General features: G+C 55.6%; 51 protein-coding genes and 2 pseudogenes (1 of these 53 running past the window's edge). 24 read left to right on the forward strand and 29 right to left on the reverse strand.

Features of this window, described 5'->3' with window-relative positions; all coding sequences use genetic code 11:
* Positions 1 to 714 precede the first annotated feature (714 nt).
* On the reverse strand, positions 715 to 1,593 hold the full coding sequence (gene yddG / locus C3451_RS00005; protein ID WP_032624206.1) for an aromatic amino acid DMT transporter YddG: 879 nt from the start codon (positions 1,591 to 1,593) through the stop codon (positions 715 to 717).
* A 220-nt stretch (positions 1,594 to 1,813) separates the two neighbouring features.
* Between yddG and fdnG the strand changes: the two genes are divergently transcribed.
* Genes fdnG through fdnI form a run of 3 tightly spaced genes read left to right on the forward strand, consistent with a single transcriptional unit; the run spans position 1,814 to position 6,406 of the window.
* Positions 1,814 to 4,861, forward strand: coding sequence for a formate dehydrogenase-N subunit alpha (gene fdnG / locus C3451_RS00015; protein WP_088263182.1), 3,048 nt, complete (start codon positions 1,814 to 1,816; stop codon positions 4,859 to 4,861).
* Positions 4,862 to 4,872: 11 nt separating this feature from the next.
* Positions 4,873 to 5,757: a formate dehydrogenase subunit beta gene (gene fdxH / locus C3451_RS00020; RefSeq protein ID WP_003857048.1), complete on the forward strand. Its 885-nt coding sequence runs from the start codon at positions 4,873 to 4,875 to the stop codon at positions 5,755 to 5,757.
* Positions 5,750 to 6,406 (forward strand): formate dehydrogenase-N subunit gamma, encoded by a 657-nt coding sequence (gene fdnI / locus C3451_RS00025; protein WP_023300174.1) that lies wholly within the window; start codon positions 5,750 to 5,752, stop codon positions 6,404 to 6,406. Before fdxH ends, fdnI begins: the two co-directional genes overlap by 8 nt.
* 51 nt (positions 6,407 to 6,457) lie before the next feature.
* Here fdnI and C3451_RS00030 read toward each other — a convergent pair whose 3' ends face one another.
* From C3451_RS00030 to ppk2, 3 genes are all read right to left on the reverse strand, one after another.
* Entirely contained in the window at positions 6,458 to 6,781 is a 324-nt protein-coding gene (locus C3451_RS00030) for a CcdB family protein (protein ID WP_072050120.1), read from the reverse strand.
* Positions 6,781 to 6,969 carry a hypothetical protein gene (locus C3451_RS00035; protein WP_072050119.1) on the reverse strand — a complete coding sequence of 63 codons (189 nt, stop codon included), beginning with the start codon at positions 6,967 to 6,969 and terminating at the stop codon, positions 6,781 to 6,783. The genes C3451_RS00030 and C3451_RS00035 overlap by 1 nt, the downstream gene beginning before the upstream one ends.
* Before the next feature lie 101 nt (positions 6,970 to 7,070).
* Entirely contained in the window at positions 7,071 to 7,889 is an 819-nt protein-coding gene (gene ppk2, locus C3451_RS00040) for a polyphosphate kinase 2 (protein WP_022648203.1), read from the reverse strand.
* 161 nt (positions 7,890 to 8,050) lie between these two features.
* Here ppk2 and araJ point away from each other — a divergent pair, with 161 nt between their 5' ends.
* Positions 8,051 to 9,226 carry an MFS transporter AraJ gene (gene araJ / locus C3451_RS00045; protein ID WP_045620956.1) on the forward strand — a complete coding sequence of 392 codons (1,176 nt, stop codon included), beginning with the start codon at positions 8,051 to 8,053 and terminating at the stop codon, positions 9,224 to 9,226.
* Positions 9,227 to 9,265: 39 nt separating this feature from the next.
* On the opposite strand, the pseudogene C3451_RS00050 reads toward araJ, so the two are convergent.
* A pseudogene (locus C3451_RS00050) lies at positions 9,266 to 10,467 on the reverse strand (FAD-dependent oxidoreductase).
* A gap of 130 nt (positions 10,468 to 10,597) precedes the next feature.
* Between C3451_RS00050 and C3451_RS00055 the strand changes: the two are divergent.
* The gene (locus C3451_RS00055; RefSeq protein ID WP_022648200.1) at positions 10,598 to 11,107 is read left to right on the forward strand and encodes an Rrf2 family transcriptional regulator; all 510 of its coding nucleotides are present in this window, start codon (positions 10,598 to 10,600) and stop codon (positions 11,105 to 11,107) included.
* 39 nt (positions 11,108 to 11,146) lie between these two features.
* Here C3451_RS00055 and adhP read toward each other — a convergent pair whose 3' ends face one another.
* The 9 genes and pseudogenes from adhP to C3451_RS00100 form a co-directional block, all read right to left on the reverse strand.
* On the reverse strand, positions 11,147 to 12,157 hold the full coding sequence (gene adhP, locus C3451_RS00060) for an alcohol dehydrogenase AdhP (RefSeq protein WP_023306254.1): 1,011 nt from the start codon (positions 12,155 to 12,157) through the stop codon (positions 11,147 to 11,149).
* Between the two features lie 205 nt (positions 12,158 to 12,362).
* Positions 12,363 to 14,072: pseudogene (locus tag C3451_RS00065) on the reverse strand (ABC-F family ATP-binding cassette domain-containing protein).
* A gap of 586 nt (positions 14,073 to 14,658) precedes the next feature.
* Positions 14,659 to 15,141, reverse strand: a complete 483-nt coding sequence (locus C3451_RS00070) for a DUF2778 domain-containing protein (RefSeq protein ID WP_045620954.1) — start codon at positions 15,139 to 15,141, stop codon at positions 14,659 to 14,661.
* Positions 15,138 to 15,623, reverse strand: coding sequence for an Hcp family type VI secretion system effector (locus tag C3451_RS00075; protein WP_045620953.1), 486 nt, complete (start codon positions 15,621 to 15,623; stop codon positions 15,138 to 15,140). Before C3451_RS00075 ends, C3451_RS00070 begins: the two co-directional genes overlap by 4 nt.
* 299 nt (positions 15,624 to 15,922) lie before the next feature.
* Positions 15,923 to 17,620, reverse strand: a complete 1,698-nt coding sequence (locus C3451_RS00080; RefSeq protein ID WP_045622712.1) for an NAD-dependent malic enzyme — start codon at positions 17,618 to 17,620, stop codon at positions 15,923 to 15,925.
* Positions 17,621 to 17,796: 176 nt separating this feature from the next.
* Complete coding sequence (gene sra / locus C3451_RS00085) at positions 17,797 to 17,934, reverse strand: stationary-phase-induced ribosome-associated protein (RefSeq protein ID WP_023300167.1); 138 nt, start codon at positions 17,932 to 17,934, stop codon at positions 17,797 to 17,799.
* A gap of 95 nt (positions 17,935 to 18,029) precedes the next feature.
* Entirely contained in the window at positions 18,030 to 18,245 is a 216-nt protein-coding gene (gene bdm / locus C3451_RS00090) for a biofilm-dependent modulation protein (RefSeq protein WP_022648192.1), read from the reverse strand.
* 141 nt (positions 18,246 to 18,386) lie between these two features.
* A complete protein-coding gene (locus C3451_RS00095) occupies positions 18,387 to 18,908 on the reverse strand; it encodes a VOC family protein (RefSeq protein WP_023306248.1) in 522 nt (173 codons plus the stop codon).
* A 51-nt stretch (positions 18,909 to 18,959) separates the two neighbouring features.
* Positions 18,960 to 19,811 carry a Vmh family MBL fold metallo-hydrolase gene (locus tag C3451_RS00100; protein ID WP_045622716.1) on the reverse strand — a complete coding sequence of 284 codons (852 nt, stop codon included), beginning with the start codon at positions 19,809 to 19,811 and terminating at the stop codon, positions 18,960 to 18,962.
* A 111-nt stretch (positions 19,812 to 19,922) separates the two neighbouring features.
* Between C3451_RS00100 and C3451_RS00105 the strand changes: the two genes are divergently transcribed.
* Together C3451_RS00105 and C3451_RS00110 are read left to right on the forward strand one after the other, a co-directional pair.
* A complete protein-coding gene (locus tag C3451_RS00105; protein WP_074142887.1) occupies positions 19,923 to 20,810 on the forward strand; it encodes a LysR family transcriptional regulator in 888 nt (295 codons plus the stop codon).
* Positions 20,811 to 20,879: 69 nt separating this feature from the next.
* The gene (locus C3451_RS00110) at positions 20,880 to 21,308 is read left to right on the forward strand and encodes an OsmC family protein (RefSeq protein WP_003857069.1); all 429 of its coding nucleotides are present in this window, start codon (positions 20,880 to 20,882) and stop codon (positions 21,306 to 21,308) included.
* A gap of 30 nt (positions 21,309 to 21,338) precedes the next feature.
* Here the strand turns inward: C3451_RS00110 and C3451_RS00115 are convergent, their stop codons facing one another.
* Genes C3451_RS00115 through C3451_RS00145 form a run of 7 tightly spaced genes read right to left on the reverse strand, consistent with a single transcriptional unit; the run spans position 21,339 to position 28,173 of the window.
* On the reverse strand, positions 21,339 to 22,271 hold the full coding sequence (locus C3451_RS00115) for an ABC transporter ATP-binding protein (protein ID WP_045622710.1): 933 nt from the start codon (positions 22,269 to 22,271) through the stop codon (positions 21,339 to 21,341).
* Entirely contained in the window at positions 22,264 to 23,250 is a 987-nt protein-coding gene (locus C3451_RS00120) for an ABC transporter ATP-binding protein (RefSeq protein WP_022648186.1), read from the reverse strand. The genes C3451_RS00115 and C3451_RS00120 overlap by 8 nt, the downstream gene beginning before the upstream one ends.
* Positions 23,247 to 24,143: a D,D-dipeptide ABC transporter permease gene (ddpC, locus tag C3451_RS00125; protein ID WP_045622709.1), complete on the reverse strand. Its 897-nt coding sequence runs from the start codon at positions 24,141 to 24,143 to the stop codon at positions 23,247 to 23,249. Before ddpC ends, C3451_RS00120 begins: the two co-directional genes overlap by 4 nt.
* Complete coding sequence (locus C3451_RS00130) at positions 24,140 to 25,162, reverse strand: ABC transporter permease (RefSeq protein ID WP_003857077.1); 1,023 nt, start codon at positions 25,160 to 25,162, stop codon at positions 24,140 to 24,142. Before C3451_RS00130 ends, ddpC begins: the two co-directional genes overlap by 4 nt.
* A gap of 23 nt (positions 25,163 to 25,185) precedes the next feature.
* On the reverse strand, positions 25,186 to 26,718 hold the full coding sequence (locus tag C3451_RS00135; protein WP_063139078.1) for an ABC transporter substrate-binding protein: 1,533 nt from the start codon (positions 26,716 to 26,718) through the stop codon (positions 25,186 to 25,188).
* 15 nt (positions 26,719 to 26,733) lie between these two features.
* Entirely contained in the window at positions 26,734 to 27,306 is a 573-nt protein-coding gene (ddpX, locus tag C3451_RS00140; protein ID WP_023306242.1) for a D-alanyl-D-alanine dipeptidase, read from the reverse strand.
* A 12-nt stretch (positions 27,307 to 27,318) separates the two neighbouring features.
* Positions 27,319 to 28,173: a MurR/RpiR family transcriptional regulator gene (locus C3451_RS00145; protein WP_045622706.1), complete on the reverse strand. Its 855-nt coding sequence runs from the start codon at positions 28,171 to 28,173 to the stop codon at positions 27,319 to 27,321.
* A 267-nt stretch (positions 28,174 to 28,440) separates the two neighbouring features.
* On the opposite strand from C3451_RS00145, the gene C3451_RS00150 reads away from it, so the two are divergent.
* The 11 genes from C3451_RS00150 (at position 28,441) to dsbG (ending at position 41,409) form a co-directional block, all read left to right on the forward strand.
* The gene (locus tag C3451_RS00150; protein ID WP_063139079.1) at positions 28,441 to 29,937 is read left to right on the forward strand and encodes an alpha/beta hydrolase; all 1,497 of its coding nucleotides are present in this window, start codon (positions 28,441 to 28,443) and stop codon (positions 29,935 to 29,937) included.
* Positions 29,938 to 30,003: 66 nt separating this feature from the next.
* A complete protein-coding gene (locus C3451_RS00155; protein ID WP_045622704.1) occupies positions 30,004 to 31,215 on the forward strand; it encodes a diguanylate phosphodiesterase in 1,212 nt (403 codons plus the stop codon).
* Positions 31,216 to 31,303: 88 nt separating this feature from the next.
* Positions 31,304 to 32,200 carry an aminoimidazole riboside kinase gene (locus C3451_RS00160; protein ID WP_045622702.1) on the forward strand — a complete coding sequence of 299 codons (897 nt, stop codon included), beginning with the start codon at positions 31,304 to 31,306 and terminating at the stop codon, positions 32,198 to 32,200.
* Positions 32,201 to 32,371: 171 nt separating this feature from the next.
* Positions 32,372 to 33,889, forward strand: a complete 1,518-nt coding sequence (locus C3451_RS00165) for a carbohydrate porin (protein WP_045622700.1) — start codon at positions 32,372 to 32,374, stop codon at positions 33,887 to 33,889.
* Between the two features lie 66 nt (positions 33,890 to 33,955).
* Positions 33,956 to 35,326: a sucrose-specific PTS transporter subunit IIBC gene (locus tag C3451_RS00170; protein WP_003857085.1), complete on the forward strand. Its 1,371-nt coding sequence runs from the start codon at positions 33,956 to 33,958 to the stop codon at positions 35,324 to 35,326.
* On the forward strand, positions 35,326 to 36,732 hold the full coding sequence (locus C3451_RS00175; protein WP_045622698.1) for a sucrose-6-phosphate hydrolase: 1,407 nt from the start codon (positions 35,326 to 35,328) through the stop codon (positions 36,730 to 36,732). The genes C3451_RS00170 and C3451_RS00175 overlap by 1 nt, the downstream gene beginning before the upstream one ends.
* A gap of 28 nt (positions 36,733 to 36,760) precedes the next feature.
* Complete coding sequence (locus C3451_RS00180; RefSeq protein WP_045622696.1) at positions 36,761 to 37,777, forward strand: LacI family DNA-binding transcriptional regulator; 1,017 nt, start codon at positions 36,761 to 36,763, stop codon at positions 37,775 to 37,777.
* Positions 37,778 to 37,872: 95 nt separating this feature from the next.
* Positions 37,873 to 39,423 (forward strand): methyl-accepting chemotaxis protein, encoded by a 1,551-nt coding sequence (locus C3451_RS00185; protein ID WP_045622694.1) that lies wholly within the window; start codon positions 37,873 to 37,875, stop codon positions 39,421 to 39,423.
* 191 nt (positions 39,424 to 39,614) lie between these two features.
* Positions 39,615 to 40,028, forward strand: a complete 414-nt coding sequence (locus C3451_RS00190) for a hypothetical protein (RefSeq protein ID WP_045622692.1) — start codon at positions 39,615 to 39,617, stop codon at positions 40,026 to 40,028.
* 5 nt (positions 40,029 to 40,033) lie between these two features.
* Positions 40,034 to 40,591, forward strand: a complete 558-nt coding sequence (locus tag C3451_RS00195; protein ID WP_179957408.1) for a sigma-70 family RNA polymerase sigma factor — start codon at positions 40,034 to 40,036, stop codon at positions 40,589 to 40,591.
* 41 nt (positions 40,592 to 40,632) lie between these two features.
* Positions 40,633 to 41,409 (forward strand): thiol:disulfide interchange protein DsbG, encoded by a 777-nt coding sequence (gene dsbG / locus C3451_RS00200; protein ID WP_022648169.1) that lies wholly within the window; start codon positions 40,633 to 40,635, stop codon positions 41,407 to 41,409.
* Between the two features lie 38 nt (positions 41,410 to 41,447).
* Here dsbG and C3451_RS00205 read toward each other — a convergent pair whose 3' ends face one another.
* From C3451_RS00205 to C3451_RS00215, 3 genes are all read right to left on the reverse strand, one after another.
* Positions 41,448 to 42,737 (reverse strand): glycoside hydrolase family 10 protein, encoded by a 1,290-nt coding sequence (locus C3451_RS00205; RefSeq protein WP_045622689.1) that lies wholly within the window; start codon positions 42,735 to 42,737, stop codon positions 41,448 to 41,450.
* Between the two features lie 7 nt (positions 42,738 to 42,744).
* Positions 42,745 to 43,032, reverse strand: a complete 288-nt coding sequence (locus C3451_RS00210; RefSeq protein WP_023300148.1) for a VF530 family protein — start codon at positions 43,030 to 43,032, stop codon at positions 42,745 to 42,747.
* A gap of 123 nt (positions 43,033 to 43,155) precedes the next feature.
* Positions 43,156 to 44,643 (reverse strand): UbiD family decarboxylase, encoded by a 1,488-nt coding sequence (locus C3451_RS00215; protein WP_045622687.1) that lies wholly within the window; start codon positions 44,641 to 44,643, stop codon positions 43,156 to 43,158.
* Positions 44,644 to 44,754: 111 nt separating this feature from the next.
* Between C3451_RS00215 and C3451_RS00220 the strand changes: the two genes are divergently transcribed.
* Positions 44,755 to 45,639 (forward strand): LysR substrate-binding domain-containing protein, encoded by an 885-nt coding sequence (locus C3451_RS00220; RefSeq protein ID WP_063139080.1) that lies wholly within the window; start codon positions 44,755 to 44,757, stop codon positions 45,637 to 45,639.
* On the opposite strand, the gene C3451_RS00225 is transcribed toward C3451_RS00220, so the two are convergent.
* From C3451_RS00225 to C3451_RS00240, 4 genes are all read right to left on the reverse strand, one after another.
* Positions 45,630 to 46,538, reverse strand: a complete 909-nt coding sequence (locus C3451_RS00225; protein WP_045622684.1) for a LysR family transcriptional regulator — start codon at positions 46,536 to 46,538, stop codon at positions 45,630 to 45,632. The genes C3451_RS00220 and C3451_RS00225 overlap by 10 nt on opposite strands.
* Position 46,539: 1 nt before the next feature.
* On the reverse strand, positions 46,540 to 47,517 hold the full coding sequence (locus C3451_RS00230; RefSeq protein ID WP_045622683.1) for an MBL fold metallo-hydrolase: 978 nt from the start codon (positions 47,515 to 47,517) through the stop codon (positions 46,540 to 46,542).
* Between the two features lie 107 nt (positions 47,518 to 47,624).
* Entirely contained in the window at positions 47,625 to 48,509 is an 885-nt protein-coding gene (locus C3451_RS00235) for an SDR family oxidoreductase (RefSeq protein ID WP_022648162.1), read from the reverse strand.
* A gap of 111 nt (positions 48,510 to 48,620) precedes the next feature.
* On the reverse strand, positions 48,621 to 49,148 hold the full coding sequence (locus C3451_RS00240; protein ID WP_022648161.1) for a GNAT family N-acetyltransferase: 528 nt from the start codon (positions 49,146 to 49,148) through the stop codon (positions 48,621 to 48,623).
* Between the two features lie 131 nt (positions 49,149 to 49,279).
* Here C3451_RS00240 and treZ point away from each other — a divergent pair, with 131 nt between their 5' ends.
* Genes treZ through glgX form a run of 3 tightly spaced genes read left to right on the forward strand, consistent with a single transcriptional unit; the run spans position 49,280 to position 55,623 of the window.
* Entirely contained in the window at positions 49,280 to 51,067 is a 1,788-nt protein-coding gene (treZ, locus tag C3451_RS00245; RefSeq protein WP_045622681.1) for a malto-oligosyltrehalose trehalohydrolase, read from the forward strand.
* Positions 51,064 to 53,532: a malto-oligosyltrehalose synthase gene (gene treY / locus C3451_RS00250; protein WP_045622679.1), complete on the forward strand. Its 2,469-nt coding sequence runs from the start codon at positions 51,064 to 51,066 to the stop codon at positions 53,530 to 53,532. The genes treZ and treY overlap by 4 nt, the downstream gene beginning before the upstream one ends.
* Positions 53,533 to 53,547: 15 nt before the next feature.
* The gene (glgX, locus tag C3451_RS00255; RefSeq protein WP_045622678.1) at positions 53,548 to 55,623 is read left to right on the forward strand and encodes a glycogen debranching protein GlgX; all 2,076 of its coding nucleotides are present in this window, start codon (positions 53,548 to 53,550) and stop codon (positions 55,621 to 55,623) included.
* Here the strand turns inward: glgX and C3451_RS00260 are convergent.
* Entirely contained in the window at positions 55,620 to 56,168 is a 549-nt protein-coding gene (locus C3451_RS00260; protein WP_022648157.1) for a winged helix DNA-binding protein, read from the reverse strand. The genes glgX and C3451_RS00260 overlap by 4 nt on opposite strands.
* 224 nt (positions 56,169 to 56,392) lie before the next feature.
* On the opposite strand from C3451_RS00260, the gene C3451_RS00265 reads away from it, so the two are divergent.
* Together C3451_RS00265 and C3451_RS00270 are read left to right on the forward strand one after the other, a co-directional pair.
* Positions 56,393 to 57,115, forward strand: a complete 723-nt coding sequence (locus tag C3451_RS00265; protein WP_022648156.1) for a DUF969 domain-containing protein — start codon at positions 56,393 to 56,395, stop codon at positions 57,113 to 57,115.
* Positions 57,112 to 57,671, forward strand: the 5' portion of a protein-coding gene (locus tag C3451_RS00270; RefSeq protein ID WP_032677267.1) for a DUF979 domain-containing protein. Its footprint extends 427 nt past the window's final position; 560 of the gene's 987 nt are visible here — the first part of the coding sequence; it begins with the start codon at positions 57,112 to 57,114; the stop codon falls past the right edge of the window. Before C3451_RS00265 ends, C3451_RS00270 begins: the two co-directional genes overlap by 4 nt.

Genomic DNA, 57,671 nt, shown 5'->3' on the forward strand with positions numbered 1-57,671 from the left:
GCCCGCACTCCACGCTGAATTATCAGACACCGTCTGAATTTGCAGCGGGCTGGAGAAAGGGTCATTCTGAGAATGAAGATTCCGACGTTACTAACTGAGTGTTGTATCTAATCGTGGGGGCAGGTCAAGCCACCTGAGCGATTTTTAAACGAGGCTTATCGTCAATGGCAGACTATTTTTAAAATTCCGTAGACTGCTTTCAATAATAAGTTTCAAAATATTAAAGATAATTTCAATTAGTGTGATCCTGATCCGATAAATTTCCCTTAAATCGCTTAATAAGGTTAATTTATATACATAAATTGATTATTAACAAAACACGATAATAAGGCTGGAAATAGTTGCCATGCGTTTTTGTTTTTAGAGGGAGATAAAAGGGCTTGGCAGATAATCTCAAGGAATGGGGCGCGTTATTGACTTTTAAAACAGTGGTTTGTGGATTTGTCCGGAAGCCAGCAACTACTTTTTAAAAGAAACATCCAGAAATAAACTATTGCACTATGTGCTATATAGTGCGGGAATATTGGGGTTGAATTAATTACCTGCGTTGTCAGTTTATGTCAATTTCCACAACGGATCTGACTTTGTGTGAATACTCTATACAGAAATAGAAATACACACGAATGTTATAAATAATATTCTTTACTGTGATCACATATTAAAATAATGTTAATTTTTACCGGGCATAATTCGTGCCCGGTAAAAATAAAAATGCTATTTGCGGGTGGCATACCAGCAAAGTAATGATCCTGCGCAAACCATTAATGCCCCTTGCCAGAATGAGAATGAAAGCGGAGAGCTCAGCATAATAGCCGCCAGCGCGGCAGAGAGTACCGGGGTGAAGTAGGAGACGGCCGCAAGCACCGTGACGTTACCGTGGAGGATCCCAATGTTCCAGGCGGCGTAGCCAAAGCCAAGGGCAACACCACACATCAACAGTTTCACGACTACCGGCACGCTGAATACCATTTCGGGCTGATCGCTGACGGCATATTTGACCCACAGGCTCAGGGCGGTCAGCAGGACGAAAAGAGTAATGCCATTTTGCCCTCTGGCATACCTGCTGGTGACGGTGCAGTAGGCGGCCCAGATAAAGGCACCGGCAAATGCCAGCCCGTAGCTCAGCGGGCTGGAAACGATGTTTAGCATGATGTCGTGAACGTGTAGCCCGTTTTCGCCGCCTAAGACCCAGCCCACGCCCAACAGGGAGATCGCTAAGCCGGGGATCACCCACAGGGTGGATTTTTGACCGTTGAACAAAATGGCGAACACAATCGTCAGGCTTGGCCAGAGATAATTGACCATGCCCACCTCAATTGCCTGCGAGCGCGTCGCGGCAAAGCCAAGCGACAGGGCAAGGCACATTTCATAGCTGACAAACAGGACGCTGCCCGCAATGAGATAGCCTTTCGAAAACCGTTTAATATCAGGGAAACCTACCGTCGCCAGACACAATAATCCGCTGACGGTGTAGATCATCGCTGCGCCCCCCACCGGGCCAAGTCCCTCACTGACGCTGCGGATGAGACCCACCATGGTGCTCCACAGCAGTATGGCCACCAGGCCAATCAGCGTTGCTCTTTTTCTGTCCATTACCCTGCCAGTCTCATAAAAATCAAAGGGTAAACTTATAGCATCTAACCCATTCACCAGGCGAATTTTCTGTTTCGCGGTTAACCCGAAAGGAGTAATAAATCATACCGGCGGTGACTATTAAGGGGGCGAAGTTCGGCGACCTTGATTTGACGCAAATAAAACAGGGGCTTTGCTGTTAGTTTGCGGCGCGAAGTCTTATCAGATAACGAGGACAGCAATGGACGTCAGCCGCAGACAATTTTTTAAAATCTGCGCGGGCGGTATGGCCGGAACAACAGCCGCAATGCTGGGATTCGCTCCCAAAATGGCGCTGGCTCAGGCACGCAACTATAAACTGCTGCGCGCGAAAGAGATCCGTAACACCTGCACATACTGCTCCGTGGGTTGTGGGCTATTAATGTATAGCCTGGGTGATGGCGCGAAGAACGCCAAAGAAGCGATTTATCATATTGAAGGGGACCCGGACCATCCGGTGAGCCGCGGGGCGCTTTGCCCGAAAGGGGCGGGGCTGCTGGACTACGTCCACAGTGAAAACCGTCTGCGCTATCCGGAATATCGTGCGCCGGGCTCTGATAAATGGCAGCGCATCTCCTGGGACGAGGCCTTCTCACGTATTGCAAAACTGATGAAAGCGGATCGCGACGCCAACTTTATTGAAAAGAACGAGCAGGGCGTTACGGTAAACCGCTGGACCTCCACCGGGATGCTGTGTGCATCTGCGGCAAGTAATGAGACCGGCATGCTGACGCAAAAATTTGTGCGCTCCCTCGGCATGCTGGCGGTTGATAACCAGGCGCGCGTCTGACACGGACCAACGGTAGCAAGTCTTGCTCCAACATTTGGTCGCGGTGCGATGACCAACCACTGGGTTGATATCAAAAACGCAAACGTCGTGGTGGTGATGGGCGGTAACGCCGCTGAAGCCCATCCGGTGGGATTCCGCTGGGCGATGGAAGCGAAAAACAACAACGATGCGACGCTGATTGTCGTCGATCCACGCTTTACGCGTACGGCATCGGTGGCTGATATTTATGCGCCGATCCGCTCCGGTACGGATATTACGTTCCTTTCCGGCGTGCTGTTGTACCTGATCGAAAACAATAAGATTAACGCGGAATACGTTAAGCATTACACCAATGCCGGCCTGCTGGTGCGGGAAGATTTCGCCTTCGAAGATGGCCTGTTCAGCGGCTATGACGCAGAGAAACGTCAGTACGATAAATCGTCCTGGAACTATCAGTTCGACGAAAACGGCTACGCGAAACGCGATGAGACCCTGACCGATCCGCGCTGCGTGTGGAACTTGCTGAAACAGCATGTTTCCCGTTATACGCCAGACGTGGTGGAAAACATCTGCGGTACGCCGAAAGCAGACTTCCTGAAAGTATGTGAAGTGCTGGCCTCCACCAGTGCCGCCGACAGAACAACCACCTTCCTGTACGCGCTGGGCTGGACGCAGCATACCGTGGGCGCGCAGAACATCCGTACCATGGCGATGATCCAGCTGCTGCTCGGCAACATGGGGATGGCCGGTGGTGGTGTGAACGCCCTGCGCGGACACTCCAACATTCAGGGCTTAACCGATCTCGGCCTGCTGTCGACCAGCCTGCCGGGTTACCTGACCCTGCCGTCGGAGAAGCAGACCGACTGGCAAAGCTGGCTTGACGCCAATACGCCAAAAGCGACGCGTCCGGACCAGGTGAACTACTGGAGTAACTATCCGAAGTTTGCCGTCAGTCTGATGAAATCGTTCTACGGCGATGCGGCGCAGAAAGAGAATGACTGGGGCTTTGAGTGGTTGCCGAAATGGGATCAGGCTTACGATGTCATCAAGTATTTCAACATGATGGATAAGGGCGACGTCACGGGGTATATCTGCCAGGGCTTTAACCCGGTGGCGTCATTCCCGGATAAAAACAAAGTCGTTCGCAGCCTGAGCAAGCTGAAGTACATGGTGGTTATCGATCCGCTGGTCACCGAAACGTCTACGTTCTGGCAGAACCACGGCGAGTCTAACGATGTTGATCCGGCATCCATTCAGACTGAAGTGTTCCGCCTGCCATCGACCTGCTTTGCGGAAGAGGACGGTTCTATTGCCAACTCTGGCCGCTGGCTACAGTGGCACTGGAAAGGTCAGGATGCGCCGGGTGAAGCGCGTAATGACGGCGAAATTCTGGCCGGTATTTACCATCGTCTGCGCGAGATGTACCGCACCGAAGGCGGCAAAGGCGCTGAGCCGCTGCTGAAGATGAGCTGGAACTACAAGCAGCCGGATCATCCTGAGTCCGAAGAGGTGGCAAAAGAGAACAACGGCGTGGCGCTGGCCGACCTGTACGATGCCAACGGCAATCTGGTGGCGAAGAAAGGCCAGTTGCTCAATAGCTTCGCGCTGTTGCGTGACGACGGCAGCACGGCCTCGTCCTGCTGGATCTACACCGGCAGCTGGACGGAGCAGGGTAACCAGATGGCCAACCGTGATAACGCCGATCCGTCAGGCCTGGGTAACACCCTGGGCTGGGCATGGGCGTGGCCGTTAAACCGCCGCGTACTGTACAACCGTGCCTCCGCAGACGTGAACGGTAAGCCGTGGGATCCGAAACGCATGCTGATCGAGTGGAACGGCACGAAGTGGACGGGGAACGATATCCCGGACTTCAACACCGCCGCGCCGGGCAGCAACACCGGGCCGTTTATCATGCAGCCGGAAGGGCTGGGACGTCTGTTTGCCATCGACAAGCTGGCGGAAGGGCCGTTCCCGGAACATTACGAGCCGATGGAAACGCCGCTCGGCACTAACCCGCTGCACCCGAACGTAGTTTCCAGCCCGGTAGTGCGTATCTATGAAGATGACGTGCTGCGTTTAGGTAAAAAGGACAAGTTCCCGTATGTCGGAACTACCTACCGCCTGACCGAGCATTTCCATACCTGGACCAAACATGCGCGGCTTAACGCCATCGCGCAGCCGGAACAGTTTGTGGAGATAAGCGAAACGCTGGCGAAGGCGAAAGGCATTGCCAATGGCGATCGCGTGACGGTGAGCAGCAAGCGCGGCTTTATTCGCGCGGTAGCGGTGGTCACCCGTCGTCTGCAAAGTCTGAACGTACACGGCCAGCAGGTAGAAACCGTCGGCATCCCGCTGCACTGGGGCTTTGAAGGGGTGGCGCAGAAAGGTTACATCGCCAATACCCTGACGCCAAACGTCGGCGATTCCAACTCGCAAACGCCGGAGTATAAAGCGTTTCTGGTCAACATCGAGAAAGCGTAAGGAGCGATTAAATGGCGATGGAAACACAAGACATTATTAAACGCTCCGCGACCAATCCGATAACGCCCGCGCCTCGCGCGCGGGACTACAAGGCAGAAGTCGCCAAGCTGATCGATGTCTCCTCCTGTGTGGGCTGTAAGGCCTGCCAGGTGGCCTGCTCGGAGTGGAACGATATCCGCGACGAGGTGGGGCACTGCGTTGGCGTTTACGATAACCCGGCTGATCTGAGCGCCAAGTCCTGGACGGTGATGCGCTTTAGCGAAACCGACCAGAACGGCAAGCTGGAGTGGCTAATCCGTAAAGACGGTTGTATGCACTGTGAAGATCCGGGCTGCCTGAAGGCATGCCCGTCTGCCGGTGCAATTATTCAGTACGCCAACGGGATCGTCGACTTCCAGCAGGATAACTGTATCGGCTGCGGCTACTGCATCGCAGGCTGTCCGTTTAATATCCCGCGCCTCAATAAAGAAGATAACCGGGTCTATAAATGCACGCTGTGTGTCGATCGCGTCAGCGTCGGACAGGAGCCTGCCTGCGTGAAGACCTGTCCTACCGGGGCTATCCACTTCGGCACCAAAAAAGAGATGCTGGAAGTGGCACAGCAGCGGGTGGATAAGCTCAAAGCGCGCGGCTATGACAAGGCCGGGATTTATAACCCGCAGGGCGTGGGCGGTACGCACGTCATGTATGTTCTGCACCACAATGACCAGCCGGAGCTGTATCACAATCTGCCGAAGGATCCGGCGATCGATACCTCAATCAACCTCTGGAAAGGGGCGCTTAAGCCGCTCTCAGCGGCGGGCTTTATCGCCACCTTTGCCGGGCTGATTTATCACTACATCGGTATCGGGCCGAATAAAGAGGTGGATGACGACGAGGAGGAGCATCATGAGTAAGTCGAAAATGATAGTGCGCACAAAATTTGTCGATCGCGCCTGTCACTGGACGGTGGTCATCTGCTTCTTCCTGGTGGCGGTATCCGGCATTTCGTTCTTCTTCCCGACGCTACAGTGGCTAACGGAAACCTTCGGGACACCACAGATGGGGCGCATTCTGCATCCGTTCTTCGGCGTACTGATTTTCGTGGTGCTGATGTTTATGTTTGTGCGTTTCGTTCATCACAACATCCCTGACAAGCAGGATATTCCGTGGCTAAAAGGGATTGTTGAGGTTCTGAAAGGCAACGAGCATAAAGTCGCGAAGGTGGGCAAATATAACGCCGGGCAGAAGATGATGTTCTGGACCATCATGAGCATGATTTTTGTGCTGCTGGTGACCGGGGTGATCATCTGGCGTCCGTATTTTGCGCACTATTTCCCGATTCAGGTGGTGCGTTATGCGCTGCTGATCCACGCGACCTCGGCCATTATTCTGATCCACGCCATTCTGATCCATATGTATATGGCATTCTGGGTGAAAGGATCGATTAAAGGCATGATTGAAGGGAAGGTGAGCCGCCGCTGGGCGCAGAAGCACCATCCGCGCTGGTACCGCGACATTGAGCGTCTTGAAGCGCAAAAAGAGAGTTCGGAAGGGTTGAAGTAAACCTCGCGCCGTCGGCATTGTCCGGCGGCGCTGCGCTTGTGCGGCTTTTAGCTACGTATTGGTAATTAACGCATCAATTCCTGCAAGAACACTGCTTCTTGCACTGCGCAGATTACATACATAATCCTTATTATTAAGTTTTTTTGTCTCCACGTGTGTGATGTTGGCTGTATTAAGAAAATATGTCTGGAATTCAAGGTTCACCAGTGGCGTTGCAGCGTTTGAATATCCTCTTAAATGATTGTGATAGCTTAACGGGACAATAAGTCTCGTTGATAAGTCGTCATAATAATCGTGCTGAATAATCATAAAAAAGGGTTGATATTCACACGTTCTGTTTGATGGATTGCGGTAAACGTCAAACTGAAAACACATCAAAGCCCTCCGAAATAAGGGTCATCCGATAATAGCCCGGCTTTGGCCGTTAATTCATTCATTGCTTTAATAAATCCTTGATCCTGTTGACGCTGCCGCTTGAGCTCTCCTGCTGTAGAGAGTGGGCGAGGTCTATTCCCCGTATGGCGCTCTGTCGTAGCACATCTTTCTGTGCGGTTCGGTTTCATGTTTTCTCCTTTGTTGGTGCGGTCATTATCAACCGCAGCCAACAAAAAACAATACTGTTTCACCTGGTAATCTACATTATGCGAGCCGTCTTCCAGTAATATCAAAACCGCTCTGCAATATACCGGAAGGGATATTTTGTTGGCTTCACTTTGCCGATCTTTCGTTTCGGTAAATCCACCTTGTCAACGTGAATTTCTTTATAGGGAATCTGTGAAAGCAGATGCGAAATAATATTCAACCGAACCCGTTTTTTATCTTCTGAGCGCGCCACAAACCACGGCGCCCAGGCGGTGTCGGTTGCTTTAAACATCGCATCACGGGCGAGGGTATATTCATCCCACAGATTGAAAGATTTTATGTCCATTGGAGACAGCTTCCAGATCTTGCGACCATCATTAATGCGATCGCGCAGGCGGCGTTCCTGCTCTTTTGGCGTTACTTCAAGCCAGTATTTCAACAATATGATACCGGCATCGACCATCGCTTTTTCCATCACCGGCGTTCCATCAAGAAATTTGTCGGCCTGCTCTTCGGTACAGAAACCCATTACTCTTTCCACGCCTGCGCGGTTGTACCAGCTCCGGTCAAAAATAACGATTTCACCGGCAGAGGGCAGATGGGGAACGTAACGCTGAAAATAGAGCTGACTTTTCTCTTTATCGGTGGGGGCCGGTAACGCAACAACGCGAAACACCCGGGGGCTGACGCGTTCGGTGATGGCTTTGATGGCGCCGCCTTTACCCGCGCCGTCTCGCCCTTCAAAAACAATACAGACCTTTAACCCTTTGGCGACCACCCATTGCTGGAGCTTAACCAGTTCAACATGGAGGCGGCGAAGCTCTTGCTCGTACGCTTTGGTTTTGAGCGGCGCGTTTTTAACGACATCATCAACAACACGGGTTTTCTTCTTACTGACCATGGCGGGTCTCCCTATGGGTCCGGTCGCGGGATCGAGGCCGTACTAAGCGTGAAATCGGCCTGAATGAATGGATTAATGTGTCAGAAAGCTGATTTGAACTGGTTCACCATACAAGTTTAATCAATAATGCACGCTGCGTATTTTTTAACAGTGGTCGCGGTATGAAAAAAACAATTTTTTCGTTAGCACTGGCTACCTTTGGCCTGGGGATGGCTGAATTTGGCATTATGGGCGTGCTGACAGAACTGGCTCATGATACGGGCATTTCGATTCCCTCCGCCGGAAATATGATTTCGTTTTACGCTTTTGGCGTAGTGATCGGCGCGCCGATTGTGGCGCTGTTCTCCAGTAAATTTTCGCTGAAAACAACGCTGCTGTTTCTGGTGGCGATGTGCGTCGTCGGTAACGCGCTCTTTACCTTCTCTGACACCTACATAGGGCTGGCGGCGGGGCGCTTAATCTCTGGTTTCCCGCATGGCGCGATTTTCGGTGTGGGGGCGATAATCCTGTCAAAAATTGCGCCACCGGGTAAGGTGACGGTTGCTGTAGCAGGGATGATTGCCGGGATGACCGTTGCCAATTTGCTTGGCGTCCCGCTCGGGACGTGGCTGGGACATGAATTTAACTGGCGTTACACCTTCTTTTTGATTGCCGTCTTTGATGCGCTGGTGATCCTCTCTGTTCTGCTGTGGGTGCCAGACATTCACGACACGACAACCACCCGGCTGACAGAACAATTCCACTTCCTGAAAAAACCGGAACCGTGGCTGATTTTTGCCGCTACGATGTTTGGCAATGCCGGGGTGTTTGCCTGGTTTAGCTTCGTGAAGCCGTTTATGGTCAACGTGTCAGGCTTTTCCGAGGGCGTCATGACCGCGATCATGATGCTGATGGGGCTGGGCATGGTGCTGGGTAATGTCTTCAGCGGCAAGCTGTCGTCGCGCTTTAGCCCGCTGCGCATTGCTGCCACCACCGACATGGTGATTGTGGCTTCGCTGTTGTTACTGTTCGCGTTAGGCGAGCTTAAAACAGCTTCACTGGTAATGGGATTCGTCTGCTGCGCCGGGCTGTTTGCGCTCTCTGCGCCGCTGCAAATACTGCTGCTGCAAAATGCGAAAGGCGGCGAGATGCTGGGCGCCGCAGGCGGGCAAATGGCGTTTAACCTCGGCAGCGCAATAGGCGCGTATTTCGGTGGAATGATGATTACGCTCGGCTTTAGCTGGAGCTATGTCACGCTTCCGGCAGCGATCTTATCCTTCTCAGCAATGACCTCTCTGTTGATGTACGGTTTTTTATGTGCCAAAAAGCGTCAGGCCAACGCAGGAGCGCTGGCCTGATTTCACGCTTTGCCCGCTGGTCGCGGGCACAGGAGGGGACTACACGAATTTCGCCAGCGGGTCAGCGGCGGCAAATGCGACTGCTTTGTCTGCTGCTGGCGGGTAAATCAGTTCGTTGGTGATGGCGACTTTGATCTTTTTGCCTTCCTCGCGCACGGATTTAACACGCTGTTCCCAGCCCTCGGTGTACACCGCGCCCCAGCCACCCAGATCCAGACAGGTGACGTAATTCACCTGACGGTAAGGGTACGGCTCCAGATTTAACAGGCTGGCAGCTGCGTTATGTCCGGCGAATTTCCCCAGCTGGATCGCGTGCTGGCAGGTCATCAGTGCCGTGTTGCCCGCATCGTCCGTTTTGGCGTGCGCCATATCACCCGTCGCGTAAACCTCCGGATGCGCAGGGACCTGCAACGTGTCGGTGACGATAAGGCGTCCCTGAGTGTCGCGTTCCCCGTCAATTTGCAGGCTGAGGGGGTTAGTTCTACACCTGCCGTCCACACTACAGTCGCGCTGGCAATGCGCTCTCCGTTTTTCAGCGTCACGCCGCTGGCATCAATAGCTTCAATTTCACTGTTTAAACGCCATTCAACGTCCAGCGCGTTGCTTGCTTCTTCAATGGTGTTACGCAGCGCCTCGCTGTAACGCCCGCCAATGGTTTCACCCCTTTCAACTACGATTACTTTAGTCTTTGTATTTACGCCGAAGCGGGTGCGAAGACGAGCAGGGAGTTCCGTTGCCAGCTCAATGCCGGTAAAACCGCCGCCACACACGACCACGGTATTGCGTTCTGGGGTGGAGGGGCGCGAAACCAGCGAATCAAGATGTTGCTCGAACAGCCTGGCGGAGTCGAGTTGGTCGATATCAAATGCGTATTCAGTCAGACCGGCAATCGGCGGACGTTTAGTCTGGCTACCGGTTGCGAGGATCAGACGTTCCCAGTTGACTTCGGCAATGGCGCCGTTTGAATCGCGATACAAAACGGTTTTAGATGAGGTATCAATACGTTGTGCTTCGCCCGAAATAAAGGCAATACCCAGCTCAGCAAACAGTTCGGTCAGTGGCGCGACCATCGTCGACACGTTCTCTTCATAAAAACGTGGACGAACGCGCAGTTCCGGCACCGGGGCCAGCACGGCAATGCTGAGGCTATTATTACCTTCCAGAGCAGAAAGACGCGCGGCGCTGACCGCAGCCCACATACCGGAAAACCCACTACCCACAATTAAAATCTGCTTTTTCATACTCGATCCTTTTGTTCGTCAGGCTGTGTGTCTGACATAACTGCCACTATACTTGTCGGAGTTAACTGCGACAACTTCTTTCTGAGTTAAAATTCGTTATAATGCAGCGAACAATGACCCGGAGTGAGCCATGGCGTTTTACAGTTCTGGTGTGGAATATGGCATTCATAGCCTGATGTGTATGGTGGATGCAAAAGGCAATGAGCGTGAGATGAGCGTCCGGGAGATGGCGGCCTTGCAGGGCGTACCGTACGACTATCTTGGGAAGATTTTCACTCGTTTGTCACGCGCGGGGCTGGTTATCAGCACCGAAGGCAAGGGGGGAGGATTCCGGCTGGCGCGTCCGGCAGAGCTGATCAGCGTGCTGGACGTGGCGCACGCCATCGACGGCGATAAGAATATGTTCGAATGTCGGGAAGTGCGTCAGCGCCTGGCGGTATTTGATGAAACGCCACCGGCCTGGGTCTGTGACGGACCATGCGGGGTGCGATCGGTTATGGACAGCGCGCAGCAGCGGATGGAAGAGGAGTTAGGACGCCATACCATCCTGGATCTGGCGCGGAAGATGTATCGAAAAGCGCCGGACACGTTCCAGATCGAGGTTCAGGAGTGGATTTCCGATCGCCGTTCGTCTACGTGACAGGCCGGGCAGGGCAAACCCGCTACCCGGCCACCGCGTTTAAGAACGTAAATCAATCACCATACGGCCACGGATCTGGCCCTGTTCCATCTCTTTAAAGATGGCGTTGATATCTTCCAGTGGGCGCATCGTGACTTTCGGAACCACCTTACCTTCAGCCGCAAACTGGAAGGCTTCGAGCAGATCCTGACGAGTACCCACCAGAGAGCCCACCACCTGAATCCCATCCAGGACCAGACGTGGAATATCCAGGCTCATCGCTTCCGGCGGCAGGCCAACAGCCACCACGCGGCCTCCGGCGCGAACCGCGTCAACGGCAGAGTTGAAGGCCGCTTTCGCTACCGCCGTCACCACTGCCGCATGTGCGCCGCCGGTTTTCTCCTGAATCACTTTTGCCGCATCTTCACTGCGGGAGTTCACGGTTAAGTCTGCGCCCATGCTGGCAGCGAGCTTCAACTGCTCGTCATTCACGTCAATGGCGATAACTTTCGCATTAAAGACATTTTTGGCGTATTGCAGTGCGAGGTTGCCCAGACCGCCCAGGCCATAGATCGCAATCCACTGGCCGGGTTTGATCTCAGAGACTTTTACCGCTTTGTAGGTGGTGACACCGGCGCAGGTGATGCTGCTGGCCGCCGCAGAGTCCAGACCCTCCGGGACTTTAACCGCGTAATCCGCGGTCACGATGCACTCTTCCGCCATGCCGCCGTCGACGGAGTAACCCGCGTTTTTTACGTCACGGCACAGAGTTTCGTTGCCGGTATTACAATATTCACAGTGGCCACAGCCTTCGAAGAACCACGCCACGCTTGCACGATCGCCAACTTTCAGTGACGTGACGCCCGGACCAATCTCTTTGACAATACCAATCCCTTCATGGCCGAGGATCACCCCGGTTTTGTCGCCAAAATCGCCATTTTTAACATGGAGATCGGTATGGCAAACGCCACAGCACTCCATCTTCAGCAGCGCTTCACCATGTTTGAGCGCGCGTAAGGTTTTCTCTGTAACGTTAACCTGATGATCCTGAGTGACAACAGCAGCCTTCATGTGTTTCTCCTTTTACTAATGAGTATCTGCATAGCAGGTGTAATACCCATTAAGGATTAATACTTTGGCGCTGTAATGCAAGGCAACCGCAACATAATGTCATCAATTAATTCAGTTTCAGATTAAGAATACGGTGATCCTCTAATAATCAGTAGGGGAAAACGCTAACGTAAAAAACCCGGCGTAACGACCGCCGGGTACAGATTTATAGTTGGGCTTCTATCTCCTCAATCTCTCTTCGCCATTGCGCCTGCAACTGCGGTTTTTGGTGTTTTGGCTTGCGCGCCAAATCCTCTTCCAGCAGCATTTCCAGGGCAACCAGGCGTTCGAGCAGATCGTCAGACGCTGAAGGTGGTGCCTTCGATGCAGTCTTCGACGCCTCAGGCACCACCGGACCGGTGCCCGCACGCAGGCGCTCAAACACCGCCTCCGCATCGTGCCATTCGCTAAGCCTGCCGTCCTCAATCAGCCAGTAGCGGTTACAACTCTGGCTAATTAACTGACGATCGTGGCTCACCAGCAGCACTCCGCCTTCAAACTGTTGCAGTGTTTCCGCCAGCGCCTCTTTGCCTTCCATGTCCAGGTGGTTGGTTGGCTCATCCAGCATCAGAAGGCTATAGCGAGCAAGCGTCAGGCCGATGAACAGCAGGCGCGAACGTTCCCCACCGCTCAGCGTACTGACTTTTTGTCCGTGTCGCGCCCACGGGAACCCGGCACTGATGAGGGCCATTTTACGGGTCTGCGGATCTGGCGCGAAAGGCTCCAGCGCGTCAAAGATTGTTGCCTCCTCCGAAAGCTGATTCAGCGTCTGATCGTAATAGCCTGGCGACACGCGAGGATGAAGTTTCAGGCCAGTCTCTGAAGGTACACCTGAGAAATGCCGCCAGATAAGCTTCATCAGTGATGATTTGCCGCAGCCATTACGCCCGACGATAGCCACGCGATCGCCACTTCTAAGCCGCGCAATGTCGACGTGAAACAGCTCAGACAGGCCAGGCTCAGGCGCTACGCTTAGGTTTTCCATCTCCAGTAGCCGGTCTGCCCGCAGGGCGTCACCGCGCAGGGTTAATGTCCACGGACTGCCTGCGGTGAGCTCTGTCTGACTCTCCTTAAGCCGTTCGACCTGCTTTTCCATCTGTTTGGCTTTGCGGGCCAGATCTTCGTTATCGTAGACCTTGCCCCAGGTGGCCAGCCGTCTGGCACTGGCGGTTACGCGGTCAATCTCCTTTTGCTCCGCCTTATGCCGCAGCGCATCACTTTCGTCTTTGGCTACCAGCGCCTGACGCGCGGCGGTGCAGGGAAGGGCGAAGTAGTGCAACATCTTATCGCGCAGGATCCAGCTGCCGTTGGTGACGGCATCCAATAGTTGCCTGTCGTGTGAGACCAGCACAAAGCTGCCGGACCAGTTCTGTAAAAACTGTTCCAGCCAGAGCAGGGTCGGCAAATCGAGGTGGTTACTCGGTTCGTCCAGCAGTAACAGATCTGGATCGCCGATCAGCGCCCGCGCCAGCAGGAGACGCGTGTGCTGCCCGCCGCTCAGCGTTGCCGACGTTAAGGCCATGTCCTGCGGTGTAAAGCCCATACCCGCCAGCAGCGTTTCAGCTTTCCAGTGCAGACTCTCGCGTTCAGTCGCGGGCAGTTACGCCAGCACGGCATCCAGCATGGTCAGGGGATAAATGGCTTCTGGCAGGTGTTGCTCAACGCGCGCCATCAGACAGTATCCGGCCAATGCGACGGTTCCGGCAGCAGGGGAGTCTGTGCCGTCCAACACCTTCAGCAACGTACTTTTGCCGCAGCCGTTGTCGCCCAGCAGGCCAATACGGTCGCCTTTTTTCAGCGTAAAGGAGAGGGAGTCGAATAGCGTGCCAAACGCCGTATCAACACGTAAAGATTGTGCAGTGAGTAAAGTGCTCATTGTTGCTTACCCAAGAGTTACAGGCATGTTTATGCCTCGTCAAACATCGCTGACGATAACTCAGTAAGCCCGAGAGAAGGGATTTCAGGGGTTGGTGTCTTCGCTCAAGCGGAAGTTATCGCAGCACGATACCGATAACGCTTGAGCTGGTGCGATCACCAAATGTATGTGAAACATTGAAAATTTCACAGTACAGCATAATTGGCCTCCTTATAAGTTAAGTGATTATTAGTAACCATCACTATACAACATTTTCATAGTATGAACATACTACTGCGGCAAAAAGCGATATCTTCGGTTGCGGATACAGAACTAAGCGCGTGATGTGATAAAAGGAAGGGCAGCGTCGCTGCCCAGAATCATCTTTTTCGTATAAGCAAATACAGGGATAGCGTGATTACAGACGCAATGAATATGGCCATGCCGAAGAAAACATACAAAACAAAATCCATTATCCTTTCGTCGCCATATATTCCAAAAAGCTCCACAAAATCGTACTGCGTTTCTGGTGGAACAATCTTGTAGAGTGTGAACATTGATAGAAACACGGCTATACACCACAACAACACAAGGAATGCCGCCTTCATTAATAGACCTGCACAACGCCATGTGCAATGATGTAGTTTCCCAATTGCTGCCCTCCAGTTCGAAGTAAGGCTGATGCCAGAATCTTAAAATCGCTCTGACTATAAAGTGTAATACAACCCTTACTTATGCCAGATGGCCCGATAGGGTGTAACCGGAATTCACCTCGCCTTACGCCTTTCACAAAAGTCTCATCATTTATCAATCCGTCATCGCGATATAATGCAAACCATTCGTTCCGATTCGAACCGGTGAAAAATGCGTTAACACTATCCTTAGTTTGAGTATACCAACCCCCTAATCCACGTAAAAGTATGTAATAGCGACCAGGTGGGAGCGGGCCGATATCAGGTATATTTGCGCTTTCTGCACGGTTCGTCGCGTCACCATTCCCTGAAAATGCAGGAAAAAAGCCAACTCCGGGCACAGACAAAGTAGCGTACGTACCTCCGTTGAGGTGGAAAAAGCACTGTAGGAGATTCATGATCTGTCATTCCAGGAATCAGCAAAGATGATATTACCGTCACAGTGTCGCCATGTGATCTTCTCGTAACGGAGGGAAATATTTTCTAAATGATTATGTTTTTCCATTGCTGGATTTTTTACGTCATGCATCACCGGGCATATTGAGACCACTTTAACGTTCTCAAGGAACATGTTGAAGTATTCGACCTCTTGACCAGCATCATTGATTTTGTACCACTTAAACTCGGCACTTTTTAGCGTTTGGCCTTTTGCTACAGCCTTGTATAAGTAAGGGCTGGAACTGTCGAACTCCTTTTCAAAAACCAGAGCGCTATGCATGCGCGTACCCGTGATTTTTCCTGTCATATTATCTGTCGGTAGATGCAGTCCATGACCGAATCCTAATACTTCAATACTGCCCCCGCGATATTGCACATCAACCGCGCCTTTGATATCTGCGCCGCCGTCATCTTTCAGCCATAGATATGCTGGGATTGCCATTTCAAAACTCCTTTTTCAATAAATGAATTTAGTGATGCAAAACGTTACTAAACTCTTAAGAAAAACTATTTGTTAGGCAAGAAGTGTTATGTAAAATTTATATATTTTAAAAGGATATAGATTTTGATTAGGTATGCATTTTTCAAATGATCGATCCTGCTGCATTTGAAAGCCAAATTATCATGAGTGACTTTCAACAAAGCATTTATAGGCAGGATTAAGGGAATTAGAGGAAAAAGGGAGAAGGGACTTCACGTTCCCTCTCCCTTGTGAAGAGAGGGAACGTTCAAAACTCCGATTTAAATCGAAGTACGACGATAGCTACGGTATTCCGGCATCCAGAAGTTATCATCAATCGCCTGCTGCAACGCATCGGCAGAGGTTTTCACCGCGACGCCTTGCTGCTGCGCCATTTTGCCTACCGCGAAGGCAATTGCGCGGGACACTTTGTGAATGTCTTTCAGTTCCGGCAGTACCAGGCCTTCACCGTTATTCACCAGCGGAGAGTGACCTGCCAGCGTTTCGCTCGCGGACATCAGCATTTCGTCGGTGATGCGGGACGCGCCGGAAGCAATAACTCCCAGACCAATACCCGGGAAGATATAGGAGTTATTGCACTGCGCGATGGGGTAGAGTTTGTCCTTCCACACCACCGGATCAAACGGACTGCCGGTTGCGACCAGTGCCTTACCTTCGGTCCATGCGATGATGTCCTGCGGCGTTGCCTCCACGCGTGAAGTCGGGTTAGATAGCGGCATCACGATAGGGCGTTCGCAGTGCTTGTGCATCTCGCGAATAATCTCCTCCGTGAAGAGGCCGGTCTGCCCGGACACGCCGATCAGAATGTCCGGCTTCACGTTGCGCACCACGTCAAGAAGCGAGAGCACTTCGTTATCCGTATCCCAGTTTTTCAGGTTTTCGCGCTTCTGCACCAGTTTGGTCTGGAACGGGAGTAAGTTTGGCATGCCGTCGGTCAGCAGGCCAAAACGGTCCACCATAAAGACGCGGGAGCGGGCCAGCTCTTCGCTTAAGCTTTCGCGCTGGGTCTGGGCAATAATTTGCTCGGCGATGCCGCAGCCCGCGGAGCCTGCACCCAGGAAGACAATTTTCTGATAGCTGAGCTGACTGCCTGCCGCACGGCTCGCAGCAATCAGCGTACCGACGGTCACTGCCGCAGTGCCCTGAATGTCATCGTTGAACGAGCAGATCTCATCACGGTAGCGGTTCAGCAGCGGCATGGCGTTTTTCTGTGCGAAGTCTTCGAACTGCAACAGCACGTCAGGCCAGCGGTGCTTCACGGCCTGGATGAAATCATCCACAAACTGATAGTACTCGTCGTCGGTAATGCGCGGGTGACGCCAGCCCATGTACAGCGGATCGTTCAACAGTTGCTGGTTATTGGTCCCCACGTCAAGTACCACCGGCAGGGTGTAGGCCGGGCTGATCCCGCCGCAGGCGGTATACAGCGAGAGCTTACCGATGGGGATCCCCATCCCGCCAATGCCCTGGTCACCGAGGCCCAGAATACGTTCGCCATCGGTCACCACGATCACCTTGATGTTGTGGTTAGGCACGTTTTGCAGAATGTCATCCATGTTGTGACGGTTCTGATAAGAGATGAACACACCGCGGGAACGACGGTAGATCTCTGAGAAGCGTTCACACGCCGCGCCGACGGTGGGGGTGTAAATGACGGGCATCATCTCTTCAAGATGGTTCTGCACGAGGCGGTAGAAGAGGGTTTCGTTGGTGTCCTGAATATTACGCAGGTAGATGTGTTTATCGATTTCGGTTTTAAAGCCCTGATACTGGATCCAGGCACGTTCTGCCTGTTCTTCAATGGTTTCAACCACTTCAGGCAGCAGGCCCAGCAGGTTAAAGCTGCTGCGCTCTTCCATGCTAAAGGCGCTGCCTTTGTTCAGAAGGGGGAACTCCAGTAAAACCGGACCGGCGTAAGGAATATAAAGGGAACGATGTTTTTTCAGTTTGTTGTCCATGTCACTCACTCTTTTTAAGAAGATCCGTCCCTGACACTGCTGTTTGTCATCTTTCTGGCCTGTGCTACGGGGTGCGGTCGGGCGGTATTATAAAGGAGCTGAATATTAATTACCGCAACACATAAACAAAAACACCATCGGGATTACCGATGGTGTTGTGAATATCGTGCCGGAACTTACTTGCCGGAAGGGCGTTTTCTGCCGGTAGCGTGGGTAACCTGCGTTTCGCTCCCCTCCTCAATAACCACTTTACGCTGGTTAGAGAGCTTGTAGTTCAGTCCCAGAATATGGCGTGCCTGACGGTTCGATTTCATGTTAACTCCTCAATCCTGTTGATAGTTTTAAGGACAAGCTTGCTTACGCAAACGAAATGTAACCCCTTAGGTTGCAGATCCAGCTTAGCAGGTTTTTACAAAGGTGCGTTTCGCCCACTAACCACATAGTTGATGGTTTGCTGGTAGATGTCACTGAGGATGTCATTGTCCGTGGCTTCCACCCACTTGGTCAGTTCCATCAAAATGTCATCTTCAGTAACAACACCGTGCTCGGCGTGAAGACCTTGTGCGATCGCGTTAACAAGTTCCGGTTGTGCTGCTGTGGTATGTGCCGGGTAATAAGTAAACATGCTGCCTCCGTGTCGTTGTCTGTTTAATGTTACGGCGTGCAAAATCGTAATTCACATTCAGATTGGCAAATATTTTTGCCGTTGTGGTTCAGATTCGTCCTGGAATTAAAAATAACATCTCACGTAGCACAGAAATAAAACTCAGGGTTTCCAGCGGCGTAAATTTGTCGTTTTTTCATAAGGCATGGGCGTCGGCCAGGAGATCAATTCCACAATGCTGCCCCAGGGGGTTTGACCATAGCAGAATGCATTGCCTTCACCTTGCTCATCCGGAAAGCTAAGCGGCTTCGGCGCGGTGAACATCTCGCCGCCGGCGGCGGTGAAAGCCGCGATGGCACTATCAAAATCATCAACATAAACAGCAAAATGCTGAAGGCCAAAGTCGCTGGCGCGAGCGGGCATTCCCTGTTCAGGGCCATGCATTTCGAAAAGTTCTATGCCGGGTCCGTGCGGCATAACAAGCATGCGAATGGCATGAATTTTAGTGCCGGGAAATAATTTTAAGGTGTGCTGCTGGGCGGGCTGATCGATATTATCGGTTTCTGCATCGACAGAATGATATAAAACCTGTGCGCCGAAAGCGCGTTCAAAAAATAGGGTGGCTTTTTCAATGTCGGGCACCGTAATACCGATATGGTCAATACCCCTTACTGACGATGTCATAGTAAACTCCTGCTATAAAAAATTTAAATATAGCAGGAGATAGTCAGCTTATTACCACTTCATTTCGCCGGTATTCACTTTGGCACTCAGTTCCAGCGAACTTTCTTCCGCAAGGTTCGGCCACTGTTTTTTCATCGCGATGATGACGTCGGTAGACGCTTTATGTGTCGTGAGGGCCTGTTCAAACTGCTGTAGATAGCGACGGGTAAAGTCGATAGCGCCGGTACCCGCTGGCGGTGTCCCAAGGTAGTGGCCCGGAATAACGCGTTCGGGCTTAAGGGCAGCCATTCTATCCAGCGTCTGCTGCCACTGTTTACGGCTTTCCGGCGTTTGGGTATCCGCCGTCCAGACGTGAATGCCCCATGAGACGCCCGTGCCGCCGAGGATGGTTTTGGCGGATGGGATCCAGACGTACGCCGCATAGCTTTCAGGCTCTTCAATGCTTACTCTCTCACCGTCAATCATAAAGGTGGTTGAGGCAAGCACTTGCGGCACGTAGAGCTGCGTCGGCGCGCCATCTTTCATCTGTGGCCCCCAGAAGGCGAGCTTCGCGTCTTTTGTGGCCCTGATATGGTCCACCACCTGTTGCGTGGCGACAACTTTGGCATTAGGGAAGGCTTTCATCAGCGGTTGCAGGCCGAAATAGAAATCCGGATCGCCGGAAGTGATCACGATTTTGTTCAGCGTTTTACCGCTGTGGCGAATTTTTTCTACCAGCGCTTCGCCATCTTTCACGCTGAACTGGGCGTCAAACAGTACCGCCTCTTTCGGACCAGATACCAGCGTGGAAGAAACGGCAAAAATGCCTTTTTCCTGCGGGTTATACGTATCAACGGTCAACGGAGCGGCAAAGACGGCCGGAGTGAAAAGGGTTGTCAGCAAAGCAAGGCGGGCGATAGTCATGGTCATGTCTCTGTTCTTCAGGAAAGTCTCTATTGTACGGATCTCTTCATTTGCCAGAATTCCTGAAACAGGAGATGCTTAGTTTCATAGATCGAGCAAATGGAGGTCAAAATGGATCGCGTTATTGCCGCCCAGGTGTACAACCGCATCTGTGAGCTGGGGAGTTTAAGCGCGGCGGCGCGGGCGCTGGGGATCTCCCGTCCAATGGTGAGCCGTTATCTGGAGCAGATGGAGAAGTGGGCCGGGGCGCGGCTGGTTAACCGCTCCACCCGCAAGCTGACGCTGACGGCGGCGGGGGAGAAGGTCCTGCAAAAGACGCGCACGCTATCGCAAATTTCTCAGGAAATTGAAGATCAGTCAGTGAAGGATTTACCCTCAGGCACGCTTCGCGTCGCCTGCGCGCATTTTACCGCGATGCAGATTATCGCTCCGGTGCTGCCCGAACTGTTGCAGCGTTACCCTCAACTGCGCATTGAGCTGGATGTTAACAACCATCCGGTGAGCCTGGTGGGCGAGCGAATTGACGTGGCGATCCGCATCACCGATAACCCCGAACCGGGTATGATCGCTCGCCGGTTGGGAGAGTGTCGGTCCGTGCTTTGCGCCTCGCCGCACTACCTTGCAAGCCGGGGCGTTCCAGAGGAGCTGGAAGACTTAGCCCGGCACAACTGCCTGCATTACAGCTTTTTTGCCGGTCAGTCGTGGCGTTTTTTAACGCCGGCAGGGGAGCCGGTCACGACGGCGGTCAGCGGCAATCTCAGCGCCAGCATCTCATCTCTGCTGATGGAGGCGGCGATAAATCACTGTGGTATTGCCATGCTGCCCGAGCGCGAGGCCGACACGGCGCTACGGCAGGGAAGCCTGGTGCCGGTGCTAAGCGCCTATACGCCAAAACCGATCGGCATTTTTGGTATTTATCAGTCGCGAGACTATCAGCCTGCGGCGCAGCGTGTGTTCCTCGACGCGCTGGCAAACCACCTTGCCACGCGATCGGACTAGTCTGTCTTCCCTGCAAAATAGATTATGCGTCCTATACTTATCCCTTTGTAAGCCAAAAGGAGAGCAAGCATGACGATTCATAAGCACGGTTCAGCACACTGGTCTGGCGACATCAAACGCGGCAAAGGGACGGTATCGACCGAAAGTGGCGTCCTTAACCAGCAACCTTACGGCTTTAACACCCGCTTCGAGGGCGAGAAAGGGACTAACCCGGAAGAGCTGATTGGCGCAGCGCACGCGGCCTGTTTCTCTATGGCCCTGTCGCTAATGCTGGGCGAAGCGGGTTATACCGCCGATTCCATCGATACCACGGCGGATGTCTCGCTGGATAAAACCGACAGCGGTTTTGCCATCAGCAAAGTCGCGCTGCAAAGCAAGGTGACGGTACCGGGTATCGATCCGCAGCAGTTCGACGGCATTATCCAGAAAGCCAAGGCCGGTTGCCCGGTCTCGCAGCTGTTGAAAGCGGAAATCACGCTGGATTACAAACTGAACTGATATCGGGCCGGGCGCATGCCCGGCTCATTTTTAACGGTTACGCCAGCAGCGCACGCTTCGGCTTGCGGAAGAGGGCTGGAGTTGTTGCGGCTGTTCACATCCCTGCGTCGCCAGCGAACAGCGGTCGCGGAAATAGCACCCAACGGGCAGGTGGCGATTACCGGGAAGATCGGTTTTTCGCAACGCAAGATCCTCATCCAGCGGTTCTCCGGTCCGGGGAACGGAGTCAAGCAGCAGCTGCGTATACGGATGGCGCGGCTGACCCAGCACCTGGTCCGTCGGCCCCAGTTCCACGATTTGCCCCAGATACATTACCGCCACCCGGTCGCTCATGTGCCGGACCACCGAGACGTTGTGCGAGATCAGCACGTAGGTCAGATTTCGCTGCTGTTGCAGGGCAACCAGCAAATTGAGGATCTGTGCCTGGACGGAAATATCCAGCGCGCTGGTGGGTTCATCCAGCACGATGATGTCCGGATCCGAAGAGAGCGCCCGGGCAATAGCGATGCGCTGGCGCTGTCCGCCCGAAAACGCATGCGGCAGGCGGTCAAGATATTCCGCTCGAATCCCAACCTGCTGCGCCAGCGTTTCAGCCAACTGACGACGCTCCCGTTCGCTGCGACGTTGACGTTGCTGTATCCACACCGGCTCGGTGATGGTGCGCCAGACGGGTAAACGCGGATCGAGGGACGAGAGCGGGTCCTGAAATACCATCTGCATACCACCCGCCGCATTCGCGCGCTGACAGGCACCGGTACTCGGTTTGAGAATGCCCATCAGCAGCTGCGCCAGCGTGCTCTTTCCACAGCCGGATTCCCCCACAACGCCCAGCGTTTCGCCGCGATGGATCCGGAGATCCATGCCGTTAAGGGCGTGTACCTGTTCCGTCACGCGCCCCAGCCAGTTTTTGCGCGCAGGAAAATTCACATGCACGCTATCCAGTTCCAGCAGTACCTCAGACATGGCGTCTCTCCTGTTGTGGGTACCAGCAGGCAGCCTGCTGGCCTTCTGCGCCCGTGGAAATTAAGCGCGGCGTTTCGCTGCATTTCGCCCCGGCAGCAAAACAGCGTTCGCGAAAAGCACATCCGCGCGGGAGGTGGCTGAGGTTAGGTACCGTGCCGGGAATGGCCGGGAGGATCTCGCGCGGTTCACCATTTTCCGGGGCACACCGCAGCAGGCCAATCGAATAGGGGTGCACAGGATGGTGGATCAAGGTCTGCGTGCTGCCGCTTTCGATCACGCTGCCCGCGTACATAACGTACATCCGGTCACAAAGCTGCGACACCACCGCCATATCGTGACTGATAAACAGCACCGACGTTCCGCTGGCGCGCGCTTTATGTTTCAGCAGACGCAGCACCTGAAGCTGGACGGTCACATCCAGCGCGGTAGTGGGTTCATCAGCGATGATCAGCTCCGGCTCGCAGGAGAAGGCAAGGGCGATCATTACCCGCTGGCGCATACCGCCGGAAAGCTCAAACGGATAGCGATCCATTACCTGCGCCGCATCCGGGATTTGCATCTCGCCCAGCAGGGAGATCGCCTTCTGCCGCGCGTCGCGGCGGGAAAGCGACTGATGCTGGCGGATCACCTCCACCATCTGCCTGCCAATCCGGCGCGTGGGGTTAAGCGCCGTCATCGGCTCCTGAAAAATCATCGCCACCCTGGCGCCGCGCCACTGACGAAGCTGTTTTTCCGACGCGTTCAGCACATCTTCCCCGAGCAGCGTGACACGGCCATGGTGAACATGGTAACTGCCTTCCGGCAGCAGGCGCATCGCCAGCATCGCGGTGACCGATTTTCCCGAGCCGGATTCGCCCACCACGCCGACAATTTCACCCCGGCCAATCTCCAGCGAGACGTGGTTGAGCGCGTGGACGTCACCGCGAAAAATGGGGAAGCTCAGGTGCAAATCTTCAATCGATAATACGGAATCACTCATGACTGCTTCCCTCCTGATTTGGGATCCAGCAGGTCGCGAAGACCATCGCCAAACAGATTAAAGCCAACCGCCGTGATCAGAATTGCCGCCCCCGGAAACGCGCAGTACCACCACTGGTCAAGCACGTAGTTACGCCCCACGGCCACCATTGCCCCCCATTCGGCGGTCGGCTGCTGCGCGCCTAATCCAATAAAGCCCAGCGTGGCGGCCATCAGAATGGCGCTGCCGATATCCAGCGACGCTTGTACGATCAGCGGCGGCAGGGCGTTACGCAGGATATGCCAGCGGATCAGGTGCCAGCGCGATGCGCCAAAGGTGCGGGCGGCCAGCACGTAGGTGAACTGGCGCACCACCAGCGTTTGCCCGCGTGCCAGCCGCACGTAAAACGGAATGCGTACAATCGCAATCGCCAGCATCGCGTTAAACAGGCTTGGGCCGAGCGCGGCGGCCAGGGCCATCGTCAGCACCAGCGAGGGGATGGAGAGCATAATGTCCATGATGCGCATAATGATGGCGTCGCCGCGCCCGCCAAGTACGCCGGACAAACAGCCGAGCAGCGAACCGATGCCGCCCGCAATCACCACCACCGCCAGCCCCGCTGTGATGGACTGCTGGCTGCCCACCAGCACGCGGCTGAACAGATCCCGGCCCACCTCATCGGTGCCAAACCAGTGCTGGGCTGACGGTGCCTGCAAGCGCGCGGTCAGATCCAGCGCGTTCGGATCGTGCGGGACTATCCACGGCGAGACCACCATCATCAGCAGCATCACGATCATAATGACCCCGCCGATCAGCGTGAGCGGGCTTTTGCGTAACATCCAGAACAGCTTTGCCCAGTTGATGCGCTGTTTAGCGGTGCTGACAGGGACGGGCGTTTCCTGAGTTAACATCATTCGGCACCTCCGCGCCCGATTCGCGGGTCGATCCACAGATACAGCAGATCCACCACCAGATTAACGAAGACATAGGCCAGCGATACCACGACCGCGAAGCCCATGACGGCGGGGAAGTCCAGCGCCTGAATGGAGGTCACCACCCAGGCCCCCATTCCCGGCCAGGCAAACACGGTTTCGGTAAGGACGGCCCCGTACAGCAGATCGCCCAGCGCCAGCCCGAGCACGGTAATGGAGGGGATCATGGCATTGGGTAAGGCGTAGCGCAGGACGATGTACCAGCCCGGCAACCCGCTCGCGCGGGCGGTACGAATATAATCCTCGCTCAGTTGCTCCAGCATCGCGGAACGTACCTGACGCGCCACAATACCCAGATGCACAAAGGCCAGGGTCAGGGAGGGTAAAATCAGGTGCTGCAGGGCGTTGAAAAACACCTCGCCGTTGCCTTCCAGCAGAGCGTCCAGCAGATAAAAACCGGTAACGTGGGCGGGCGGATCGAGCCAGTCGTCCAGCCTGCCGCCGCCGGGCAGAATTTGCAGTTGCCCGTAGAACAGAACGATAACTCCCAGTCCCAGCCAGAAGGCAGGCGTCGAGATGCCCGTCATCGCCATCAGTCGCACCAGGTGATCCAGCCAGCGGTTACGGTACACCGCCGATAAAATGCCCAGCGGCACGCCAATCACCAGCGCAAGCAGCAGGGAGCAAAAGGCAAGCTCCAGCGTGGCGGGGAAAAAAGCTTTCAAATCTTCCGCAACGGGGCGACCGGTGCGAATAGACGTGCCCAGATCGCCATGTGCCAGCGCCTCAACGTAGCGGCCAAACTGAATATAGAGTGGTTGATCCAGCCCCAGTTGCTGGCGGATGCCCTGCACGATTTCATCGCTGGCGCGATCACCGGCCAGCAGGCGGGCCGGATCGCCGGGGATCAGGTGTGAAATAATAAAAGTAATAATACAGACACCGGCCACCACCAGGATTAACCCCCAGCAGCGCTGGCGCACAATGCTCCAGAACGTCATACACTTCCCCCCGGCGTGGGCCGTTACTTACTCATGGTGGCGATGTTAAAGACCTGCTCAAGCATCGGATTAAAGGTGAAGCCTTTGACCTCTTTGTTCATCGCCAGCTGGTAGTTCTTCTGGAACAGATAAACGTAAGCCGCCTCGTCAATCACCACTTTCTGCGCCTGCTGATAATCTTTGGTGCGTTCCGCCTGATCGGTGGTTTTCAGTGCCGCCTGCAACAGCGCATCGACCTCTTTGTTCACATAGAATGAGCGGTTACCCGGCAGCCCTTTTTTGTCCGATTCGAACCAGTAGTTCATGAACATGTACGGGTCAGCGAAGTCCGGGCTCCAGTTACCAATCGCAATGTCATAATCACCTTTGCCGACGCGGTCGCGCATGGTGGCGTTCGCCAGTTTCTCGAGCTTGACGTTAATCCCCAGCTTGCCCAGGCTCGCCTGCGTGGAGAGGGCGATAGGCTCCCAGTTCGGGTCGTTATCGGAGTAGAGGAACGTCAGGCTGGCAGGTTTATCTTTGACTTTCTCCAGCGCCGCTTTGGCTTTGGCCTCGTCAAAGCTGTACTGCATGGCGTTCGCATCGAAGCCCCACATGCCCTCCGGGATCGGGCCGCGCATCTGCTTGCCGTTCCCGCTGAGAATGCCTTCCACCATCCCCTGGTAATCGGTCGCCCAGGAGACCGCGCGGCGCAAATCCACCTGATTCATCGGAGGCTTACTGTTGTTCAGATAGAGGTAGGTCACCCGCAGGGACGGGTATTCCGCCACGGCCACTTTGCCTTCCTGCTTCAGAGCAGCAAGCTGATCCACCGGCAGGGCGTCGGCGATATCCAGATCGCCACGGGAAAGTTGCAGGCGACGCGAGGCGCTTTCACCGATAATCTTCACCGAGACGCGCTTAAAGTGCGGCTTTTCACCTGGCCAGTGTGGGTTGGGCTCCATCACCAGCTGTTGACCTTTCCGCCAGCTTTTCAGCATAAACGGTCCGGAACCCGCGGTGTTTTGCGCCAGGAAACCGCGTGCGTCGTCGGCGGCATTGGCCTTCAGCACCGCCGGGTTGACAATCGACGCGCCGTCATTTGCCAGCGTGTAGAGGAACGGGGCAAACGGCTGGCTGAGGGTGAATTTCACCGTATGCTCATCCACCGCGTCCACTTTCAAATCTTTCGGGAACGCTTCGGAAGGTCCCTGGTTGATTTTAAGCAGACGTTCAAACGACAGCTTGACCGCTTCGGCGGTCACCGGCGTGCCGTCGGAGAATTTTGCATTATCTGCCAGGGTGAACGTCCACACTTTCTGGTCGTCTGACGCCTTCCAGCCCGTCGACAGATCGCCTTCCACCTCCGTGGTGCCAGGCTTGTATTTCACCAGACGCTGGTACGAGGGGTAGGTCACCGTCCAGTCGTTGTTATCGATAGTGACCGCCGGATCCAGCGTTTGCGGATCGGCAGCTTTCCCTATCACCAGCATATCTTTTGGCACCGCCGCCAGAGCGGGAAGGGTGCTCAGGGCGAGCGTAGCGGCAATCAGGGTAGTAAGCAGCGTTGTTTTCATGGCCGGGCTCCAGAATTACAGTGAGTGTGTGATCGGATAACAGGCGAACTGGTCATCTAACAGCGGATAGCTGGCGGCGTTCGGCAGCTCGAAATGCCACCACTCGCTGCTGATGCCCACAAAACCGCCGCCGTACATAACGGCGTTCAGGAGCAGACGATTTCGCTGCGCCTCGGGCGGAACGGAAGGGTGCCAGGCGTGAGAACGGTCGTGCATTTCGTCAAACCCGGCGCCCATATCCAGCACGTTGTCGTGTTCATCCATCAGCGTGACGTCAATGGCAGTGCCCCGGCTGTGGTTCGAGCCAATCGCGACATCCACCACGTATTCCGGATTGGGGCAGGCATCCCAGAGTTGCGCCTGTGCCTGCTGTGGGCGGTAGGCGTCGTAGACCACCAGCTTCAGACCGGCCAGCGCGGCGATACTGATCGATTTCGCCAGCGCGGTGGCGGCATCCGTGTGCAGCAGGCACGCGGCGTGCTGATAGATCGGGCGGCCGGTAATGTTATCGGCGGTCGCGTATTTCAGATCGATATGCAACGTGGGAAAAGTTTTCGCCACATCAATCAGTTGACTCTCTTCAGGCATAGCTCCGCTCCTTTAGCGTTCAAATTGACCAAATTCTTGTTGTAGTTGTCGGTTGATTGCCAGACGTTCCGGCAGCGCTTCCCCCAGCGCCTCCACGACGCCCGACAGCAGCAGGTTGAACAGACAGCTCACCGGCGCCAGCGAGTCCCAGAAATGGCCGGTATCGGTCTTCACCTGGAGTAAATCAATCGGGTAATCCCGCGCCCACGGGCACCAGATATCGGTGATCAGCGCCATCGCCAGGCCTTTTTCGCTCGCCACGCGGCAGTACTGGCGGGCAATGGCGGAGTAGGCGCGGGTATCGGTCAGCACGATATACGGGTTAGCAAAGCCGGAGTTAAGCGACTCCACCCAGCTACCGGAGAGCCCTTCGGAATAGCTTACCCGCGGGCGCAGATACTCCAGATGGCTGAAGAACGCATTGGCGATCCCGCGCGTGGACTGGATCCCCAGCACGAAGACGGCGTCGGCATGGGAAAGTTGCTGGACCACCTGCCTGAACGTTTCGCTTTGCGCCAGCTGGTAGACATGGGCAATGGCGTCCACCTCCAGTGACAGGGAGTGCTGAAGGCGATCCGACAGCGGCTGTTGCTGTTTCCAGGAGTCCAGACGCTCGTTAATGCCCCAGGGCTGATGGGGATCGCGCAGGCATTTTTTGGCGTCATCAAGGTTGCGATAGCCCAGCTTGCGCAGAAAGCGTCCGACGGTGATCCCGCTGGTGGCCGTGGCCAGCGCCACGCTCTCAGCCGTTTCAAAAGGGATCTGCCCGACGTGCGCCAGCATCCAGCTTGCCACCCGCTTTTCGCTCGGGGTGAGCTGGCTAAAGGTCGCTTCGATACGGCTCAACACCTCAGGTTTGGTCGTCATACCGCCTCGCTGTTAACTGGCTGTCAAAGGCCGGGTTTCTGTTATCAGATTAACAATGCAGGACGCGTGCCATGTTCACATTGCGGCGAAAACGCGCTGTGCAGCAAAGTTAATGCAATATTTGTTTAACAGATGCTCAACATTTGTGCAGCGTAGTTCACTTTTGGTGCAGTGTCCGGCCTGAGCGATATCTATTTGGTGAATACGACAGCCTCTTCACATTTTTTGGTAAGATGAAAGCTCTGTGGATAAGAGAGGGAGCCTTACATGGCGAATTTGCCCTGGCGGGTCAGCGTGCGCCTGATGGCTCTCGCAAAAAAAATAGCGATGGTCATCGGGATCATTGTGCTCGTTCTGCTGGCGGTGCGGGTTTATCTTTCGCAGCAGGGGCCGGCCCTGCATCACTGGCATACCTGGCGGGCTGACGAAATGTCCGTGCAGGAGATAGATAACGCGACCTTCGCAGCCTATGTCGCGCGGGAAAGCGCCATCTTCACCGCTCTTGATGCTGAGGTGACGGCGAAAGTCACCCCCGCAGAGCGCACGCCGCTGAACCGCTATTACCGTCAGAGCCTGGTGTGGCCAGGACACTTTACTCCGGATGCAAACCGGTCGTTTGTGCTGATGCCTGCCGGAAAGCCGCGCGGGGCGGTAGTGTTGTTGCACGGTCTGACGGATTCGCCCTACAGCGTCAGGCGTCTGGCTGTGAATTATCAAAAGCACGGCTTTGTGGCCGTAGTGCCTCGTTTGCCCGGACATGGCACGGCGCCGGGCGCGTTGACAGACGTTGACTGGGAGGCGTGGCTGGCAGCTACGCGCCTTGCGGTTCGTGAAGCAACACGCCTGACGGGGAACGATCTCCCCCTGCACCTGGTGGGCTATTCCAACGGCGGTGCGCTGGCGATGAAATACGCCCTCGACGCCCTTGATGCGCCTGAACTGCGTAAACCTCAGCAGATCGTTTTGCTCTCACCGATGATTGGCGTCACGGCGTTTGCGCGCTTTGCCGGATTCGCCGGGCTACCGGCTATGTTACCGGCGTTTGCCAAAGCCGCGTGGCTCAACATTTCGCCGGAATATAATCCTTATAAATACAATTCGTTCCCGGTGAATGCGGCACGTCAGTCCTGGCTGCTTACCCGGGCGCTGCATGAGCAGATAAACCGCGATGTTCATGATCACAAACTAACGCAGCTTCCGCCGGTACTGGCGTTTCAGTCGGTCATGGATTCAACGGTCAGTACCCGCGCCGTAGTCAGCGGGCTGTTTGACCAGCTTCCGGCAAATGGCAGCGAACTGGTGGTATTTGACATCAATCAGGCCGGGAGTTTCCGTCCACTGTTCAGGCCATCATCCTGGACGGCGGTGGCTGACCTGCTTCCCGAGGCGAAAAGGCGTTACAGTGTCACAATCGTGACCAATGCCAGCCCTGACAGGTTTGATATGGTGGCAAAGACAACGCCTGCGGGCAGCACCCGGGAAACGGTGACGCCGCTGTCGGTCTCGTATCCGCAGGAGGTTTATTCCCTGTCGCATATTGCCATTCCGTTCCCGCCTGAAGACGATCTGTATGGCCGCCATCCTGAGGTGAAAAACCGCTATGGAATCAGTCTCGGGACGATAGCCCTGTGGGGAGAAACCTCAGTTCTGAGCGTCGGTAAAGATGCGTTAATGCGCGTAACGTCGAATCCTTTCTACGACTATATGCAGACGCGGATCGACAGCCGTCTCGGGGAGAATCTACCCCGAAGTGGAATAGACTAGGCCATCCCAGGGAACTATGTTAAACAGTACCGTTCAGGCGTATACCCCATACCGGACCCCGTTTCTGTGCTGACAACTCTCATTTATCGAAGCCAGCTGAGCTTAACCTGCACCTCCGCAGCGTTAAACTCGCTGGTTGAAAAGGCCAGGATCCGTAATACGGAGCAGGGCATCTCAGGCATTCTTCTCTCCAGTGGACGTGACGTTCTGCAAATTCTCGAAGGCACGGAACAGAACGTCGTCGCGCTTTTTAACACCATCCGTGCGGACAACCGGCATACCGGCGTGGTGGAGCTGATGCGCGATTACGGCCCGCGCAGACGTTTCGAAGACGTGGGAATGCTGCTGTTTGACCTGGATGTTCAGACCCCGAAAGCGGTTCTGGCGTCGGTTCTGCATTACAGCAAGCTGGAAAGCTATCTGACTTCTGAGGATCGGGTCTTCAAATTTATTCAGACCTTTATCACCGGCAAAACCGCTATCCCACCCGCTTCGGACTATGAGCCTGATAAATGGACGCTTTCGCGAGAGCGCGCGCCGTTTGGTAAAGGGTTAGGTCTGCTGGCGGGACAGCCCTGCCAGTTTGCGCTGCAACCCATTGTCGAGCCGTCCGAAGGCAAAATCAGTTCTCTCGAAGCGCTTATACGCGGAAACGACGGCGGCAGCCCGGAGCATTTTTTCCGTAGTCTCGATCGTGAAAAGATATACGAAGTCGATCTGCATACCAAAGCCTGGACCTTTGCGCTGGCGCAAAAGCTGGGCATCGGCAGCCACAAACTGGCGGTGAACCTGCTGCCAATGTCGCTGGTTAACGTGCCGGGTGCGGTAGAGTTCCTGGTAACGCAGATCAAAAAGCACGGTCTACAGCCAGAGCAGGTGGTCATTGAAGTCACTGAGAACGAGATGATATCCGGCTTTAACCAGTTTAACAGCGCCATTAAACAGCTGCGAGCGGAAGGGGTTGGGCTGGCAATAGATGATTTTGGTTCCGGCTATGCCGGTCTGTCGCTGCTCACCCGGTTCCAGCCGGATAAGCTCAAAATCGACAGGGAGATCGTCAGCGATATTCACCAGAGCGGACCCAAGCAGGCGATTGTGAAGTCGATAATCAGCTGCTGCACCGATCTGGAGATTACGCTGGTCGCAGAAGGCATTGAGAAGGTAGAAGAGTGGTGCTGGCTTGAATCCGCCGGTATTCGCCGCTTCCAGGGCTTTTTGTTCGCCCGCCCGCAGCTCAATGGCGTGGGTGATATCCACTGGCCCCAACGGGTAGGTTAAGCAAATTTTCCCTCGCCATATTTCCCCGACACCCTGCCTGTGCTTAAATAGCTAAACCGGTTTAACATGATTTAGCTAAGAAGGTGATATGGAGACGATCTGGGTACTTGGCGATGCAGTGGTGGATCTGTTGCCCGACGGAGAGGGCAAACTGCTGCAATGTCCGGGCGGCGCACCGGCCAACGTCGCGGTTGGGATTGCGCGTCTGGGCGGCAGAAGCGCCTTTATAGGCCGGGTGGGCGACGACCCCTTCGGGCGCTTTATGCAAAAAACGCTTGCGGATGAGCAGGTTAATACAGAATGGCTGAGACGGGATCCGCGGCATCGCACCTCCACGGTGGTGGTGGATCTCGATGACGACGGGGAACGTTCCTTTACCTTTATGGTTCGCCCGAGCGCTGATTTATTCCTCGACTCTGCCGATCTCCCGCCATTCCGCGCCGGGGAGTGGCTGCACGTCTGCTCTATCGCGCTTAGCGCCGAACCCAGCCGTTCCGCGACGTTTCAGGCGATGGCCGCTATCAGACTGGCGGGGGGATTCGTCAGCTTTGACCCCAATATCCGCGCCGATCTCTGGCACGATGAAGTCGAGCTGCGTCAGTGTCTTGAGCGGGCATTAGCCTGTGCAGATGTGGTGAAAATCTCGGTGGAAGAGCTGGCGTTCTTGACCGGAAATGCGCAGGTCCATGAGGGGCTGGCGGCGCTAATGCGCACCTGTCCGGCCAGGCTGGTGCTGGTGACGCAGGGAAAAGAGGGTGTGACCGCCTGGCAGGGAGGCGCGTTGACGCACTATCCTGCATCACCCGTGGAATGCATTGATACCACCGGTGCGGGGGATGCTTTCGTCGCCGGGCTGCTGTTCGGTCTGGCACGTCATGGCCAGGCCCGTCTCTCAGAGGTCATCACGTTAGCGCAGCGCTGCGGAGCGCTGGCGACAACCGCAAAAGGGGCAATGACCGCGCTGCCTTATCATCACGAACTGTAATTCACATCGCCAGGCCTCCGGTCGGGGGCCTGAATTGTCGCCTCGATCACACTTACTAAAACGGTTTAGCAAAAAACGTTGCCGATTCAAAATTTAACGGTTTAGTATCACTAACCTAAACCGGTTTAGCAATTTAGCACTTTTACCGATAGTTATTAGGGATGCGACAAAATGTATAAAAAACGCAGACTTGCCGTGATGATAGGCATGCTGGCCGGCAGTACCTCTGTTTTCGCCCAGACGGATATGACCCGTATCGAAGCGCGCCTGGCAGCGCTGGAGCAGCGTTTGCAGGAGGCGGAAACCCGTGCGCAGGTTGCTGAAAAACGCGCCACGGCAGCGGAACAGAAAACGCAGCAACTGGTGGCTGCGCAGCAGGAAGCGCAAACCTCCACACAGGCGGTGGCGCAACGTACCACTGCGCTGGAAGAGAAAGCCGATCGGACAGGCGGTTTTGAGTTTCACGGTTACGCCCGTTCCGGGCTGCTGATGAACGACGCTGCCTCCAGCAGCAAAAGCGGTCCTTATCTGACACCCGCCGGGGAAACGGGTGGGGCCATCGGGCGTCTGGGGAACGAAGCGGATACCTACGTTGAGCTGAATGTTGAGCACAAACAGACGCTGGAAAATGGCGCGACGACGCGCTTTAAGGCGATGCTGGCCGACGGTCAGAAAACCTATAACGACTGGTCGGCAGACAGCAGCGACCTGAACATTCGTCAGGCCTTTGCCGAGCTGGGCAATTTGCCGGACGTTACCGGCGCGCTGAAAGGCAGCACCTTCTGGGCGGGTAAGCGTTTTGACCGCGACAACTTCGACATTCACTGGCTGGATTCCGACGTGGTATTTCTCGCCGGGACCGGCGGCGGCGTCTACGACGTGAAGTGGAACGATACGCTGCGCAGTAACTTCTCCCTTTATGGCCGTAATTTCGGCAGCGAAGAGGAGATCGACAACAACGTTCAGAACTACATCTTAAGCATGAACCACTTTGCCGGGCCGGTGCAGATTATGGTCAGCGGCTTACGGGCAAAAGATAATGACGACCGTAAGGACAGCAACGGCGATCTGATTAAAACCGATGCGGCGAATAACGGGGTGCATGCGTTGGTGGGTCTGCATAACGAGAGCTTCTACGGCCTGCGGGAAGGTTCCGCCAAAACGGCGCTGCTTTACGGCCACGGTCTGGGGGCCGAGGTGAAAAGCATTGGTGCAGACGGCGCATTGCTGTCAGAAGCCGATACCTGGCGTTTTGCAAGTTACGGTGTCACGCCGCTGGGCGGTGGCTGGCACATTGCGCCCGCCGTGCTGGCGCAAAGCAGTAAGGACCGCTACGTGAAGGGCGACAGCTATGAGTGGGTCACGCTCAATACGCGTCTGATCAAAGAGGTGACCCAGAATTTCGCCCTCGCGTTCGAAGGCAGCTATCAGTACATGGATTTAAGCCCGGAAGGCTACAAGGATCGCAATGCGGTTAACGGTAGCTTCTACAAGCTGACCTTCGCCCCGACGTTAAAGGCGGGCAAAATTGGCGATTTCTTCAGCCGTCCGGAGCTGCGCCTGTTCGCCACCTGGATGGACTGGAGCAGCAAGCTGGATAACTACGCCAGCGATGACGCCTTTGGCAGCAGCGGCTTCAACGCGGGCGGGGAATGGAACTTTGGGGTGCAGATGGAAACCTGGTTTTAACCCTTCACGCTCCCGCATCGCGGGGGCGTTTCGAACACCATAAAAAGAGGTCAGGAAGAGGTATCTATGGATTTTAATCATATTGCGCGCGAGCTTATTCCGCTGCTCGGTGGCAAAGAGAACATTGCCAGCGCGGCACATTGCGCCACGCGCCTTCGTCTGGTGCTGGTCGATGATGCGCTTGCCGACCAGCAGGCTATCGGCAAGGTTGAAGGTGTAAAAGGCTGTTTTCGAAACGCCGGGCAGATGCAGGTGATCTTCGGCACCGGGGTGGTGAATAAGGTTTACGCCGCGTTTATTCAGGCGGCAGGGATTAGCGAGTCCAGTAAATCGGAAGCGGCGGATATTGCAGCCCGCAAGCTGAACCCGTTCCAGCGCATCGCGCGTCTGCTCTCCAACATCTTCGTGCCGATTATTCCGGCGATCGTGGCCTCGGGTCTGCTGATGGGCCTGCTCGGGATGGTTAAAACCTACGGCTGGGTTAATCCGGATAACGCGCTCTATATCATGCTGGATATGTGCAGCTCGGCGGCGTTTATTATTCTGCCGATCCTGATTGGCTTCACCGCCGCGCGGGAGTTTGGCGGCAACCCGTATCTGGGCGCAACGCTCGGCGGCATCCTGACTCATCCGGCGCTGACCAACGCCTGGGGCGTAGCGTCCGGCTTCCACACCATGAACTTCTTCGGTCTTGAAATCGCCATGATTGGCTATCAGGGAACCGTCTTCCCGGTACTGCTGGCGGTGTGGTTTATGAGCATTGTGGAAAAACAGCTTCGCCGGGCGATCCCGGATGCGTTAGATCTGATCCTGACGCCGTTCCTGACCGTCATTATCTCCGGCTTTATCGCGCTGTTGATTATTGGCCCGGCGGGACGCGCGCTGGGCGACGGGATCTCCTTTATTCTTAGCACCCTGATTGCCCACGCGGGCTGGCTGGCCGGGCTGTTGTTTGGTGGGCTCTATTCGGTGATTGTCATTACCGGCATTCACCACAGCTTCCACGCTATTGAGGCCGGACTGCTGGGTAACCCGTCGATTGGCGTGAACTTCCTGCTGCCGATCTGGGCGATGGCGAACGTGGCGCAGGGCGGGGCTTGTCTGGCGGTGTGGTTCAAAACCCGTGATGCCAAAATCAAAGCCATTACCTTACCGTCGGCGTTTTCCGCGATGCTGGGCATCACCGAAGCGGCAATTTTTGGCATCAACCTGCGTTTCGTGAAGCCGTTTATCGCGGCCCTGATCGGTGGCGCAGCGGGCGGGGCCTGGGTAGTGTCGGTGCATGTCTACATGACCGCCGTTGGGCTGACGGCGCTTCCCGGTATGGCGATCGTTCAGGCCAGCTCGCTGCTCAACTATATTATCGGCATGGTGATTGCCTTTGGCGTGGCGTTCACCGTCTCTCTGCTGCTGAAATATAAGACGGACTCTGAATAATGACCTTACCTTCCCGCTGGCCTGCCGTGTTGCAGGCCGTTATGCAAGGCCAGCCGCGTGCGCAAGCGGACAGCCACTATCCGCAGTGGCATCCGGCGCCGGTGACGGGGCTGATGAACGATCCGAACGGCTTTATCTGGTTTGCCGGACGTTACCATCTGTTTTATCAATGGAACCCGCTGGGCTGCGATCATCGCTACAAGTGCTGGGGACACTGGAGCTCAGCAGATCTGGTGCACTGGCAGCACGAGCCAATGGCGCTGATGCCTGACGAAGAGTATGACCGCAATGGCTGTTACTCCGGCAGCGCCGTGGATAACAACGGCGTGCTGACCCTGTGCTATACCGGCAACGTTAAGTTTGACGATGGCGGCCGCACCGCCTGGCAGTGTCTGGCGGTGCAAAATGACGGCGGCACGTTTGCCAAACTGGGACCGGTGTTGCCCCTGCCGGACGGGTATACCGGGCACGTCCGCGACCCCAAAGTTTGGCGCCATGACGGGCAGTGGTACATGGTGCTCGGGGCGCAGGATCAGCATAAGCGCGGCAAGGTGCTGCTGTTTACGTCAGCCGATTTGCACACCTGGGCGTCCTGCGGCGAAATTGCCGGTCACGGCGTCAATGGACTCACGGACGCGGGCTATATGTGGGAGTGCCCGGATCTGTTTGCGCTTGATGGCACACACGTCTTGATCTGCTGCCCACAGGGGCTGGCGCGCGAACCGCATCGCTATCTCAACACCTATCCGGCCGTCTGGATGAGTGGGGCATTTGATTATCAAACGCCTGCATTTGCGCACGACGAATTGCATGAGCTTGATGCCGGTTTCGAATTTTACGCGCCGCAAACCACGGTGGCAGAAGACGGCCGCCGCATCCTCATCGGCTGGATGGGCGTGCCGGACGGCGAAGAGATGCTCCAGCCTACACGGGTGCACGGCTGGATCCACCAGATGACCTGTCCGCGCGAGCTGCGCTACCGCGACGGTAAGCTCTGGCAAACGCCGGTCCGTGAGCTGGAAACGCTGCGCGAGGATGAACATCACTGGCAGGGACGCGCCAGCGATGCCCCGGTGCTGGAGGGAACGCGTCTTGAGTTCGAACTGAGCGCCTCGTGCGTTAATGTGGATTTTGCCGGCGCGTTGCGGCTGATTGTGGATGATGCGGGGAGCCGTCTGGAACGCGCCAGCCTGGAAACCGGAGAGACGTTGACCCGCTACTGGCAGGGCTCTGTTCATCATTTACGCGTGCTGTGTGACCGTTCCAGCGTCGAAATTTTCATCAATCACGGTGAAGGCGTCATGAGCAGCCGCTATTTTCCTGACCATCCGGCCCAGGTTCGCTTCGAAGGTGCGTCCGACATCACATTACGCTACTGGTCGCTGCGCAGCTGCATGATAGAATAGGGGTTTTGGCAGCCGGATCTAAGTCGTTGTGAGAAAAACAAAACGCGTCACCATTAAAGATATCGCGGAGCTGGCGGGGGTATCAAAAGCCACCGCCAGTCTGGTTCTGAACGGCCGCAGCAAAGAGCTTCGGGTGGCGGAGGAGACACGCGAGCGTGTGCTGGCGATTGCCAAAGAACATCATTATCAGCCCAGTATTCACGCCCGTTCGCTGCGGGACAACCGCAGCCACACCATTGGTCTGGTGGTGCCGGAAATCACCAACTACGGGTTTGCCGTTTTTTCTCATGAGCTAGAGACCCTCTGCCGCGAGGCGGGTGTTCAGCTGCTGATCTCCTGTAGCGATGAAAATCCGGGCCAGGAGACGGTGGTGGTCAATAACATGGTGGCCCGCCAGGTGGACGGGCTGATTGTCGCCTCCAGCATGCTCAACGACGCGGATTATCAAAAGCTGAGCGAGCAGTTGCCCGTTGTGCTCTTTGACCGTCATATGAACGACAGTTCTCTGCCGCTGGTCCTCACCGATTCAATTACCCCAACCGCCACGCTGGTGGCCGACATTGCGCGCCAGCATCCGGATGAGTTCTACTTCCTCGGCGGCCAGCCGCGGCTTTCCCCGACGCGTGACCGTCTGGAAGGGTTTAAGCAGGGGCTGCGTGACGCTGGCGTCGAGTTACGTCCGGAGTGGATTATTCATGGTAATTACCATCCGAGCTCCGGCTACGAAATGTTTGCCGAACTTTGCGCGCGCCTGGGCCGCCCGCCAAAAGCCCTTTTTACCGCCGCCTGCGGTCTGCTGGAAGGGGTGTTGCGCTATATGGGGCAACATAATCTGCTGCAAAGCGATATGCGTCTGGCCAGCTTTGACGATCACTATCTCTATGATTCTCTGACCATTCCTGTCGATACCGTTCGTCAGGATAACCGTCAGCTCGCCTGGCACTGCTTTGATCTGATTGGCAAACTGATTGAAGGGGAAACGCCGGAGCCGATCCAGCGTAAACTGGATGCCACACTGCAACGGCGGTACAAGGTCGTGGAGTGACAGGGTAACGACTGACGGATATATCAATAACTTTAATTAATTAAAGATCGGATTCAGCCGATAACCAAAGGGAAATTAAATCCCTGAGGTGTGTTATGTCGTTGAAAAAATCATCCCTGATTATCCTGTTTTCTCTGCTTTTCTTCTTTGTGGTCAGCACCATCACCAGCGTTGGGCTCATCATTAAAAGTAATACTTCGCTGGATAATGTGAACAAAGAAATTCAGGTGGTCCTGTCCATTATTGATCCCATTAACCATAGCCGAACCCTGCGCGTCAGGGTTATGGAGTATGTAAAAATGGTGGAAGCGGGGGACGCCACCGACTCGTCTGCGAAACTGGCCTCGGTTAAAGAGGCGCTGACCAAAGCCGATAGTGCATTTTCGGCGTTTATGGCCTCGCCGCGTTTGCAGGACGAAGCCCCGCTGGTCACTGCCTACCAGCAGGCGTGGCAAAACTACCGTAACCAGGGACTGGCACCGCTGATTGCCGCTGCCGCCGCTCACGATGTGTCGCGGTTCAACGCTCTTATTCCCGTGGTGTCTCAACTCGATCGCCAATATGAAATTGTGCTCGATCAGGTTCTCTCCGTTCACCAGAAGTACGCCAAAACACTGAACGAGGATGCGAGCCATAATTTTGTGTCGGGTCTGGTTATTATCGCCTGCATTGCGGTGCTGTTCGTGGTGGTGATCCTCGTCGTCAGCCTGCTGATGAAACGCGTGGTCTTTGCGCCAGTGAACCTGGCGCGCGAGCACTGTCGACAGATTGCGGCCGGGAAGCTGGACGTACCGGTACCGATCAAGCGTGATTCCGGGAATGAAATCGATCACCTGATGTCCTCGATGGAGCAGATGCGCCAGGCGCTGCTCTCCACCATTTCTCAGGTGCGCGATGCCAGCCACACCGTAACGCATGCGGCGCAGGAAATTGCCTCCGGCAATATCGACCTGGCCTCCCGTACAGAGCAACAGGCTTCTGCCCTGACCCAGACGGCCGCCAGCATGGAAGAGCTGAGCGCGACGGTGGCGAATAATACCGATAACGTTTTCCAGGCCGGTAAGCTGGTGCAGGATGCCGTGAAAAATGCCCATACCGGTGAAGCGGTAACCCGTGAAGTCATCGAAACGATGAATACTATCGCGTCCAACTCGAAGCGTATTGAGGACATCACCAGTGTCATCAACAGTATTGCTTTCCAGACTAATATTCTGGCGCTGAACGCGGCCGTTGAAGCGGCGCGTGCCGGTACGCAGGGGCGAGGATTTGCCGTGGTGGCAAGTGAAGTGCGCACCCTGGCCCAGAAAAGCGCGGTGGCGGCGAAGGATATCGAAAGCCTTATCGCCCAGTCTGTTTCCAGCGTGAAAAACGGTGCGGAACTGGTGAATCGTTCGGGAGAGGTGATTGATTCTATTATCAGCTCTGTGAATAAAGTGCATACGCTGATGGAACAGATTTCGGTTGCCTCAGAAGAGCAGAGCCGTGGAATTGGTCAGGTTGGGCAGGCCGTAACGGAGATGGACGGTGTGACCCAGCAGAACGCGGCGCTGGTGCAGCAATCCGCCGCAGCCGCGGCCTCGCTGGAGGAGCAGGCGCAGCAGCTGTCGCAGAGTATTTCGAGTTTTCGTCTGCCGGCAATTGCGTGATTAAATGAGGAAGGCTCCTGTTGGAGCCTTTTTAATGTCTGCATTCAGCCGCTGCACAATCTCCTTCAGCCATTACTGTTATCCGTACAAAGCCGCTATCACATAAATTTTATCTTTCCCCGGCAATATTTCTGTTCCTCATCCGTCTACCTCATCAGAGACCATAATCATTCAACATAAACGAGGTACACATGAGAAATTTTGATATGCACGGAAAAGGTCACGGACGTGGTTTGGGCCGCCATCGTATGTACAAGGGCATCGTGATAGGCGCAGTCCTGTTCGTGGTGCTTGGCCTGCTGGTCATGTCCCTGTGGAACGCGTTGCTCCCGGCCATCCTGGGGGTTAAAGCCATTGGCTTCTGGCAGGCGCTGGGGATCCTGCTGCTGAGCCGCATTCTTTTTGGTGGGCTGGGTTTTCGTCCAGGCATGTTCGGTGCACACCGCCGTATGCACGCACAATGGATGAATATGACCCCCGAACAACGGGAGGCCTTCATTCAGCAGCGTCGGGCAGGATTTGGTCGTCACGGTCATTGCCGGTGGCACGATGACCGGGATGAGAAGCGAGATGATAACGCTGCGAAAGCGCCGGAAGCCGAGTGAGCGATATGAAAGCCGGTGACGCGGGGGAATCATTACTGATCTCGGCACTCAATGCCTGCCGCGCACGGCTAAAAGCCTTCATTCGCGGACGGACTGCGGTTCGTGATGATGTCGATGATATTCTTCAGGAAGTGACCTGGCAGTTGATGAAAGTGGAACAACCGGTGGAGAACGTCGCCGCCTGGCTGTTTCGCGCCGCGCGAAATGAGATGATCGACCGGGCGCGAAAAAAGCATGAGGTTTCACTGCCGGGGTACCTGACGGCAGATGACGAGGACTTTCCGGAGCAGGAGATTGCAGAAACGTTATTCGGCGTACCGCAAACGCCGGAGGAGGAGTATCTCAACATGCTGCTGTGGGAAGAGTTGGGGCAAGCCCTGTCGGAACTGCCGCCACCACAGCGCGAGGTGTTTGAAAAAACGGAATTTGAGGGATACACCATGAAGGTGCTGGCGGAGGAAACGGGCGACAGCGTGCAGGCGTTATTATCCCGCAAACACAAAGCTGTGCGATTTTTGCGTAGTCGCCTCAAGGATATTTATGAAGCGTTGACAGGGCAATAAAGTTCGACCACTCTGAAAAACAATATCTTAGAGGGGTCGTTATGCTTCAACTGTTAGCAAAGAAAAAGATGCTGTTACTCTCTGCTCTGCTGTTTTCAGGGCTGGTCAGGGCAGAGGAGTCGCTTCCGGATGTGGTAAAGCACTTCAGTGAGCAGCAGGATATCAAAATCATTAAGAAAATTGATGCCCCCGGCGGCGCACCAGCGTGGCTGGGGCAGTATCAGGACATGGGCGTGACGCTCTTTCTGACCCCTGACGGAAAGCACGTGGTGTCTGGCTATCTGTATGATGAGAAGGGAACCAACCTCAGCGAGGCCTTTTTCCAGAAAGAGATCTACGCCCCGATGGGCCGCGAGATGTGGAAAAAGCTCAATGCGGCGCATCCGCTGAAAGAGGGCGCGGAGAGCGCCCCGCGCAAAGTCTTTGTTTTTGCCGACCCGTTCTGCCCGTACTGCAAGCAGTTCTGGGCTGAAGCGCAGCCGTGGGTGAAGGCCGGCAAGGTCCAGCTCAACACGCTGCTGGTTGCGTTTCTTAACCCGAACAGCGGGCGTAACGCCTCCGCGATCCTGAATGCCAAAGATCCGGTGTCGGCCTGGAAAGAGTACGAGCTGTCCGGCGGTAAAAAGCTGCCTAAACCTGAAGGGGCGGCTTCACGGGAAACCGTTGAGATCCTGCAAAATCACCAGACGCTTATGGACAGTCTCGGCGCAAATGCCACACCGGCTATTTATTACCTGAATGAGCAAAACGAACTGCAGCAGGTCGTGGGCATGCCAGACGCAAAACAGCTTGAGGCGATGTTCGGGCCGAAGCCGTAAAAAAAAGGCAGAAACAGGACGTTTCTGCCTTTTGTCAGTCAACTACCCCAGCGCCTCCGGAGGTAATTTACGGCTTCCTGCGTCTGCGGCTGGTTAAGATAGTCTTCACGGAACAGGATGGTGCCTTTTACGTCTGGCAGTGAATCGTTGAGGTCGAGCTGTTTTTTCAGCTCCGGTACGCCGCCGTTCACCGTCCAGTCCGGTTCGTTTCTGGAAGGCGCGCCCACTTTGTAGAACGCGATCCCGATATACAGGCGGGTATGGGTCGGTTTCACCACGTCAGCCCACCATTTTGTCAGCACATCGTATCGTGCCGCGTCGCGGGCGAAGGGCCAGTAGATCTGCGGCGCAATGTAATCCAGTAAACCCTGCTGTACCCATTTTCGCGTGTCAGCGTAGGATTCATCGTAGGCTGCGGCACCGCGCGTGTCCGATCCTGCCGGGTCGAAGGAGCGGTTGCGCCATACACCCGCTGGGCTGACGCCAAATTCAACCTCAGGCTTTGCCTGCTTGATCGCCCTTGATACCTGCACAATCAGCTGCTGCGTATTGTGCCGACGCCAGTCAGCTTTCGACGCAAATCCCTCGCCGTAGCGCCTGAAGGTCCAGGCATCGTTCAGGGTTGAGCCCGGCGTCTCGGTGTAAAAATAGTCATCGAACTGAACGCCGTCGACAGGGTAGCGATTCACCACTTCCATCACCACCTGGGTTATCCAGTCCCGCACCTCGGGAATGCCCGGGTCGAGAACAAAACGATCCCCCGAGGTGCGGATCCACTCCGGATGCTGGACGTAGACGCTGGAGGGATGAAGCGATGAGGTACGGTTAAGCGCGGCGATGGTCGACGGCTTCGTGTTGGTGGAGACGCGGTAAGGGTTGAACCAGGCGTGAACCTTCATCCCGCGCTTGTGCGCTTCATCCAGCATAAACTGGAGCGGATCGTAACCGGGGTCTTCCCCGATAGTCCCGGTCAGGGTATCTGACCACGGCAGTATTTCAGAGGCCCACAGCGCCGTACTGTCCGGTTTTACCTGAAAGAAGACGGTGTTGATCCCAAGCTTTTTCAGCTTATCGAGCTTGTCCGTCAGCGCCTTCTGTTGCTGGGCGATACGCTGGTCCGCGCTGCGGCCATTCACCGATGACACGGGGGGCCAGTCGAGACGGGAGACGGTCGCCAGCCAGATCCCGCGCATGGGTTCGTTAGTCTGCTGTACAGGTTTCGCCTGCGGCAGCGGGGTAACGAGTGATTTGGGTGGTTTGGAAGTGCAACTTACCAGTAAAAGCGCGCAGCCAAGCAGCGCGCCAGTCCGTTTTACGTGTCGCATCATTTGCGTGTTAGCTCCTGGGTGTCCGGCCATCCGTCCAGGGATTAAACGCCGGTTCGTCCTGTTCCTCGTTACCGTCATCGTGAAGGGAGTCGAGGTAGAGGGCTTCAACTTCCGCCCGCGCCCATGGGGTCCGGCGCAGGAACTTCAGACTCGATTTAACACTCGGGTCCTTGCGAAAACAGTTGATTTTGATTCGGTTGCCCAGTTCATTCCAGCCATATCGCGCAACCAGCGCGTTAACCTGCATTTCAAGCGTTACGCCATGCAAAGGATCGTTGGAAATATGTGCTGTCATAGGCGTCCGGTAGTCTCATTTTTTATGGGGATGTGATAAACGCTCAAAGGTTACAAGAAAGCAGGGGACGCGGCAATTTCAGCGTGAGGTTCTTCACCCGTAAAGGGTGAAGAGGATTGCCGGTTAATACAATTTTTTAAACAATTCAGGTGCCCACGGCGTCGGGTCTACCTCCATAAAGGGTGCACGCTCAAAGCGGGACTTCAGCGCCCAGGGCACCGTACAGTCGAAAATCGTTTTGCAGGTGATCCCGTTGCCACGAATGGAGGGACTGTAGTCCGGCGCCTGAGACGGATCGAGCTGGTGACCGCGGATCCCCGGCAGATGGGTGATACTGACATCGCCCTGCATACGGGTCGTCATCGCCCACAAAATGTCGTCGCTGTCGAAAATATCCACGTCTTCGTCGACGAGAATAATATTTTTAAGCTCGGAATAGGTGGCTAACGCGATGAGGGCCGCCTGACCCTGACGCCCTTCGTCAGAAGGCTGGCGTTTTTTAACCTGCAATACCCCAAGGAATTTGCCCCCGCCAGCGGTATGCGCATAGACGTTTTGCAGGAAACCGGGGATGGCTTCTTCCACCGCATTCCGGATGCTGGCCTCCGTTGGCAAACCGGCCAGCGTGGTGTGCTCTTCGCCCGGTCCTACCAGGGTTTGCAGGATCGCCTGATGACGCATCGTGACGGCCTTCACTTTAATTACCGGCAAGGAGGGGTTAGCCTCCCCGCAGTAGCCGGGAAATTCCGGCATCGCGTGCCCGGTGTGGGTATGCTGATCTTCTTCTACGCGCACGCCCGGCAGCAGTTCGCCTTCGATGATGATTTCCGCACGCGCAATCGCTTTTTCATTTACGGCCACACCCTGCACCAGCTCGACGGGAGCCTGACGTAACGCACCGGCGACACCCAGCTCGTTGTAGCCGAAGGGCGTAGTAGGGGCTTCGAAACAGGCGCCAATATAGATAGCGGGATCGAGACCCATATTGATCGTGACCGGCAAGGGTTTGCCCGCCTCTTCGGCTTTCTTACGGAACACTTCAATATGGCGGCCCGCGGCAAGGAACATGGAGAGCTCATCGCGCTCTTGAACGCAAAGACGGTGAATAGTGACATCGGTCAGCGAGGCGTCTTCCGGATCGCTTGCCAGCACCAGCCCCAGACAGAAGAACGGACCGGCATCTATCGGCGTGTTGGTCGGTGCCGGAAGCAATTTACGCAGATCGAAGTCCGGATCGTCGGCATAAAACACCTGCTCCTGACACGGCGCCTGGGCCGCCGGGACGACAACGGGAGCAATCGGGTTTTTCACCGCCTGGCCGACATGTTTTGCCAGTTCAGAGGGCTCGCAGCCCAACAGGAGCGCCGCCCGCTCGCGGCTGGCGTGCATACCGACCAGAATACGGGAGTCGGGATACCCCTTAATAGCGTTAAACATCATGGCCGGGCCGATGCGCGTCGGACGTTTTACCGTGCCGCCAGCACCAATGTGCCGGTACACACCCGCCAGCTCCGCGTCAGGATCGACCGGATGGCTGGTTTCAAGGTATTGACCTTCATGGCGTTTAAGCAGTTCGATAGCACTTCTGAGATCGTTGATGTGGTTTTCCATATTTTCCCCCTCGGATGATTGCATCCATTCTTAACCGGACGAAGAAGGCTATCAATTGCATCATTCATGCTATTTTAATATGAATTTTATTATCAATAATGAAGGCACAGTATGCAGTTTCGACTGATGCGCAAATTTATCGTGGTGGCGGAAGAGCTTCACATGCATCGTGCGGCGGAGCGCCTTAACATGGCGCAACCGGCACTAAGCCAGCAAATCAAAACGCTTGAAGATCGTCTGGGGGTAGTGCTCTTTAGCCGGGCGAATCGTCGCCTGACGCTGACGCCAGCCGGTGAGGCGTTTCTCAGTAAAGCCAGAGTGGCGATTTTTATGACCGATCAGGCGATTCTGGATGCCAGACAGACGGCCAGAGGGGAACAGGGCGTGCTGAATCTCGGATGCGTTTCAAGCGCGATATTCGACAGTAAGCTGCCCGACGCGCTGCGGCTTTTACATGAGAAATGGCCAGCCATCAGCCTTTCCATGATGACGGGAAACGTGCAAACCCTTTATACCGGCGTGCAAAGCAACCAGCTGGATGTGGCCATTATTCGTGCCCCGTTACCGCTGCTGCCTGACGATCTTCAAAGTCGTCCTTTCACAACGGAAAAAGCCGTGCTGGCCTTACCTCGTCAACACAGTCTGGCGGGCTCCGCCGCGCTGACGCTTGCGTCGGTGAAAGAGGAGAAGTGGATCGCCCTGCGCGACCCGGAGGGGATGGGGCTGGAGCAATATTTCTATGATGCCTGCCACAGCGCGGGCATACAGCCTGACGTTGTGCAAAATGCCACCGATGTCCCCACGGTGATAAGCCTCGTCTCGGCAGGGTCTGGCATCGCCATGCTGCCAGCTTCAGCGAAGGCGATATGCGTACAGAACGTCGTCTTTGTGGATATTCTTGACCGACTCCGGGAGAGCGAGCTGACGCTGGTTTGCCACCGGATTATTCGCTCTGAGGTGCTGAAAAAATTGATGAGTATCCTCGATCATACCTGACGTCCGGCGGCCTGAAGAAGCTGTTCACGTAGCCAGCGGTTAGCCGGATCCTGACTGTTTTTCGGGTGCCAGTACATACCGATGACGATCGGCGGGAGATCCAGCGGCGGCGGAAAAATATCAAGCGTTTGCGTAAAGCGTAGCAACATGCGCCTGGGTAGGGTGCAGAGTAAATCGGTACCGGCAACAATCGCAGGCGCCATCGCATAGCTTTGCGTCGACATCACCACGTTACGCTGGTGGCCAAGCCCCGCCAGATGCTGATCGACAAAGCCCGCGAACGGGTCGCCCTCGGATGAAACCACCAGGTGTGAAAGACTACAATAGCTTTCCAGATCCACCGGCCCCGTACCGCGCGGATGGCCTTTCCGCTGGGCTGTGGCATATTCATCGTCAAACAGTTTGCGTCTGACCCATGCATCGTGCGCCCCCGCGTTAACGCCGATATAAATATCCACATCGCCATTTTCCATCTGCGCTGACAGCAGCTGGGTTTCCGGGAGCGCAAAACGCAGGCGGATACCTGGTGCCGCACTGCTAATCTGATTCTGCAACTCTGCCCCCAGCATTAGCGCCGGGTTTTCGTGCAGGGCAATAACAAAGGTGCGGTTGCTGTTCTGCGCGTTGAACGTGGTGGGTTCAAGCATCGCCGCTATGCCCTGCAAAACCGTCGCGACCTGCGGCCTTAACGCTTCGGCGCGCGGCGTCGGTAACACCCCACGTCCGTGTGGGGAAGGGACAAACAGCGGCTCACCAAACAACACGCGCAGGCGTGCCAGGCGGGCAGACATTGCTGGCTGGCTGATGCCCAGCCGCGCGGCCGCATGGGTGATATTCTGGTCCCTGAGTAACGCATCCAGCGTCAGGATCAGGTCCATATCCATATCGGAGGGGGACATCTTATTTTGCGTCACGGTTGGTATAGGTCACCGGGACCCACGCGTAGCCTTCCCGCTCACCTTTCGTCACATAGCCGATCCCGGGGAAAGGCAGATGTGGCGCCGCAATCAGATCTTTGTTTTTCACAAACTCAGCGAAAGCTACGTTGCGCACCCGGGCGGCGCCGTCCTGATCCTCATCGTAAGCAATCGTCACGTTGGGCTGCGGGAACTGAACTGCGGCGACGTGGATGATGTCGCCGACAAAGGTAATTTTTTCACCTTTGCTCTCCAGCGTGTAAAACGCGGAACCTGGGGTGTGGCCCGGGTGAACCGTACCGCTGATGCCCGGCAGAAGCTGTTCGGTGCCTGAGAAAGTCTTCACTTTTCCGGCATCCAGATAAGGCTTTAATGTCTTGTGCGCGACATCGAAGTAGTTCTGGTCATAGCCAGACTTTTTCTGGTTCGCGTCGTTAAAGAAGTAATCGATATCCGGTTTGCCGACATAGACCTGCGCGTGGGTAAACACGCGCTGACCGTCTTTGACCAGACCACCGGCGTGATCGGAGTGCGCATGGGTGATTAGAACATCGGTAATATCTTCGGGTTTGATGCCCTGGGTCGCCAGGCTTTCAATCAGCCGCCCGCCTTTGCCGGGGCCAAAGAGCTGACCGGAACCGGTATCCACCAGGATTTTGTGACCGGGCAAAGCGATATAAAACGCGTTAATCGATGCTTCCACCGGATTGGCCTGGAAGTTTTTGGCCAGTAACGCATCGGTATTTTCCGCCGTCGTCCGGCGCAGTAAGGCGTGAAGATCCTGCGGCACGCTGCCGTCCGTAAAGGCGGTGATAATCGTGTCGCCAACCTGAACGCTGTAGCCGCCAGCCTGCTGTTTCACCACATGCTGCGGAACGCTGGCCACCGCGTGGATCGCTGGAAAGAATAAAACTGAACCGGTCAACAGGGTTGATATCGCAAGTTTTTTCACAGTAAACATGATGGGCTCCTTAATAGTAAGTTCATCATAGTTCAACTGCGATTTTTGAGAACAGCAGGGGAGTGAATGTGACCTATCCATGAAATGGATAGGTCTGAGAGGATGCTTTACAGCACGCCGGTACCGCCGTCAGAGCACCACACTTGCCCGGAAGCGTATGAGCAGGAATCGGAGGCAAACAGCACATACAGCGGTGCGATTTCAACCGGCTGACCCGGTCTCCCCAGGGGCGTATCTTCCCCGAACTTCTGAACTTTGGACTGCGGCTGACCGCCGCTGGACTGAAGAGGCGTCCAGTATGGACCTGGCGCGACGGCATTTACCCGAATGCCACGCGGCCCAAGCTGCTGGGCCAGAGACTTGGTAAAGGCCACGTTACAGGCTTTGGTCTGCGCATAGTCCACCAGGATCGCGCTCGGTTTAAACGCCTGAACGGAAGTGGTGTTGATGATCACGGCACCTTCCTGCAAATGGCGCAGCGCAGCTTTGGTGATCCAGAAGGGGGCATAGACGTTGGTCTTAAACGTCGCGTCAAAATCTGCCGTGGTGAGATCGTCGATAGATTCACAGTACTGCTGGCGTCCGGCGTTATTCACCAGAATATCCAGGCCGCCCAGTTCGGCAACGGCTTTTTCCACCAGCGTGTCGCAGAAGGACTCCACGCGAATGTCGCCGGGAATGGCGACCGCTTTACGGCCTTCGGCCTGAATCAGCGCAATGACCGATGCCGCATCGGACTCCTCTTCCGGCAGATAGCCAATAGCGACATCTGCACCTTCACGGGCATAGGCGATGGCTACCGCGCGACCAATGCCGGAATCACCGCCGGTAATCAGCGCTTTTTTTCCTGCCAGTTTTCCTGACCCGATATAACTTGTTTCACCATGATCCGGTATTGGCTTCATTTCCGATGCCAGCCCGGGAGCCCTTTGCGGTTGTTCAGCAAACGGTGGACGAGGGTAATGCAGCGTGTGATTATTTCCTGTAGACATACCGGCCTCCTTAATAGTGAATTCCAAGATTAGTCGTTAATTAAACGTAAGCGGGCAAAATTGACAAATTCAGACAAATCTATATTCCAGTGGCGGATATAAAATATTTTCTCAAGCCAGCATGTAATACCAGAAAAGGGCGACCTCATCTTTTTCCGGCAGGGCGTTGTAAAGGTAACGATCGTAACCGCCCAGAATAAACCCATAGTGACGATAGAAAAGGCAGGCAGAAACATTAACGTTCTGCGTCTCCAGCCGTAAGCCGGGCGCATTGAGGCTTCGCGCCCAGACGTGGGTGGCAGACATCAGCTTGTGCGCCGCGCCCGTTCGGCGTTTTGAACGCTCCACGGCAATGTAATCCACCGAAATAAATTTATTCCAGTTGCAGGACGCGGTAATAAAACCGGCGATTTCACCGTCATCCGTTTCGGCGATAAGAAATATTGAATCGGGATTAACGCAATGATTTTCCAGCGTCTGGAGATCCAGTTCATAGGTTTTATGATAAGGATCGGTTAGCGCCTCGATATGCAAATCACCATTGAGAAAAGGCTCTCTGGCAATCTCATCGACCGTAAAAGAAAAATCACAACATTCAAGACGGGCGAGGTCGGTGCTTAATCCTTTTCGAATATGCATAGTATTCCTTAAGTGGGAGTTATAAATAGATAATAGACGAAGCGGCATACCCTGCTGGCATAACACTCTGTTCATCCTGGTCTAAGCTTGTATTTCGTTCCGCGTAAAATGTGGTCATTCGAGGACAATGAATGGAATTCAGAACATGTCGCAGGCACTGGGGTGCTGAGTTTATTTCCGATGACGTTGTACGTTTTCGCGTCTGGGCAGAAGGGCAGAAAGATCTCACGTTGCGTTTAACCGACACCGACATTCCGATGGCGGCGGTGGGCGACGGCTGGTTTCAGGTTGACGTGCCCGGCGTCAGACACGGTACGCCGTATCAGTTTGTTTTACAGGATGGAATGGCGGTGCCGGATCCGGCCTCGCGCGCGCAACAGGCTGACGTCAACGGCCCGTCGGTGGTAATCGACCCGCGTCACAACCTGCCCGCACAGCGGGAATGGCAAGGGCGGCCATGGGAAGAGACGGTGATCTACGAGATGCATATCGGCACCTTCACCGGGGAAGGAACCTTCAGGGCGGCCATCGATAAATTGCCTTATCTGGCCGAACTGGGTATTACGCAACTGGAAGTGATGCCCGTGTCCCAGTTCGGGGGCGCGCGCGGATGGGGGTATGATGGCGTACTGCTGTATGCCCCGCACTCAGCTTATGGCACACCGGATGATTTTCATGCCTTCATCGATGCCGCCCACGCGCTCGGGCTTTCCGTGGTGCTGGATATTGTACTCAACCACGTTGGCCCGGAAGGGAACTACCTGCCGTTGCTCTCGCCGGCGTTTTTCCATCAGGATCGTATGACCCCGTGGGGCAACGGTATAGCCTATGAGGTTGAAGCCGTCCGGCAATACATCGCTGAGGCGCCGTTATTCTGGCTCTCGGAGTATCATCTTGACGGTCTGCGCTTCGACGCCATCGACCAGATCCATGACAACGCTGAGACCCATATTCTTCCCGAGATAGCGCAACGGATCCGCGACGCCTTTCCGGATCGGCATATCCATCTGACCACCGAAGACAGTCGCAACGTGATTTTCCTGCATCCGCGCGATGAGCATGGTCAGACGCCGCTTTTCACCGCCGAATGGAATGATGATTTTCACAACGCTGCGCATGTCTTCGCGACCGGGGAATCACACGCCTATTATCAGGATTTTGCCTTTGAGCCGGAGAAAAAGCTGGCGCGGGCGCTGGCAGAGGGCTTTGTCTACCAGGGGGAAATCTCGCTTCAGACCGGGAAATCGCGCGGAGTAGAGTGTCGCGAGCAACCACCGCAGTTTTTTGTCGATTTTATTCAGAATCACGACCAGGTCGGCAACCGTGCCCAGGGGGAGAGGCTTATCTCTCTGGCTGGGGCGGAGAAAACGCGCGTGCTGTTCGCGGCGCTGCTCCTGTCGCCACATATCCCGCTGCTGTTTATGGGTGAGGAGTATGGCGAAACGCATCCGTTCCTCTTTTTCACCGACTTCCACGGCGACCTGGCGAAAGCCGTGCGGGAGGGGCGCGCGAAAGAGTTTACCGGCCATGCCGGGCACGATGAAACCGTACCGGATCCCAATGACGTAAATACCTTTATGCGGTCGAAGCTTGACTGGAACAAGGCAGACACAGAGGAAGGCAGGGCGTGGCTGCACGTTACGCGCGAACTGATTGCGCTGCGTCAACGCTTTATCGTCCCGTTACTGAAACAGCGAGGCGCCGTGGAGGGTAACGTCCTGCAAACGGCGCTCGGCATGGTTGCCGTGAGCTGGCGTTTTCCGTCCGGTACGCTGTCGCTGGCGCTGAATATCGGCAAAAAGCCCCTCGCCTTAGCGGACCTGCCCGGAAAAACGATCTTTAGCTGGCCGGAGGCAGTCGAAAACCTGCCGCCGAACAGTATTGTTGTTCGCTTTGCTGATGGAGAAGCAGCGCTATGATCCCTTCCTCTACTTACCGAATTCAGTTTCGCAACGGCATGACCTTCGATCGCGTGGTGGACCTGATTCCGTATATGAAAGACCTCGGAATTAGCCATCTTTACGCGTCACCTGTTTTCACCGCAACCACGGATTCCACCCACGGCTATGACGTGACCGACCCCAACGAAATCGACCCGGCGATTGGCGGGCGGGAAGGGTTTGACCGCATGGCGGCAGCGCTGAAACAGGCGGGAATGGGCCTGATTCTGGATATCGTTCCTAACCATATGTCGACCTCGCTGGAAAACCGCTGGTGGCGCGATGTTATCGAGCACGGTCGGCAGAGCCGCTATGCGGCGTATTTTGATATCGACTGGTCCCGACCCCTGACGTTGCCGTTTCTTGGCGACACCTTTGAAGCCGAGCTGGAGCGGGGGGCTATCATCCTGAAACGTGACAGTGTCACCGACAGCGCGGCGTTGGTTTACTATGATACCGCCTATCCGCTTAATCCCGGCACGTATGCCGAAGGCAAGAGCATCGCTGAGATCCACGAGGCGCAAAGCTGGCGGCTGATGTCCTGGCGGGAAGCGCCGAAACAGCTTTCATGGCGGCGCTTTTTTGAAATCACCGGGCTGGTCGGCGTGCGGGTAGAGGATGAGGCGGTATTCGCAGACACGCACCGCCTGATCCTTGAGCTTGTCCACGCCGGGGTTGTCGACGGCCTGCGCATTGACCATGTGGACGGGCTTGCCGATCCGCTGGGCTATTTGCAGCGACTGCGTGCGGCGACCGGACCGGATTGCTACATCACGGTAGAGAAGATCCTCGCCAAAGGGGAACAGCTTCCTCCGGAGTGGCCCATCTCAGGTACTACGGGCTATGAGTTTATCGCCTCCCTGGCGGAAGTGCTGGTGGATGATACCAACCTCTCGCGGCTGGAGACGCTCTACGACGAGACACTGGGTACGACCGTTGACAGGCAGGCGGAACTTCGCAACGCCAAAGGGCTGATGACCGATCGTAATTTTGAAGGTGAATTTACCACGCTGCTTAAAATAGCCAGCGAGCTGGCCGGGCATAACGGTGCCGAAGTGGAGCATGAGGATATCCGCCATGCCCTGCGCGAGCTGCTTATCGCGTTTCCGGTGTATCGCACCTACGGCACCGCACAGGGGCTGACGTCACCGGATGTGGCGCTGCTCAGCCGCGTGGTTGCCAGCGTCAACACCTCTGAACCCGCTCTGAGCCTTATCGTGCGTATTCTCACCGGCGATCTGCCGGAGCATGACCACGCGCTGGCCTCGCTTTTCCGCACCCGTTTTCAGCAGCTGACCGGGCCGCTGATGGCGAAATCGGTAGAGGATACGCTGTTCTTCCGCCATAACCTGGAGCTGGCCCTGAACGAAGTCGGCGCCGACCCGACGCCGCGCGCGTTTTCACTTTCCCGTTTTCATCAGGAGATACGCATTCGACTTGCCCGCCAGCCCGATGCGCTGCTGGGAACTTCCACCCACGACACCAAACGCGGCGAGGATGCACGAGCTCGTCTGTATACGCTGACGGAAGCGCCAGATCTGTGGGGAGAAAATCTGGCGCGCTGGCGGCAGATGAACCAGACGCAAGTCCGATTCCTCAACGATGGCACCGCGCCGAACGCCGCCGACACCTGGATGATCTTCCAGGCGCTGGCGGGCGTCTGGCCAGCAACCCTGTCGCCTGAGGATCGTGATGGCCTTAAGTCACTGGAAGAGCGTTTCCTCGGCTTTATCGAGAAAGCCCTGCGCGAGGCCAAGCAGCGTACCGACTGGATCGACAGCAACGAAGATTACGAGAGCGTGGTCCTGGACTACGTGCGCCATCTGCTTTCCCCGGATAACACCCTGTTCCTGCGTGATTTCAGTGCCGCACTCCAGCCGTTTATTCGGGCTGGGTTAATGAATAGCCTGAGCCAGACGGTGATCAAACTGACTGCGCCTGGCGTACCGGACATCTACCAGGGCAGCGAGGGGCTTAACTTCAGCCTCGTCGACCCGGATAACCGCCGCGAACCGGATTTCGCCGCACTGGCGGAAAACCTCAGCGTAGCGGATGGCACCGTTTTTAACGATGCGCAACGCTGGCGAGACGGCAGCGTGAAGCAGTACGTCACCGCCACGCTGTTACGGCTTCGGCCACATTACCCCGCGCTTTTCCGCTACGGCGACTGGCTGCCACTGAAGGTAACCGGCGAGCGGGAGGAGAATCTGATCGTTTATGCCCGCATTAAAGATGACGAGGCGCTGATCGTCGCCGTGCCGCGCCTGGTGTTTGACGTCACCGATAATGCGATGCTGTGGGCCAATACTACCGTGGCCATACCCCAGGCGCTGGCCGGGAAGCACTACCGGGATCTGTTTACCGGTGAGCGTCGCCTTCTGCCAGAGACGCTGGATTTAACGTCTGAAAAGGGATGTTTGTTGGTTCTGCTTACCTGCGAATAATCGAGGAGAACAAAAATGCCAAAGGATACAACGTTTGAAATTCGGGCCGGTCATGGCCAGCAGTTGGGCGCAAATTATGACGGGAAAGGGGTGAACTTCGCCCTGTTTTCCGCCCACGCTGAGCGGGTGGAGCTGTGTCTGTTTGATCCTTCGGGAAAAACAGAAATCGCCCGTCTGGAACTGCCGGAATATACCCATGAGGTCTGGCACGGCTATGTGCCGGACCTGAAACCGGGGGCGCTGTATGGCTACCGCGTTTACGGCCCCTACGATCCGGAGAACGGCCACCGCTTCAACCCCAATAAGCTGCTTATTGACCCCTATGCCCGTGAACTGGTAGGTGAAATTGAGTGGAACGATGCCCACTTCGGCTATGAGCTGGGACACGACGAGCTGGATCTCAGTTTTGACACGCGAGACAGCGCGCCGTTTACGCCCAAATGTAAGGTCATCGACCCCAATGCCGTTGACTGGCAGGACTCACGCCGGCCCGATATCCCGTGGCCGCATACCGTGGTCTATGAAAGCCACGTAAAAGGCTTTACCCAGCTTAACCCGGCTATTCCGCCTGAACTGCGCGGTACGTTTGAGGGGATGGGGCATAAAGCCTCGGTGGAGTACATCAAAAGCCTCGGCATTACCTCGGTCGAGCTGCTACCGGTTCACTGGTTCCCTGACGATCAGCACCTGCTCGATCGCGGCCTGAAAAACTTCTGGGGCTATAACTCGCTCGGTTTCTTTGCGCCAGCGTCCCGCTATTACGGCCCGGCGGGGATCCAGGGTTTCCGCGACATGGTGCGTGCTTATCATGACGCGGGCATCGAGGTGATCCTCGACGTGGTCTATAACCACACGGCGGAGGGCAACGAGCTGGGACCAACCCTGTCGTTTAAGGGGATTGATAACTTCTGCTATTACCGCACCATGCCGGATCAGCACCGGTATTACATTAATGACACTGGCACCGGGAACACCGTAAACACCTCGCACCCGCGCGTGTTGCAGATGGTCATGGACTCCCTGCGTTACTGGGCGGAATCGATGCAGATTGACGGTTTCCGCTTTGACCTCGGAACCATTCTCGGACGCGAGCCGGAGGGATTCGACCCGCGCGGCGGCTTCTTTGATGCCGTGACCCAGGATCCGGTGTTGTCGAAGCTGAAGCTTATCGGTGAACCGTGGGATATCGGCCCAGGGGGGTATCAGGTGGGGGGCTTCCCGCCAGGCTGGGGCGAGTGGAACGACAAATACCGCGACACGGTACGTGAATACTGGAAGGGAGATAACGTTTCTAACGATTTTGCCGCCCGTCTGTTAGGGTCCGGTGATTTGTACGATCTGCGAGGACGTCGTCCGTGGGCCAGCGTCAATTTTATCACCGCGCATGACGGCTTTACGCTGAACGACCTGGTGTCCTACAACGAGAAGCATAACGCCGATAACGGGGAAGATAATAACGACGGACATAACGATAACCGGTCGTATAACTACGGTGAAGAAGGGCCGACGGAGAATCCGGATATTATCGCCACCCGCGAGCGGCAAAAGCGCAACTTCCTCACCACGCTCTTCTTCTCCCACGGCACGCCGATGCTGCTGGCAGGTGATGAGTTTGGCCGGACGCAAAAGGGCAATAATAACGGCTATTGCCAGGACAGCGAGATCTCCTGGATAAACTGGGAAGGACTCTCTGAAAACGACGAGAAGCTGCGCGACTTTACCCGTCGGTTGATTGCTATGCGCGCTGAGCAGCCGCTGCTGCGCCGTGAAAACTGGCGCGACGGGCTTGAGATCCGCTGGTTTAACGCCGGTGGCGGACCGCAGCAGTCGGAACAGTGGGACGAGGGTTCCACCCTTGGTCTTGCCATCAGCCGTCCGGATCTTGAGCAGGAAGAGGGCATCTGGCACGACGTGCTGATGCTGTTTAACCCGTTTGAAGGCACGGTGCCATTCCAGATCCCGCAGTTTGGCGAAGGGGGCTGGGTGCTGGAGCTTTCGACGGCGGATGATGCCCCCACAGGGGAAATCATCACGGAATCCGTCGATTATGAACTGGCCGGGCGGAGCATAACGCTTTTCCGCCGTCCTTAAAGCGAGGCCGCCGCGCGTGCGGCGGTATCATACAGGGAGGAGATCGCGCGGAGTAATTGCGCGGTCTCGCCAATCGACGCGCCCGGAATGCCGCTTTCCGCATGAATGTTGATCAGGCAGGCTTCCCGTACCTCCCGGTACTTCATGCACAGCGCTTTGCCTTCCTCCGTCGTCGAGAAAAAGAGCTCTTTCCCCGCTTTTTCACTGGTGACGTAACCCGCCTTTACCAGCTTTTTCAGCGCATACGTCACCACGTGGGTATCTTCCACGTTCAGCACAAAGCAGATGTCGGCCAGCTTTTTCTTGCGGTTGCGGTGGTTTACGTGGTGCAGAAGCGAGACGTCGAAAGCGCCCATATCCGGTTCACCTGCTGCGGTCATGCAGCGCACCATCCATTTGTTAAACGCATTGCTGGTCATGATCAGCGCATATTCCAGCTCCGACAGTTCGGCACATCGCTCTGAGACGAGATGGCGGGAGGAGACGATACGCCCGTCCGCAATATCGTCGTGGTTTAACGCTGTTTTCGTTTTCTTTGTCGTCATACCGATCCTTTCTCCAGAATGTAAACCCGTCGATAAAATAAGAACATTTTATTGATAAATTGTTTACATGTTTTTGACGTTCAGATATAGCTTTTTAGTGCAGGTTCTGTGGAGCCTCACGCAACACACAACATCGCGCGCCGTAATGCACCGGCTTCGCTCTGCTGCGAAGTATAAAAAATAGCCGTCGGCGCGCAACGCTCACTTTGGATAGGGTAACGTTTATGGACAGTTCTACACTGTTGCCACTTATCGGGATTCCGGTGGTGGTTATTGGTTTTGCACTGCGTTTCAACCCGCTGCTGGTTGTCGTGGTGGCGGGGCTGGCAACGGGCCTGCTGGTTGGCATGGATTTCGGTATGCTGCTGGAAACCTTTGGCGAAAAGTTCGTGAATAGCCGATCGCTCGCCACTTTCATTCTGATCCTGCCGGTGATTGGTCTGCTGGAGTATTACGGGCTGAAAGAGCGCGCCCAGGCCTGGGTCGCGAAGATCGCCAGCGCCACCTCGGCGCGTATCCTGATGCTCTACTTTGTTGCCCGCGAAGGGACGGCTGCGCTGGGCCTGATGTCGCTTGGCGGCCACGCACAAACGGTGCGTCCTCTGCTGGCGCCGATGGCCGAAGGGGCGGCCCTGAATGAATACGGCGAACTGCCGCAGACTATCCGCGACAAAATCAAAGCCCATGCCGCCGCCTGTGACAATATCGCGGTTTTCTTTGGGGAAGATATCTTTATCGCCTTTGGCGCGGTACTGCTGATTGATGCGTTCCTGAAAGAGAACGGGATCGAGGGGATCGAACCGCTGCATATCGGCCTGTGGGCCATTCCGACCGCTATTGCGGCACTGATCATCCATATGACGCGTCTGCTGCGCCTCGACGCCAGCATTCGTCGCGACGTGATGGCCTGGAGAGCAGAGCAGGGTACGCAGGAGATCGCACCATGATGACCTTTATCACCATTAACCGCGTGTACTACCTGATCGGTTTTGTCGTGATGCTGCTGGTTGTGATGACCCTTCGCGATCGCGCTAACCCGAAACGCTATACCACCGCGCTGTTCTGGTTTCTGTTTGGCGGGATCTTCCTGTTTGGCGATCTGATGGTGCAGGAGCTGGGTAAGTCGCTGGCGTATCGCATTATTGGCGGCGCCGTTATCGTGATTGCGCTACTGGCCGGTTTCGGGCTGGTCGGGAAGGGGCATTATAAAATGTCCACCGAGGAGGAGCGGGTTACCTCATCACACCGGCTGAAAAACTGGCTATTCTTGCCCGCGCTGATGATCCCGGTGGTGACGGTCATCGGGACGCTGTTTCTGAAAGGCGTGTCGATTGGCGGTGTCTATCTGCTCGACCAGAAGCAGCTTACGCTGGCGGCACTGTGCGTGGCCTGCGTGGCGGCTATCCTTACCGGCTGGTGGCTGACAAAAGGTACGCCGCTGCATGCGGTACGTCAGTCGCGTCGGCTGGTCGATACCATTGGCTGGGCGGTGATCCTGCCGCA

This window comes from Enterobacter sp. 301B (genome assembly GCF_003850715.1).
GTDB lineage: Bacteria > Pseudomonadota > Gammaproteobacteria > Enterobacterales > Enterobacteriaceae > Enterobacter > Enterobacter intestinihominis.

Excerpts from the sequence above, each read along its gene's own strand:
- C3451_RS00075 (WP_045620953.1), bottom strand. The coding sequence starts at position 15,623 with ATGGCAATCCCAGCATATCTATGGCTGAAAGATGACGGCGGCGCAGAT.
- C3451_RS00080 (WP_045622712.1), bottom strand. The coding sequence starts at position 17,620 with ATGGACAACAAACTGAAAAAACATCGTTCCCTTTATATTCCTTACGCC.
- C3451_RS00070 (WP_045620954.1), bottom strand. The coding sequence starts at position 15,141 with ATGAATCTCCTACAGTGCTTTTTCCACCTCAACGGAGGTACGTACGCT.
- ddpX (WP_023306242.1), bottom strand. The coding sequence starts at position 27,306 with ATGCCTGAAGAGAGTCAACTGATTGATGTGGCGAAAACTTTTCCCACG.
- C3451_RS00260 (WP_022648157.1), bottom strand. The coding sequence starts at position 56,168 with ATGACGACAAAGAAAACGAAAACAGCGTTAAACCACGACGATATTGCG.
- C3451_RS00215 (WP_045622687.1), bottom strand. The coding sequence starts at position 44,643 with ATGGAAAACCACATCAACGATCTCAGAAGTGCTATCGAACTGCTTAAA.
- C3451_RS00230 (WP_045622683.1), bottom strand. The coding sequence starts at position 47,517 with ATGTTTACTGTGAAAAAACTTGCGATATCAACCCTGTTGACCGGTTCA.
- ppk2 (WP_022648203.1), bottom strand. The coding sequence starts at position 7,889 with ATGGTCAGTAAGAAGAAAACCCGTGTTGTTGATGATGTCGTTAAAAAC.
- bdm (WP_022648192.1), bottom strand. The coding sequence starts at position 18,245 with ATGTTTACTTATTACCCGGCACATACCACAGCAGCACAACCGGAACTT.
- C3451_RS00220 (WP_063139080.1), top strand. The coding sequence starts at position 44,755 with ATGCAGTTTCGACTGATGCGCAAATTTATCGTGGTGGCGGAAGAGCTT.
- C3451_RS00205 (WP_045622689.1), bottom strand. The coding sequence starts at position 42,737 with ATGATGCGACACGTAAAACGGACTGGCGCGCTGCTTGGCTGCGCGCTT.
- C3451_RS00240 (WP_022648161.1), bottom strand. The coding sequence starts at position 49,148 with ATGCATATTCGAAAAGGATTAAGCACCGACCTCGCCCGTCTTGAATGT.
- C3451_RS00225 (WP_045622684.1), bottom strand. The coding sequence starts at position 46,538 with ATGTCCCCCTCCGATATGGATATGGACCTGATCCTGACGCTGGATGCG.
- C3451_RS00170 (WP_003857085.1), top strand. The coding sequence starts at position 33,956 with ATGGATTTTAATCATATTGCGCGCGAGCTTATTCCGCTGCTCGGTGGC.
- C3451_RS00150 (WP_063139079.1), top strand. The coding sequence starts at position 28,441 with ATGGCGAATTTGCCCTGGCGGGTCAGCGTGCGCCTGATGGCTCTCGCA.
- C3451_RS00115 (WP_045622710.1), bottom strand. The coding sequence starts at position 22,271 with ATGTCTGAGGTACTGCTGGAACTGGATAGCGTGCATGTGAATTTTCCT.
- C3451_RS00195 (WP_179957408.1), top strand. The coding sequence starts at position 40,034 with ATGAAAGCCGGTGACGCGGGGGAATCATTACTGATCTCGGCACTCAAT.
- C3451_RS00175 (WP_045622698.1), top strand. The coding sequence starts at position 35,326 with ATGACCTTACCTTCCCGCTGGCCTGCCGTGTTGCAGGCCGTTATGCAA.
- C3451_RS00265 (WP_022648156.1), top strand. The coding sequence starts at position 56,393 with ATGGACAGTTCTACACTGTTGCCACTTATCGGGATTCCGGTGGTGGTT.
- C3451_RS00055 (WP_022648200.1), top strand. The coding sequence starts at position 10,598 with ATGGCGTTTTACAGTTCTGGTGTGGAATATGGCATTCATAGCCTGATG.
- C3451_RS00100 (WP_045622716.1), bottom strand. The coding sequence starts at position 19,811 with ATGACTATCGCCCGCCTTGCTTTGCTGACAACCCTTTTCACTCCGGCC.
- glgX (WP_045622678.1), top strand. The coding sequence starts at position 53,548 with ATGCCAAAGGATACAACGTTTGAAATTCGGGCCGGTCATGGCCAGCAG.
- yddG (WP_032624206.1), bottom strand. The coding sequence starts at position 1,593 with ATGGACAGAAAAAGAGCAACGCTGATTGGCCTGGTGGCCATACTGCTG.
- C3451_RS00165 (WP_045622700.1), top strand. The coding sequence starts at position 32,372 with ATGTATAAAAAACGCAGACTTGCCGTGATGATAGGCATGCTGGCCGGC.
- C3451_RS00130 (WP_003857077.1), bottom strand. The coding sequence starts at position 25,162 with ATGACGTTCTGGAGCATTGTGCGCCAGCGCTGCTGGGGGTTAATCCTG.
- adhP (WP_023306254.1), bottom strand. The coding sequence starts at position 12,157 with ATGAAGGCTGCTGTTGTCACTCAGGATCATCAGGTTAACGTTACAGAG.
- ddpC (WP_045622709.1), bottom strand. The coding sequence starts at position 24,143 with ATGATGTTAACTCAGGAAACGCCCGTCCCTGTCAGCACCGCTAAACAG.
- C3451_RS00160 (WP_045622702.1), top strand. The coding sequence starts at position 31,304 with ATGGAGACGATCTGGGTACTTGGCGATGCAGTGGTGGATCTGTTGCCC.
- C3451_RS00190 (WP_045622692.1), top strand. The coding sequence starts at position 39,615 with ATGAGAAATTTTGATATGCACGGAAAAGGTCACGGACGTGGTTTGGGC.
- treZ (WP_045622681.1), top strand. The coding sequence starts at position 49,280 with ATGGAATTCAGAACATGTCGCAGGCACTGGGGTGCTGAGTTTATTTCC.
- C3451_RS00035 (WP_072050119.1), bottom strand. The coding sequence starts at position 6,969 with ATGAAACCGAACCGCACAGAAAGATGTGCTACGACAGAGCGCCATACG.
- dsbG (WP_022648169.1), top strand. The coding sequence starts at position 40,633 with ATGCTTCAACTGTTAGCAAAGAAAAAGATGCTGTTACTCTCTGCTCTG.
- C3451_RS00120 (WP_022648186.1), bottom strand. The coding sequence starts at position 23,250 with ATGAGTGATTCCGTATTATCGATTGAAGATTTGCACCTGAGCTTCCCC.
- fdxH (WP_003857048.1), top strand. The coding sequence starts at position 4,873 with ATGGCGATGGAAACACAAGACATTATTAAACGCTCCGCGACCAATCCG.
- C3451_RS00185 (WP_045622694.1), top strand. The coding sequence starts at position 37,873 with ATGTCGTTGAAAAAATCATCCCTGATTATCCTGTTTTCTCTGCTTTTC.
- araJ (WP_045620956.1), top strand. The coding sequence starts at position 8,051 with ATGAAAAAAACAATTTTTTCGTTAGCACTGGCTACCTTTGGCCTGGGG.
- C3451_RS00105 (WP_074142887.1), top strand. The coding sequence starts at position 19,923 with ATGGATCGCGTTATTGCCGCCCAGGTGTACAACCGCATCTGTGAGCTG.
- C3451_RS00030 (WP_072050120.1), bottom strand. The coding sequence starts at position 6,781 with ATGTGTTTTCAGTTTGACGTTTACCGCAATCCATCAAACAGAACGTGT.
- C3451_RS00210 (WP_023300148.1), bottom strand. The coding sequence starts at position 43,032 with ATGACAGCACATATTTCCAACGATCCTTTGCATGGCGTAACGCTTGAA.
- C3451_RS00135 (WP_063139078.1), bottom strand. The coding sequence starts at position 26,718 with ATGAAAACAACGCTGCTTACTACCCTGATTGCCGCTACGCTCGCCCTG.
- sra (WP_023300167.1), bottom strand. The coding sequence starts at position 17,934 with ATGAAATCGAACCGTCAGGCACGCCATATTCTGGGACTGAACTACAAG.
- C3451_RS00235 (WP_022648162.1), bottom strand. The coding sequence starts at position 48,509 with ATGTCTACAGGAAATAATCACACGCTGCATTACCCTCGTCCACCGTTT.
- C3451_RS00110 (WP_003857069.1), top strand. The coding sequence starts at position 20,880 with ATGACGATTCATAAGCACGGTTCAGCACACTGGTCTGGCGACATCAAA.
- fdnI (WP_023300174.1), top strand. The coding sequence starts at position 5,750 with ATGAGTAAGTCGAAAATGATAGTGCGCACAAAATTTGTCGATCGCGCC.
- treY (WP_045622679.1), top strand. The coding sequence starts at position 51,064 with ATGATCCCTTCCTCTACTTACCGAATTCAGTTTCGCAACGGCATGACC.
- C3451_RS00095 (WP_023306248.1), bottom strand. The coding sequence starts at position 18,908 with ATGACATCGTCAGTAAGGGGTATTGACCATATCGGTATTACGGTGCCC.
- C3451_RS00145 (WP_045622706.1), bottom strand. The coding sequence starts at position 28,173 with ATGACGACCAAACCTGAGGTGTTGAGCCGTATCGAAGCGACCTTTAGC.